Genomic DNA, 57,671 nt, shown 5'->3' with positions numbered 1-57,671 from the left:
ATTGGGGATATTAAAAGCTCTCCTATACTTTGTAAGATATAACTAGTAATAATCCAACCAGGATTCACTAGCCCTTCATAATTAGCGTAGGCGATACCAATAGGCAATATAACAAAAGCCATTCCAATACAGAGCAACGCCAGCGCAAACTGAGTAGGAATATTAATTTGCACACCGTTCCTGCGCATTTTATGCAATAACACGCCTAATAATGGACCTCCAATAACTATAGCTACGGTATTTATGTTTTGGAACCATTGTGGTGGGATAATCCAACTCGCATACTCTCTCTGGACATTATGATCAATAAAGACCGTAAGCCCCATAGGAGCTATTTGATAAAGCATCCAAAAAACGGTTCCGACAATCATAAGCACGGCAAAAGCAATGATTTTATCTCTGGCTTCTTTTGTTGGTTGTTGTTTTGCTAAATATAAAATGACACCAATCATCAGCGCGCCAGTTACAAGGACTAACTTTTTAGCCCAGTCAGCATAATGCAACAACTCACTCAACACGAAAGGCATTACAATAATTAAAGCGCATCCCAAAAGAACAGCCCTTTTTTGAGAAAGCTTGTCCTTTTGAGAAAAAATTGTTTCTCTGTCTGATAACTGATGCCAACAATACAAGCAGATGATCAAAGCGATTAAATTTCCTAAACTGCTCATTAAAAAAAGTCGTTCGTAATTCTGAGTGAGCTGGAATATGCCACTCAAGCTAAAACCAACAAAAAAGCCAATATTCATTCCCGCATAATTCATGAGAAAAGCACCCTCTCGACGAGTGTCTTCTGGGGAAAAACGTTGAGTCAACATGCAATTTAAACAGGTTACATTTAAACCTGACCCCGTTAAAAAAGCTGCCAAGCCATAATAAAGAAAAGAGAGATCACCAAATGACAATAAGATACAACCTATAATTTGTGCCACCATTCCTGCACAAAACAATGCGCGATTGGAAAGCAAACGTCCACCCCAAAAACCACCGAGCAAGTGTAAGCCATAATTGAATGCAATAAAGACACCCATAATACTATTCGCAGTGCTGGTTTGCAGCCCCAACTTCCCTTTCATGTACAAAACGAGCGTAGAGTAAAGAACGCTAAAACTTAAAGTGGAGACTATTTGAATAAAGAAAAGAGGGACAATTCCCTGTGGCATTGATTTGATGAATTCCTTTTTTGTCATTCCCGACATTATAGCCTTCCTTGTTAATTCAAGACCCACTCTGAATATGACATGTGGAAAAATTACTGTCTAGTACCTTTAAAAATTTATTTATTTATCTTTAAATTCACCCTACTTACAGCCCATATCATCTCGAGCGCGACAAGAATTCCACCCTGAAATGCTCTACTTTTTACAGGGAGAAACCTCGATTTACTCGAGAAGGGGTAAGAAGCTGTTTATTTTTTCAATTGGCTCAAAACTTCTTCTGCAGCCATTTGCGTTTTAACAATTTCATGTTCTCCATGGGCGCTGGAAACAAATCCAGCCTCATACATAGAGGGAGCAAAATAGATGCCTTTTTCTAACATTCCATGGTAAAACTTCTTGAATAAAATTTCATCAGATGCAGCGATGTCAGCATAATCTGCGATGCGTGTCTTTTCTGTAAAACAAAAACCAAACATTCCACCTAATGAAGCAGTAAAAAATGGGATATTCAATGTTTGAGCAACCGAGGCTAAAGCTTGCGTTAAAGCTTTTGTAGACTGACTTAACGAATCAAAAAAACCAGCTTTTTCGATTTCAGATAAGGTTGCAAGACCAGCGGCCATAGCTAATGGATTTCCAGAGAGTGTCCCGGCTTGATAAACTGGTCCCTCAGGCGCCAGAAAGGACATTATTTCTGCTCGTCCACCTAAGGCACCGACCGGCATGCCCCCACCAATAACTTTACCTAGGGTAGTAATGTCTGGCGTGATTCCGAACACGCCTTGAGCTCCAGTTAACCCCACTCTAAAACCAGTCATAACTTCATCGAAAATCAATAAGGCGTTGTATTGATCGCATAATTGGCGCAATCCCTGCAAAAATTCTAAATCAGGCAAAACGAAACCCATATTTCCCGCAACAGGTTCTAAAATGACTGCGGCGATGTCGTCAGGAAATTTTTGAAATAATTGTGCGGTTTGATCGAGATCATTAAAATTGGCGGTTAAAGTATGCTCTGTGACACTTTGTGGAATTCCAGGGGTTGAAGGAATGCCTAAGGTAAGAAGACCAGAACCCGCTTTGACAAGTAAACTATCGCTGTGTCCGTGATAACAACCATTAAACTTTATGAATTTATTTTTCTGGGTGACACCACGAGCCAACCGGATAGCAGTCATTGTGGCTTCAGTACCAGAATTCACCATCCGTACTTTTTCAATTGAAGGAATTAAAGAGATAATTTTTTCAGCCAATTGTACTTCAAGTTCTGTAGGTGCTCCAAAACTCATACCGCTATGAAGCACCTTACTTACCGCTTCAATCACAGCGGGGTGGCAATGACCAAGGATTAATGGTCCCCAAGACCCAACGTAATCAATATATTCATTATTATCGACATCGATAAGGTATGCCCCCTTACCTTGCTTAAAAAATATAGGATCACCACCAACCCCTTTAAAAGCTCGTACAGGAGAATTAACCCCACCAGGAATCACTGCTTGGGCTTGATGAAATAAATCTGTTGAACGCGTCATAAAAATCTCCATAATTTTGCGATATAATATTACAGACATTGCGAAAAATTGGCAAAAAAAAAGGGGCTGATCTTTACATTAGGTTCCACAATAGCTAAATTAAGCCCTTTTACAATGAGTACTATCATGCAAGAGTATAAAAAATATATTTGTGTCATCTGTGGTTTTATCTATGATGAAGCTGAAGGATGGCCTGAGGATGGAATTGAACCGGGTACACGTTGGGAAGATGTACCAGAAAATTGGTTTTGTCCCGATTGTGGTGCAGGAAAAGAAGATTTTGACATGGTGGAAATGGAATAAGACCATAAGCCATACCGAGTGAAGACTCTAGCCCGGATTCCGCTACTATCCCGGGCTAAGTAACCACATTATGATTTCCATCATCACTGAAGTTACGGCTTAACCACAACCAATAACACGATTGCTATCAAGAATAATGTTGGAATTTCATTATAAATGCGAAAAAAACGAGCGCTTTTTTGATTTTTATTTTGCGCAAATGTTTTTAAATAATGCCCGCACAGCAGGTGATAAACCCATAAAAGAACAACAAGGCTCAATTTAGCCTGCAGCCATCCTGCCTTAAGGTAATAAGCAGGATTATAAGTGAGTAGTAATAATCCTAATAGAGTAGTCAGTAAGGCTGCAGGCCAGGTGATCCCATAGTACAATCTTTTTTCCATTATTTTAAAACGGATAATACTGGTCTCGTCATAAGTATCCGCGTGATAAACAAATAATCTAGGTAAATAAAATAATCCAGCAAACCATGCAACCATCGCAATAATATGAAACGCTTTAATATATAACATAATTAATTTCCAGATTTCCGTTTACTTTTTTTTCGTGACCGCTTCAATAAATTAAGGGACTCAACCGATAGGGAAAAACCCATAGCGAAATAGATATACCCTCGAGGAATATGAAAAGAAAACCCATCAGCAACTAATACCATGCCAATTAGAATTAAATAACTCAAAGCAAGCATTTTAATCGTCGGGTGTTGTTTAATAAATGCACTAACCAGTTCGCTTGCAAAAATCATAATAAAAATGGCACAAGTAATCGCCAGAGCCATGACCCAAAATCGAGAGGTCAAGCCAACGGCGGTCAAGACACTATCGAGAGAAAAGATAATATCCATGATTACAATCTGCAAAATCACCATCCTGAATGTTGCTTTAAATGAATGCTTTTTGTTATCACTCACTAATGCGCTATCTTCCGTGACATCTTGGTGAATTTCATCGGTAGCTTTCCAAATTAAAAAAGCACCACCTAGCATGAGAAACAAATCACGAGCAGAGAACGAAAGCTGATTGATTGTCAGCAAGGGCTTAGTTAATTTGATCAAATCCACCGCAACCGCAAGTAAGAGCAGCCGCATTACCCAGGAGAGGGTTAGCCCCCAATGTCTTGCTTTTTTTCTCTGCTCAGGAGGTAATCTTTCAGATAAAATGGACAAAATAACCAAGTTATCAATTCCCAAAACAATTTCTAATATGATCAAAACGATCAAACTTGCAATAACATCAATAAAATCCATCAAAGCCTCAGATGTCAGAAATTGAAAACTATATGATATACTCTTAATCCAATAATTACCTAAGCTTTTCTGTAGCATTCATCCTACAAATTTGACTTAAAAATAAAGGTTTATAAAGGCAAATATTCACTTTATTCTTTTGCTTCGATATAATATTCAATGTTTCGTTAATCTTGTGAGATACAGAGATCATCAAATTCATCAAAAAGCTGTTAAAGAAAAACAGAGCTCATGTGCCTCCTGTTGCTTCAGCTTACATAATCCCAAGGAATAAACATTCCATATCTAAAGCGGACATTAGTAGCAATGCGCTCAAAGTATTGAACCGCCTGATTGGTGCTGGTTTTCAAGCCTATATTGTGGGCGGAAGTGTTCGAGATTTATTGCTGCATAAAGCCCCCAAAGATTTCGATGTTGCAACCGATGCAACACCAAATCAAGTCAAGAATTTGTTCAGAAATGGGCGAATTATAGGTCGTCGATTCAAGCTCGTTCATATACTTTTTCATCGAGAAATTATTGAGGTTGCTACGTTCCGAGGACACATGGCGGCTGATGAGAGCCAACAAACCAACGAACGCGGAATGCTGGTGCGTGATAATGCCTATGGCTCACTCGATGAAGATGCTTGGAGACGCGATTTCACAATTAACTCGCTCTACTACAATATCAATGACTCTACTATTATTGATTTTACTGGTGGTGTAAAGGACGTTGAAGAAAAACTCATTCGTATGATTGGCGATCCAACAAAACGTTACCAGGAAGACCCAGTGCGGATGTTACGGGCGATTCGATTTAGTGCAAAATTAAATTTCAAACTTGCACCCGAAACAGAGGCCCCTTTCCCTGAAATTAGCCATCTGATAACACATGTCTCTAATTCGCGTTTATTTGATGAAATGACCAAATTATATCAATGCGGCAATGCTGAGGTAGTTCAAAAACTGCTTATGAAATATGGTTTATTTCAGTATTTATGCCCACAAACTAATGCCCTATTAAACAGTTCATATCCTGTAAATGCCTTATTAGCCATTGCTCTGGAAAATACCGATACGCGTATCAGGGAAGATAAACCCGTAACTCCCGCATTTTTATTTGCAGTCCTTCTATGGTTCCCCATGATTGAATGTTCAAAGGACTTACAAAAAACCGGTGTTGATCCACTCCCATCTATAGAAAAAGCAATGTCACTGGTTCTTGCTGAGCAAAACAAAATTATTTCCATACCCAGACGCTATACACAAATTATTCGGGAAATTTGGTTACTGCAGTATCGTTTTGCCAAAAGACTCGGAGGAAGAGCCTTTAACCTCTTACAACATCCACGCTTTAGGGCAGCATATGATTTTATGGCATTACGTGCTCTTGCAGGGGATGAGTCTATGGAGCTCGCACAATGGTGGACGGCGTTCCAGGATGCAGATGAGGCCGAACAAGCCAATATGGTTGCGCAATTAACACCTGATACGCAGAAGCGTAAACGCCGCCGTAAGCCAAAACCCAAAAAAGCAAGCGATTCATAATGAATGTTTGTTACATAGGGTTGGGCTCAAATCAGCACGTCCCTGAACGTCAACTTCGAAAAGCAATTAAATCAATAAAATCATTGCGCGGTACTGTTGTTACTAAAGTATCATCCTTTTATTGGTCAAAAGCCTGGGGATTACAAGGACAACAAGATTTTTGTAATGCAGTGATTGAGCTTTCTACTGTTTTATCTCCCTTAGAACTACTTAATGCATGCCAAAAAATTGAAAAGAAACAAGGAAGAATCCGGAAAAAACGCTGGGGTCCTAGAATTATTGATATTGATCTTCTTTTATATGAAGATCGTGTTGTTCAATCGAAGAAACTCATTGTTCCTCATCCACACATTCACTCTCGAGATTTTGTTTTGACTCCTCTAAAGGAAATAAATCCTGATTTCAGATGTATTGCAAGGGTGTAGTCTCGGCACAAATAACCAATTTGACACCATCAAATATCCAGCATGAGCAATATCTTAAAGATATGGACAATATGGCGCCACTTCTCAACCATTTAAACTAAATTATTTCATATTTTGTAATGTAAAATAGGTACTTATATCAAGGAATCTACTATTATTTACAATAATAAATACCATTGAGAGGCTTCTATGTATAAGAATATTTTATTTGCTACGGATTTGCTCAAGGAGCATAATCATCTCACAGAAAAAGCAATTTCTATTGCCAAACAATTTAATGCTACATTATACCTGTTGCATGTTATAGAGCTTCCTGCGAGTTTCCAACTAGCCCAAGGTCTAGGTTTTACAGAATTAGCAAATCCTGCCAAAGATGATGCGCAAACCGTTTTAGCATTACTGGGTGAAAATTATAATATCCCTCAAGAACAACAATTTGTTGAAGTAGGGTCAGTTAAAGAACATATTTTTAATAAAGTTAAAGAATTAAATTGCCAGCTTATTGTTATTGGAAGCCACTCATCCGTTGGTTTGCATTCATTTTTGGGCAGTACGGCGCATGCTACGGTGAATCATGCCCCATGTGATGTTTTGACTTTACGACTTTAATAATTAATTTTTTTTATCTGCGCTGTTATTAAAGGATTAATTATCATGCAAATCACATTTCTTGGCGCCAACGGAACTGTTACAGGGTCCAAGTACCTCCTTTCGTTTGATCAAAAAAATATTTTGGTGGATTGTGGGCTTTTTCAAGGTCCAAAGGAGTTACGTCTAAAAAATTGGAGTCCACTGCCATTTAGTCCGGAAATATTGGATGCGGTGATTCTCACACATGCCCATATTGATCATACCGGCTATCTACCTTTATTGGTGAAGCATGGTTTCGATAAACCCATTTATTGCACGTACGGGACTAAAGATTTATGTGAACTCCTATTACGTGATAGTGCACATCTCCAAGAAGAAGATGCCAAACACGCCAATGAGCACCATTATTCAAAACATCACCCTGCTCTACCTCTCTATACGCTTGAAGATGCTGAAAATGCATTAAAGCTGTTTCAGCCACATGCCTACAATAAAGTAATCCAACTGAATAATAACTTAAGCGTTCGATTAATTCCTGCCGGGCACATCATTGGTTCATCTTTTGTACGAATCCAACATCAGGATACATCACTGCTTTTTAGCGGAGATTTAGGAAGGATGCATGATCCGGTAATGAAAACACCTACAGAAGTTCAACAGGTCGATTACCTTGTCATCGAATCAACCTACGGCGATCGTCTACATGAAAAAGAACCCCCCAAGCAGACATTAAAAACAATTATTAATAAAACCATTCGCCGAGGCGGCTCAGTGATTATTCCAGCATTTGCTGTAGGCCGTACACAAGTACTGTTGCATCATCTTTCTGAGTTAAGAAAAGAAAATGCGATTCCAAATGTACCCATTTATTTAGATAGCCCCATGGCGATTAATGCAACGCAAATTTTATATAACCATGTAGAAGATCTTCGGTTAACCGAAAGCCAATGTCAGGAGCTCTGTGATGTTGCAACCTACGTGAGGGCCATGGATGAGTCGATTGAATTGGATTTAGATAAAACACCCAAGATTATTCTCTCTGCAAGCGGCATGGCTTCTGGTGGGCGTATTATATTTCATATTAGAGCCTACGCCTCGGATCCACGTAATACTTTATTGTTTACTGGATTCCAAGCAGAAGAAACACTAGGTGCAGAAATTCTAGCAGGTAAAAAGTTTATTGAAGCCCATGGCAAAATCATCCCTATAAATGCTCACGTAGAGGCTATGCGTAGTACCTCGGCCCATGCCGATTATGGTGAAATACTTGCTTGGCTTAAACAATTTCGACAGGCACCTAAAAAAACTTTTGTGACTCATGGAGAATCAGAAGCTGCTCTCTCTTTAAAGCACAAAATTGAAACACAACTCGGTTGGGAATGTACTATTCCTGAGTATGGACAAAAAGAGCAATTATGAGTAAAAAGCACACAACCTTGACGCTTAAATACTTAGGAATTAATACCCATAAAGAACCTGTTATTTATATGCGTGAAGATTGTCATATTTGCAAATCTGAGGGATTCACTGCCCAAACGCGTGTTCGGGTTATACTCAATGAGCGCTCTATTATTGCCACATTAAACACAGTAGAAACTGATTTATTAAGGCACAATGAAGCGAGTCTTTCAAATTATGCATGGGAGCTACTCTCTGCTAAAGAAGGTGATGAGATTGCTGTAACTCATCCTCAACCACTCGATTCACTTAGTTATATTCGCTCCAAAATTTATGGTAATGAATTAACCGCTGAACAAACAAACCACATCATTAAAGACATTGTATCCGGACAACTTTCGGACATTAATATAGCAATGTATATCGCAGCGAGCGGTGGTGACAGGCTCTCACAGAAGGAAATTCTTGATCTTACTCGAGCGATGATCCATTCTGGGCAACAATTATCGTGGGAGGTTCCATTCATCGTAGATAAACACTCTGTGGGTGGCCTACCAGGAAATCGCACTACACCTATTGTTGTTTCAATTGTCGCTGCATTTGGCTTAGTAATTCCCAAAACTTCCTCACGGGCCATCACATCCCCAGCAGGAACAGCAGATACAATGGAAGTATTCACCAGGGTTAATTTAACACTCAATGAAATGAAAAAAGTTGTGGAGCAAGAAAACGGCTGCTTGATTTGGGGTGGCTCGATGTCATTAAGCCCTGCTGATGATTTACTAATCCGCATTGAACGAACCGCAAATATTGATAGCGAGGGCCAAATGGTTGCATCTATTTTGTCAAAAAAAATAGCTGCTGGCTCAAATCATCTAGTTATTGATATGCCTATAGGAACCACCGCTAAGGTTCGTTCCATTGAAAGGGCTGAATCTTTAAAAAAATTATTAGAATGCGTTGCCGAGGAATTTGACCTCAAAATAAAAGTAATATTTAGCGATGGATCACAACCGGTAGGCCGTGGGATTGGACCTGTTTTAGAGGCACTGGATGTATTATCCGTTTTAAATTGCGATATACATGCGCCACAAGATTTACGTGATCATGCTTTAGTATTAGCGGGACATATCATAGAGTTTTCCCCTCAGATTTTGCCAGGTCAAGGACTAAATATAGCAACTCATCTACTCAATAGTGGCAAGGCTTTAGCTAAATTTGAAGCAATTTGCCGGGCTCAAGGTGGTCTACGAGAGATAAAAAAGGCACCGGTTGTTCATACCATTGAATCCACACGCTCAGGGATCGTGATTAACATTGATAATCGTCACATTTCTCAAATGGCAAAATTAGCTGGAGCACCAAAATCAAAAGGAGCGGGTGTTGAGCTATTAACAGAACTGCATTCGGTAGTCAAAAAGTCTCAGCCCCTCTTTAGAATCTACGCAGAAACTCGTAGTGAACTCAATTATGCTCTTGATTTCTTGAAGCAAGGGCATGAGATATTTCAAATTGAGGCCAGCACATGAAAAATCCCATACTTTTTACATTATTTGGACATAATGAACTCTCGCACACAATCCAAACGAAATGCCATTATGAGTTGGGGAAAATAAACTTTCATCAATTTCCGGATGAAGAAACTGTGGTAAGAGTTCACTCTGATGTAGCCCAGCGAATTGTCATATTTGTAGTTAATCTGGTCCATCCCAACCCGAAAATTCTTCCACTTTTATTTGCTGCACAAACGGTAAAATCTTTGGGTGCATCCAAAATAATCTTAATCGCTCCCTATCTTACTTATATGCGGCAAGATAAAGTATTTGAATCAGGTCAAGGCATTACTTCTGCCTATTTTGCACAATTGATTTCTTCTTATTTTGACGGCTTAATCACGATTGATCCGCACTTGCATCGTTGGAAGGATTTAAATGAAATTTATGAAATACCAACGACCGTGTTGCATGCGACCAATGCGATTGCCTCCTGGATCCATCATCATGTTCCCAATCCAATTCTTATTGGTCCTGATTCAGAGAGCGCGCAATGGGTTGAAACAATTGCATTAAAATCTAGTGCCCCTTTCACCATATTGGAGAAAAACAGGAAAAGCGATACCGAGGTTGAAATTTCCATTCCAGGGATAAATCAATATATTAAAGCAACCCCTATACTCATTGATGATATTATATCTACTGGAATGACAATGATAGAAACTTTAAAGCATATTCATTCCTTAAGGATGCAACCTGCTATTTGTATCGGGGTTCATGCTATTTTTGCCGGCGGTGCGTATCAACAACTTTTAGCGTCTCATACAACCCAAATTATTAGTTGTAACACGATTCCTCATCCCTCAAATCATATTGATATAAGTCAAAATATCATTGATTCACTACTTAAGTGGAACTTATAAATGAATCGAATAATTGCACCTACGAATCCTGTTAATATCATTAAATCTACTGGAGAAAAAGTTCCTTTCAATCCACATCGTATCTACCGCTCGTTAAAGCGGGTTGGAGCGGACGAATCACTTATTAATAAAATTGTGAGTGAAGTGTCTCAATCTGTAGTTGATGGTATGACCACACATGAAATTTATCGGATTGCGTTTCGGCTTCTACGCAATCAGTCAAGAGCTTTGGCGGGTAAATATCATCTAAAGCGCGCGATTATGCAGCTTGGATTTTCTGGATATCCTTTTGAAAAATTCGTTGCAGAACTCATGCGGCATCAAGGCTATAAGGTACTCAATAATCAAATTACAAAGGGCTATTGTGTCAACCATGAAGTTGATGTAGTTGGTGAGCGTCAAAACGAACGTGTTTTTGTCGAGTGCAAATACCATAATCGTTTAGGTCTTGCATGTGATGTAAAAGTTACTTTGTATATCAAAGCTCGTTTTCTTGATATCGAACAAGCTTATAACAAAAAACCTGAAGAAACTCTTAAAGGCTGGCTTGTTACTAATACTCGTTTTACCAACGATGCAATACAATATGGTCAGTGCGCTGGCTTACATTTAATTAGCTGGGATTTTCCGGAAAAAGGCAGTTTAAAAGAGTTAATTGAGTTTTCAGGCTTATATCCCATCACCTGCATCACCAACTTTACAAAAGCAGAAATCGAAATGCTGCTTGGAGAAAATATACTCTTATGCAAAACAATTGCTGAAAATCCTGCGCTTCTAAATAAATTAAATATTGGTGGAACACGAATGAAACAGATTATTACCCAATGCAAAGCGCTCTATAAATCCAAAAAATATGAGGAATAGGAGAATAAACAGTTGTAGGTTGGGCCTTTTGGCCCAACCATTTTTTAGATGCTGTATCTAATTCGTATCGGATTTAATTTTATGAAGAAATTAACAGTAAATCAGTGACTATTTCTTGCTTTTTTCTCTCTTTTTGACATGCTTCATTAATCTTCTTTTTTTATTCACTTGGCGTTGTGATAATTTAACTTTTTTATCCGCAAAAGGATTCGTTCCACCTTTAAATTCAAGTTTCAAAGGAGTTCCTACCAACCCTAAATGTTTAATAAATTCATTATTTAAATAACGCTTATAGCTATCAGGTAAATCAGCCAATTGATTTCCATGAATTACAATCACCGGAGGATTGTGACCACCAAGATGAGCATATCTCAATTTTATTCGGCGCCCACTCACACAAGGAGGAGTATGTTTCGTACTGATATCCTGGAGTAAGCGTGTTAATCTGGGCGTAGAAAAAGATTGGACGGCTGAAGCATAAGCCTCATTTATGTCTTTAAATAGGCTCCCTACTCCGCTGCCATGTAATGCAGATATAAATCGTATTTTTGCAAAATTTGCAAAATGCAATCTTCTGGATAATTCACTTTTTACCTTTTCCTTATGTTCCTCATCCAGACCGTCCCACTTATTAACCGCAATAACTAAAGCTTTACCGGATTCAATAATAAAACCAATCAAATTCATGTCTTGATCGGTAATTCCTTCCCTTGCATCAAGAAGTTGTAAACACACATTAGATTCTTCAATGGCTTGCAATGTTTTAATTACAGAGAATTTTTCTATTTTTTCATCAATTCGAGATTTTCTACGCACACCCGCTGTATCAATCAACACATATTTCTGCTCATCACGAACAAAAGGAATTGCGATACTGTCTCGGGTTGTACCAGGCATATCATAAACAACAACCCGTTCTTCACCCAAAATGCGGTTAATCAAAGTAGACTTTCCAACATTGGGTCGACCAGCAAAAGCAATTTTAATTGCAGTATCTTCTTCATTTGCATCATCTTGAGACGCAAATGGTGCCAATATCTTATCAAGGAGCTCTCTAATTCCACTACCATGTGATGATGAAATAGAATGAATATCTGCAATACCTAAAGCATGGAAATCAGCGCAAGCAACATCATCATCCATCTGTTCCGTTTTATTCACAACAAGATGTATCTTTTTACTTAATTTACGTAAATTATTGGCAATTTTTTCATCAATGCCCGTCAGGCCTGAGCGTCCATCAACTAGAAAAAGAACAATATCCGCTTCATTCAGTGCTATCTCTGATTGTTTGGACATTAAATTATCAACAGCAATATCGTCAACACCAATACCACCAGTATCAACAACGATATAGTGTTTATTATCATGCTGGGCTTGGCCATACTGCCTATCGCGAGTTAAGCCAGGAAAATCAGCAACTAGGGCATCTTGCGTCTTCGTTAACCTATTGAATAAGGTTGATTTACCAACATTAGGACGCCCAACAAGTGCAATCACAGGGATCATTTATTAACTCACAGATAATTGATTAAGCATTCCATTGTCTGTTAATACATATAACTTTCTTCCGACCACGCTTGGAGAAATACTGACACCACCTGAAACTTTTGAACGAGCTATAATTTCACCTGTTTGAGCATCAATAAAATGGAGATAACCTGTTTTATCCCCTACAACCAAATCATTTTTGACCAGCGCTGGTTCAGTCAATCCTCTTGCTTTCAGACTGGTTTGTTTCCAATTAACTTGGCCATTACGCTTATCAATAGACCATAAGACATCATGACTATCCGTTACATACAGGGTATTACCATTTAATACCATATTTTTATAGACAGAACCGGGCTTTCTCCAAATAAATTGTCCATCAGTCAAGGACAGTGCACCAATGTATCCCTGATAACTAGCAAGATACACTACATTATTGTCAATAATTGGATCGGCGTCGATGTCGACTAAGCGCTCTACATCACTCGACCCAGAGGCATACGCAATACTTCTTTGCCATACTAACCGCCCTGTTTCTCGATCGTATGCATCCAATTTACCATCAGAAAAACCGATTAACACTAGATTTCCCATAGCAACAGGAGATGAGCTCGCCTTAAGAATCAAGCTGGGTGCACCATGCTCTGCCATCCACATTTGCTTACCGTCTGCGGTATTAAACGCATAAACTCTGCCATCGATTGTCTTAACGATTACTTTTTTACCTAGAATAGTAGGTGGCGATAAAATTTCTCCAGTAACCCTGGCGTGCCACAGCTTTTTACCATTATTTTGATTGAGCACCACTAATGACGAGTTATTAGTACCTACAGCAAGATATCCATGAGCTACAGCAGGACCACTAACTAAACCATGCTTCAGCTCCGTAGCCCACTTTATTTTACCATTATGTTTATTAATTGCTTGTACTAAACCACTTGTGTCTGCAGTATAAATAACACCGCCACTGACTACGGGTTTTATCCTTAGATATTCTTTATTTTTAGAAGCCTTACCTACAGCAGTGCTCCAATTTTGCTCCACTTTAATTTTATCTTTAACTTGCTTCAGCTCTCTAGGTTTTGGCGTGTTGTCTTTACCTAACATGTAATCATCAAGTTTTGAACATCCCTGAATTAAAGTACAGAGAATTAAAATAAATAATTTCATTTTCATGAAAATTAAACCTCAAGTTTGTGCTATACAAAATATATCAATAATTGTGATAACCGCTTTGAATTTCCATCCTGAGCATACGCGAAAAACATGGAAAATTAGACATTTCGCACCACTGCCTACAGGCTCCTAATAATCGTTATGCAGACTCGACTTTTTTATTCTCAGAAATCATTGAATGTGATTTACTTGCTATCGCATTAGTTTTCATTTCCAAAAATAAATTACCCATTCCATTATTTTTCACTTCATCCAATGCCAGTTTGTAGGAACTCATGGCTTCCTGATATTGACCAGTAGCACCATAAATATCACCCTTTAATTCATTAATTACTGGCAAATAAGTATTGTCATCAACACTACTCAGTTCCTTAAGGGCATTTGTATAAGATTTTTCTGCGGCCAAAATTCGCGCCAAACGGATCTTAGCGATCTGCTTTAAGGACAACATTTTACTGTTTGTTGCAACGGCTTGTAACTCATCTGTTGCTTTATCCAGTTTATTTTTGGATACGTAAATTTTCGCAAGTGTCATATGTGCAGCATCAGCATAAACGGTATTACCGTGTTCATGAATCAATTCATTCGCATAAGCTCGTACCGATTTAATATTTTGATTCGACAGAGCTACCATCATTTGTTCATAAGCAATTGATGCCTGTTGTGTCAGCTTTTCCTGATGCCAATGCAAATATCGATACCCTGCAATACCAAAGAGGATAAGCGATAATACTACGGTGACAAGATTACCGTATTGCTTCCACCATTTTTTTATCGATTCTAATTGTTCCTCTTCAGTCATATACACTGACATAGCGTTCTCCTACCTCACTCGAAATAATCTTTTAATACTTGATTAATCATATTTTGATTCACAGTAATTTGCTCTGCTTCATTACGTAAATCCTTAATACTGATTTGTTGATTTGCTAATTCCTCTGCACCTAAAATTAAAGCGAGGCGTGCACCACTTTTATCTGCTTTTTTGAATTGGCTTTTGAAACTACCACCCGCAGTATTTACGGATACTTCAATTTCTGGATAAGCGCTACGTATCAGTTCAGAAATTAGAAGTCCTTCTATCACCGCCTGCTCATTGTCAGTAATAATATACAATGCATTCTTTTTTCTCTCTTCCTTCAGAAGAGCCAAAGTTTCCATCAACAAGTAAATTCTTTCTATGCCTAAAGCAAAACCTACAGCAGACGTTGGATTACCGCCTAATTGTTCCACCAATATATCATATCGTCCTCCGGCACAGACAGTAGCCTGACTACCTAATTTATCAGTAACCCACTCAAAGACGGTATGTCCATAATAATCGAGCCCCCTCACTAAAACGGGATTGACTACATAAGGTACCTTTAATGCCTCCAGTCCCTCACAAAAAGACTGAAAATGCTCACGACTTTTTCCATCAAGAACATCCATTAATTTTGGTGCATTAGCCAATAACAGCTGCATTTCAGGATTTTTACTGTCTAAAATCCGCAATGGATTGCGGGTTAATCGGCGCTTGCTGTCCTCATCCAACTGATTTTCATGATCAGTCAGATATTCGACAAGAATTTTTTTATAACGCTGACGCTCCTCTAACTCGCCTAAGGTATTCACCTGTAACTGCACAGAATCGGCAAATCCTAATTGCTCCCAAAATTTACGGCAAATTGAAATCAACTCCAATTCAACCATTGGACCGGGTATTCCAAAAACCTCAACACCTAATTGATTGAATTGTCGATAGCGTCCTTTCTGAGGTCTTTCATGACGAAACATGGGGCCTAAATACCATAATTTTTGCTGTTGATTATGCAAAAGTCCGTTTTGCAAGCAAGCACGAACACAGCCGGCTGTTCCTTCGGGTCTTAAGGTAATACTGTCTCCATTTAAGTCATTAAAAGTATACATTTCCTTTTCGACTATATCGGTTACTTCACCTATAGTCCGTTTAAATAATTGGGTACTTTCAACAAGTGGTAAACGGATTTCCTGATAACCGAAACTGGACAACACCCTCACAAAAATTTGTTCAATAGTCCGCCAAAATACCGTTGCATCGGGCAATATATCATTCATTCCTCGTATTGCTTGAATTCGCTCAGCCACCGATTTTCTCCAAAGGGGACATTTCCGGTTTTGGATTTAATAATGATTGCATTTTTGATATATCAGTAAGCTTCAGCTCTGTAGTTTCCATTGCTGGTGTTTGATTTAAGGATAAATCAGCGGGAGCATTCTTGGCAGGAAACACCTGTTGGGTATCCCTATTTTTTTGCCACCAAACACCTACAGCGACGATCACGCCTAAAGCAAATAAAATTGTAAACCAACGAATCACATGTTCTGCCTTGTGAGATTCACGCTTACTTTGCTGCCATAAGAGGGCTCGATCCGATTTTTTCTCAACAACAAACTGCTCATTAAATATGGCTAAATAAGGCTCAGGAGAAGTACCTAATAATTTAGCATAGGCACGTAAATAACCTTTAACAAAAACAGGTTCTGGTAACAAATGAAATTCATTGTTCTCAATTAATTCAATAATACGAGCCCTTAAGTGCAATTTATTGGCAACATACTCAACTGTATATCCTTTTTGTTGGCGTATACTAGCAAGTTGCTCGCCTGGATTCTTATCATGCTCTATTATATTTTCATCCAGCGTGGTTGTTGTATTCATTATTTACTCCACTATTATCGATATTGGAATTCATATTATTTATGCTTTGTTCATATTCTGCAGCTATAGCATGTTGCCCAACTTTATCAGAAGCTTCTTTGGCCAAAATTAATAATGCCCTATCATTCAAAACTAGCTCAGGATGCTTCTGTACCAGAGCAAATGCCTCTGAATCATGTCCCATTTTGATTTCAAGTTTTAGTAATTCATAAAATGACACTTTTCGAGAAGGATCCTGATTTAATGCTTTTGCGAAATAGCTTTTGGCTTTCTCTTCATTTGGAACTGATAGCGCACAAAGACCTGCATTTTCATAAGCTCCTGCAGTATGCAAATATTTTAAATCATTAACCGCTTTTAAAAAATAAGCTTCAGCTTTTTTATAATCACCTTGTCTGCATAGAAAAGCCCCGTAATTGTTAAGCTGGGCGCCGCCGTTTCCTGCTACCGAAAGGGCTTTTAAATAATATTTCTCTGCTTGATCCAACTCTTTTGTTTGTTCAAAAAAATAAGCCATTGCCGAATTAACATCAGGTGAATTCGGTTCTTGCTCTAATGCGGTGATCAGCTTTTTCTTCGCTCTTGGTCTATCACCTTGCTTTAAATAACCTAATCCCAACTGAACATTATATGAGGCAGCCTTGCTGAGATCCGGTTTTTTTAAATTCTGTGTTTCACTTTCTTCATCATGCGCACATGCCTGTAAACAAAGACAGCTCACAATCAACAAGAGATAAAACTTTTTGAACACAATATTTCACACTAAGGTTAGAAATGATTGCGCATTATAACCGCTTACAAATAAATTAAAAATGATTTGTCACAAATAATGACTTTTACTGTAATTCAGATGACAGAGTTGGGGCTGAAAACAATGAAAAGACCGCTCCGTCACCCCTAGAGTTGTGCAGGATCCCCCCACCTGGCAACGTGGTACGATGAGAAGTCCTTTACTATACGTGGATGACATCAACAACATCTCGGGTTATCCAGCCTAAACAAAGCGAACAGAAAGTCGCGTTGCACTGATTATTCTGCAGTCTTGAGCTCTTGATTTGCCTTAGGCATAAAGTGTAACTTTTGCCATCTTTGAGAACGACTCGTCCTGTCTTTCACCTCACCCGCCAATTGACCACATGCGGCATCGATATCATCGCCGCGTGTTTTTCGAGTAATTGTATTAATGCCTTGAGCGATTAGCATGTCTCTAAAGGCATCAATTGTTTCCTGAGATGAGCGTTCATATTGTGTCATAGGAAAAGGATTAAAAGGAATTAAATTGACTTTAGCTGGAACATTACGCAACAACTTTATCAATTGCTTTGCATGCAATGGTTGGTCGTTAACCCCTTTAAGCATAACGTATTCAAAAGTCACTTTTCGTCGCGGTTCATTTTTAAAATAAGTTTTACACAAGGCCATTAACTGAGCCAGAGGATATTTTTTATTTATAGGGACCAACTCATTTCTTAATTCATCATTTGGTGCATGTAATGAAACAGCCAGAGCTACAGGACTGACCTCCCTTAAACGCTCCAAGTCAGGCAATACTCCCGAAGTGCTTAAAGTAACGCGACGTTTTGATAATCCATAAGCAAAATCATCCATCATAATATTCATTGCTGACACTACATTATCAAAATTGAGTAAAGGCTCGCCCATACCCATCATCACCACATTTGTCACTCTTTTGTCATGCGCACCCTGTTGTAATGATAATTCACGTACTGCTAACCAAACCTGACCAATAATTTCACCAGTAGATAAATTGCGATTAAAACCTTGTTTTGCTGTGGAACAAAAAGAGCAATTTAAAGCGCAGCCTACTTGTGAGGAAACACATAAAGTTCCACGATTAGCCTCAGGAATAAATACAGTCTCAATACAATTGCCACAATCCAGTTTTAAAAGCCATTTGTGAGTACCATCATTGGATTTTTGACAAGCAACGATTTCAGGTAATTTAATAAACGACAGTTGTGCAAGTTTTTCTCTTAATGACTTGCTTAGATTCGTCATTTTAGTGAAATCAGATAAACCTGCTTGATGAATCCACTGTATTATTTGTTGGGCACGATAAGGTTGTTCGCCCCAGCTATCCAGCAGTTCACGCATTTGTTGGTAATTGTAATCCAGCAGATTTACTTTTTGCTCAGTCATTTATACTCCAAATTTAATGACGTTCGACAAGAAAAGTGTAGTTCTGGAGCAGCGCAGTGAAGCTGCCGTCATTCCGAGTGTAATGAGGGATCTCCCCTCGTAACACTGTGCTATAGTAGGAGATATTTCGCGACGCCGGGATGACAGGTTATAGCGCTGCTCAGCGCTACATTACTACAGTCATTAAATATCTAAAAACTAATTTTTATCGTTCACAAATCTCATGAGGTTCAAAGAAGAATGCAATTTCACGAGCAGCATTTTCTAGGCTATCTGAACCATGAACTGCATTGGCATCAATGCTATCAGCAAAATCAGCACGTATGGTTCCAGGGGCAGCTTCTTTAGGATTAGTTGCGCCCATGATGTCTCTGTTTTTCATTACCGCATTATCACCCTGTAATGCCTGAATCATTACTGGACCTGAAATCATGAATTCGACCAAATCTTTGAAGAAAGGACGTGCGCGATGAATGTCATAAAAACTTTCTGCTTGTTCACGTGAAAGTTGCATCATTTTTGCAGCGACTATGTTTAAGCCTGCGTTTTCAAAACGAGTATAAATTTGACCTATAACCGATTTAGCAACTGCGTCGGGCTTAATAATTGACAATGTTGTTTCTTTTGCCATCAGGGACTCCATAAGGGGTTAGTTAAAGTGCCATATTATACACGAAATAATGGCTATATGGCTAATATAAATTCATTTTTATATGATTATGATCTTGATGATAAAAGCAAAACAGATTCCGAAGTTGTTTTGCTTTCCGATATCGATTGATAAATTATAGAGACCCTATACTTTTATCAAAATACAAAGGCTCTCTGTTAATCGCATCTTGTTCGGGATCAATTTTATATTCGGGCAAGGATTTCATTAAATCAATAACACGGATAATCGTATCAAAAAACTGACTTCGATACGAATTGGCTGACCGATTAATTTCATCGGTTTGCTGAACATAATCGATGATTTGATCATCAAAATCGATGTCCATTTGTAACAGTTCTGATAATGAAGTTAACATTTTACCTTTTAAGTCCTCTTTTAGGGATACCTTAAGTACTTCATTCATTTTATCAACAAAAAGAGAGCCATTAGTTCGAATCTCGATTACATTACAATAAATCAGTGCATGATTGATAGCTTGACGAATTTGACTCTTTTTCACTTTGTGGCCAGCAGCTTTTAGTAGTTTGTTAAGCGAGCTGAGCGCTTTTTCAAGTTCGGCGTTAAACCGTTGAGTCATTTGAATCAAAATACGCTGACTGTTTGCAATCAAATAATCCTGATCCCCCTGAACTTTTTGAAACTGCTCACCCAGCGCAACTAATTGTTGCCGCTCATTTTCTATGATTTCACGTGTTGCAGCGCCTTGAGCCTCTTCGCCTTTAGAATTTTCACCAGAAAGTAAATAATCAATATATAATTTCTGCACATAAACATGATAATCATTCGCCTGCTGTAAGATGATACCATTGAGTACGCTTTTTAATGGAACTTGTATTAAGCGATGGTAAAAACTAAATGGACTTTTAATTGCTGCCACCAAGTCCGTTTGTGCTAGATTAACATTATATCTTCCTAATATACGTTCAGCTGTTATTGCACCATAAGTTGAAAACCATTGGTTTAATTCATTATCAATTTCTTCCCCGTTCATTTTTCATCCAATTCAATTTCATTAAGGTATATGATATAAGACAGTTTATTTTTATTAAGTATAGTGTATCTCGCAGATGTTAAAACGTTTAGACAATGATTTACAATTATTAAATGATTTTCTTCAGGTAAAAACGCCACAAGTATGGTTGGATTTTGCAGCAAATCATATTCCTTTGCTATTAATCGACCATGCCCATTGTGAACGCAAAGCAGCAGCTACTGCCATTAATTTTATGAGCAAATATCCAGAAAAAAAAGAACTGGTTGATGTGATGTCTCCTTTAGCTCGGGAAGAGTTACTTCATTTTGAAAAAGTCATTCATTTTATGACCCAAAGAGGAATTCAATTTTGTCCTTTGCAACCTTCGGGTTATGCGACCCAAATGCACAAAGAGGTTACCAGCAGAAATGTCCTTCAACGCCTCTGTGATCAGCTGATTATTGGAGCCATTATTGAAGCCCGTTCCTGTGAGCGCTTTCATGCGATTATCCCTTATCTTGAGGATAAGGACTTAATCAAATTTTATGGAACTTTAATTAAATCTGAAGCGCGTCATTTTGAGGAGTATCTGCGACTGGCAAAATTATACGGTGGAAATATAGAACAGCGTTTGCATTTGTTTTTATCATTAGAAAATGATTTTATTTTATCAACTGATACGGTATTCCGTTTTCATAGCGGAATACCGCAGTCCTGATAAAAAGTGCTTAAGGAGAAGCGGGTGTGCTCTGCGCCTCTCTTTGCTCGTCATACTTCAAGGTGGCATTTTGTTTTAGGAATGTGGCAAAGCTGGTTTGTGGATCATTATTTAATTCGTTAAATTTATCCTCATTCAATAATACACCAGTTGCATGATGTTTATAAACCTTACCACTATTAACAGGAGCGTTAGGATTAGGAACAGGGATATAACCTTGCTCTTCTAACCAAATATCAACAAACTTTTTAAGCGCTTTATTTGCTTCATTTTCATTATTTAATGGGATACGATCAGCACGAGTCAAATCGGCTACCTTAACTTTTCCATCTTTAAAAGAAACCTTGTGTTCCAGAATAGGTAGCTCAAAATCCCCTTTGCCTTGAATGACTTTATGAAGTATCGCTGTTTTAAGCGACTGATATATTTTTTCGTTAGGATGAAACAGATGTCCAAACACAGGGAAAGGTCGAGTAGCCTGCTTTACAAGGTCCAATGCCTCGCCAGCAACCTGTTCTGACGATATGTTTATTGCTTTGTTCAATTTTGTTAATAAATTCAACAAGGACATCATATTGGAACGCCAGTCAATGGTGGAGTTTTGGTCTGAGTTAATCAGATGATCAGCCAATTGCTCTACTTCTTCCCAATAAGTTTCAGGGCCGCCCTCTTTTCGATTTTTGAGTTTATGCTTACTTCTCAACTCATCCATAACCTTGGCCCACTGCTGTCGCTGTTTGGCTTGTTCGGTCTCTAGCGCTGCATTGTACTCTTTATCTCTTTGTTCTTTGCGGAGTTTTTCCGCTCCCTCCAGAGAAGTTTTATTCGCTGCTTGCTTTTCCGCTTCAAGCTCTGCTTTAGTTCGGGTCATAACCTATCACTCCAAGATTACATATGGGCAAAATAGAGCCCTTTTGTATGATCATAACACAATACATGGGGTTTGTCATCCCAATCACTGAGTACATAACGCCTTAATTCTTGCGAATCATTTTGATACAAAGTGATGCCCGGTTTATGTGTATGACCGTGTATTAATTGAGTTACTTGATAATGTGACATATGCTTAATTACTTCATCAGCAACAACATCCATTTCCTCTACAGATTTGTTCTGATTCATCTGACTTCGATAACGTATTTGCTTCACTAACCGTTGACGATATTTGATTGGTAAACTTAAAAATAAAATAGGAAATATTCTATTTCGAGTGATCAGCCTTAAGCGCTGATGCGCTAAGTCTTTAGTACAATATCGATCACCATGGACTAAGAGTATTTTTTCCTGCCCTAATTGGATTACCGTCGGCTCAGCTAAAATAGTCCATCCAGCGAGTTTTGCAAAAGTTTTCCCCAGTAAAAAATCACGATTTCCATGCATGTAAAACAGGTTAATGCCCTGTTTTTTTAAAGAAAACAATTGATTGGCTATATTTCTGCTCCATTCATCAATAGTATCATCACCAGCCCAGGCATGGAAAAAATCACCGAGAATATAAACATTTTTAACTGAAATTTTTGCCCATTCAAGAAATTGATTAAAACGCGCCTGGATGGCCTGATCTTCTGGATGCAAATGAAGATCAGAAATAAAAGCAACTTCTATCATAAAGGCTCAATATGTATGTGTTCATCCATTAAGTAAATTTGACAAGGTCCGTTATAAGGCTGAATCGCATCACTTAAGCGATAAAATCCAGCAATTGATACCAACTCGGCCTCAAGTGACTGACAAAAAATTCGAGCTTCCTTATCCCCAGAGATCCCCGCTAAAGCTCTACCTCTTAAAGCGCCATAGACATGAATACAGCCATCTGCCAATAATTCAGCACCATGACTCACTGAAGCAGCAACCACAAGGTCGGCACCTTTTGCAACGACTTGCTGACCTGAACGAACCGGTGTGGTAATTAATTTTGTTATTGATTTTGCTGCATCGTGATGATGATTTTCAATTGGTCGTTCAATAATCGGCTTATCATGCGTTGAAGACGCATGCAATACCGCTAACCCATGACATTGAGCTAACGTATTATGTAAAACACTTCCCCCTTGAATCGCAACAGGAATCATCCCTTGAGTACGTGCAGCCTGCAGTAAAGTCTGCAAATCAAACTCAAGCTGTTGTACCGAGGACAAATCAAAAACAACTGGAGTATGCTCAAATAACTTGGGGGCTTTAGCAACAGTATCAGCTAGTTGTTTCGAAAAAAGATCTGGGTCCGTATTTAATACATGCAATACAGTAAATGTATAAAGACGACCTTTAAGCTTAAATGCTTGAGTTTGCGTTATATGTTCACCCATGAGTATGATATCCATAACCAATATTTTTGTTTATACTAACATGTGAAAACCAATAACAGAAGGATATTAAGGTGGATAAACGGTGGTTTGAACAATATCAGAAAGGAGTTCCGCACGAAATTGACGCAAGTCAATATTCTTCCCTCGTAGATTTGTTTAAAGAATCCTGCACGCGTTATGCTAAAAAAACCTCATATACCAATTTGGGGAGCAGTATTACTTTTAGTGAACTGGATGAATTGAGCAGAGATTTAGCTGCTTATCTTCAACAACTTAAATTGGATAAAGGGACTCGAGTAGCAATCATGCTCCCTAACGTAATTCAATATCCAGTAGCTCTATTTGCCATCTTACGAGCGGGATATGTAGTTGTTAATACCAATCCTCTTTATACTACTGACGAACTGGTTCATCAGATAAATGACTCTGGTGCTGAGGCAATAATTGTACTCGCTAATTTTGCAAAGACCGTTGAAAAAGCATTAAATTCCATGCCCACATTAAAGCATGTGATTGTCACTGAGATAGCCGATCTGTTTCCGACACCAAAGCGAATTATTATCAATTCAATCGTAAAATACGTAAAAAAAATGGTGCCTGCTTATAATATTCCTCACGCTGTAGCTTTTAATTACGCCTTGCTTGAAGGAAAACAGTCGCCCCTTCATCATGTCGAATTGGATCATGATGACATTGCATTTTTACAATATACTGGCGGAACAACCGGTGTGGCAAAAGGTGCTGTTTTAACGCATGGGAATATGGTCTCCAATGTCCTCCAGGCCGACGCATGGATTAAACCCACAGGCCTGGATGGTGATGAAACCATTATTACCGCAATTCCTCTCTATCATGTTTTTTCTCTTACTGCGAATTGTTTAACTTTTTTAAAACTCGGTGCAAAGAACATCTTGATCACCAATCCTCGTGATCTTGGTCACTTTATTAAAGAAATTAAAAAAGCGCATTTTTCAGCGATTACCGGTGTTAACACTCTGTTTAATGCATTATTGAATCATCCCAAATTTAAAGAAGTTGATTTCAGTAAACTGAAAATTTCGCTTGCCGGTGGAATGGCTTTGCAAAAAAGCGTAGCGCTCAAATGGTTGGAGGTTACCAAAACTCCCGTATTAGAAGCTTATGGCTTAACTGAAACCAGTCCCGCTGCCATAATAAATCCCATGAACCTTGTTGAATATAACGGAAGTGTTGGACTTCCGCTTCCTTCTACCGATGTAATTATTCTCGATGATGAGGAGCATGAAGTACCCATAGGTACAAGTGGTGAAATATGTATTAAAGGACCTCAGGTAACTCCTGGATATTGGAAACGACCTGACGAAACTGCACTGGTATTTACTAAAAATGGCTATTTAAAAACTGGTGACATTGGCAAAATGGATGAAGAGGGTTTTATTTATTTAGTTGACCGTAAAAAAGATATGTTACTCGTCTCAGGATTTAATGTTTATCCCAATGAAGTAGAACAAGTGATTGCAATGCACCCCGGTGTTTTAGAAGTTGGGGTTGTTGGCATTGTTGATAAAGAATCTGGTGAGCGAGTTAAAGCCTGTATTGTGAAAAGAGATCCTAGTTTAACTGCAGAACAAATCATTGCTTATTGTCGCGAACATCTAACCGCTTATAAAGTCCCTAAAGTAGTTGAATTTTACGATGAGCTTCCCAAAACAAATGTGGGAAAAATTCTTCGTCGGGCACTTAAAGAAAGTCATGCGAGTTCTCCTAGCCTTCCAGAAACAAAACCCGCGGTGGCCATTTAATGGTGAGAGCTTTTGCAGCCCGGATTAGCGCAACTAATCCGGGATCTTACACCGGCATCCTAAGCGAGGAGATCCCCCACAACACTGGAAATGACTTGCACTGCCAATTCTCCTATACCCCTATTTAACTAATTGCCTCATTATTCGGGCTGTTGCACCCCATACCCAATCCTTATTCGCAGTAAATTCACAAGTGACATAACGACGTCCACCACGCTCAATCATAAAATCTTTATAATTTTTTGCATCTTGAACTAATGTCATTGGGATAGAGATAAGGCGAACCACTTCATGAGAATTTAACTGATAAGGATGAACCGTCTCAACACTCGCAAACCAAGGATGAATAACAGTTCCTAAAAGAGTTTTCTGTATGTCCAACTCTCTTATCAGTGTAATACGGTCTGGAGCTATTCCCAACTCTTCATTCAATTCTCGAAGGGCAGTAGCATAATAATTTTCATCCCCTTCCTCCCAGGTACCACCAGGGAAACATATTTCTCCAGGATGTGTTCGCATGTGATCGCTACGTTTTGTCAAAATGAGCGAATCGGATAATTGTTCATACAAAACAACCACTGCCGAATGCACCATTTTTTTATTTTTAAATTCAGTTAAGTCCATTAATGACTGCTGCTATTTTGATGAAACATTCACGATATTCATCTTCACAGTCTGAGTCAATAACAATTCCACCACCAGCAGCTAAATGCAAAATATTTTCTTTGGCAGTGACTGTACGAATAGCAATATTTGTATCAAATCGTCCATGTCGTGAAAAATAGCCTATTGATCCACAGTAAATTCCTCGTGCATACGATTCTTGCTCATGAATAATTCGCATGGACTCAATTTTTGGTGCACCTGTTATAGACCCCCCAGGAAAGCAGGATAAAAATGCTTCAAAAGGCAGGATTGATGGCAAGCATTGAGCTGCAATTGTGCTTACTAAATGATGTACAGAGTTATAACTTTGTACTTCGCATAAATCGGTTACTTGTACTGAACCAGGCAGAGCAATTTTTCCTAAATCATTCCTTAATAAATCAACAATCATGACATTCTCAGCCCGATTTTTTTCACAAGAAGTTAATTTATTTTTTAACTGCTCATCTTCAATGCGATTACTCGAACGCCCTATTGTCCCTTTAATCGGAGATGCGACTAACTTACCTGCCTCATGGAATAGAAAACGCTCTGGTGAGAAACTTAGAATATCCGCATACTCTGTTTTCATAAAAGCAGCATAAGGAACAGGATTTTCTCTGCAAATTTTATCGTAAAAAAACCAACTGTCTCCCTCATAAGGAGCATGAAAAGGCTGAGTAAGATTGACCTGATAGCTTCTACCTTCGTTTAAGGATTGATGGATTGAGGAAAATGCCTCCAGGTAATTCTGCTTGGACTCCAATGGAGTAAAATTACCTTTTATTAATGCCGTGCTCCCTTGTCCGATTGAGTTATTCCATAATTCGATGACTTCATCAACTATTCTAGGGGTAGATGGATGGGTGTTTGCTGCAAACAATGTAATAATTTTTTTATGATGATCTGCAATGATTGCCCAATCATACAAACCAAGATCCAATAAAGGCATATTCTCTAATGTGGGTTGTATCCGAGAGTTTATGCCAAATAACTTTGCACCAAGATCATAAGATACATATCCCAGAGCGCCACCTTGAAAAGGAAGATCGGCCACAGAGGGTAATGGCGATAAAATGTGATTGATTTCCTTCAATAAGTACGATAGATCGGAGGCGCTGTTATCAATTTGGATGCAATCATAAGGGTAGGCACTAAGAATATCATAGCGCCCATGAATGCGATCGGTACTCTCTAGAAGAACAAAACCAGGTAGATGCCGTAACTTTTGGTAATCATCATGCAGCGAATGATGATAGTCCAATGAATGGAATACAAATTGACTCAAAATAGACCCTCTTAGGTAATTATTATAAAACTGAGATAGCCTGACAACCGCGCAACGGGTCTCAATAACGACCGCGGCTGCGCTCTATTCAGGGCTACAAAATTACTTCTTTTTTAATATCATTCCAACACTAATGCTCTGGTTTTTAAATTAATTTGTGAGTATGCTATGCAAACGCTTTATTGACAAGGAGCCTCATATGTCAACAGTTGCTCAATTTGATATTACATATATTCAATTTTTAAATGAACATGGAAAATTAGTCGGCCAACTCCCCGCTTTTGCCCATGATCATTCTGCACTAAAAGAGCTTTATAAAATCATGGTTCTTACACGCACCTTTGATAAAAAAGCCATTGCTTTGCAAAGAACAGGTAAAATGGGAACTTATGCTCCAATTAACGGACAGGAGGCCATTTCGACAGCGATAGGCCATGCGATGCGCCCTGAAGATGTGTTAATTCCCTATTACCGTGATTATGCTGCTCAATTTCAACGTGGTGTAAAAATGTCTGAAATTTTAGCATTTTGGGGTGGTGACGAACGAGGAAGTCAATTCTCTTGCAATTCAGAAGACTTACCAATATGTGTTCCAATTGCTTCTCAATGCTTGCATGCAACTGGTGTTGCATTTGCGTTCCAATATCGAAATCAACCCCGCGTTGCTGTAGTTTGTCTTGGTGAAGGTGGCACTTCAGAAGGTGATTTCTATGAAGCAATGAATGTTGCAGGTACTTGGAATTTACCTGTCGTTTTTGTGGTTAACAACAATCAATGGGCAATTTCCGTTCCCAGAGACCAACAGACAGGTTCAAAAACGATCGCACAAAAAGCAATAGCTGCCGGTTTTAAAGGGATACAAATCGATGGCAATGACATATTGGCAACCAGACAAGTTATTGGTGAGGCAATTGAAAAGGCACGTCGTGGTGAGGGACCTACTTTAATTGAAGCGATATCGTACCGTTTGTCTGATCATACGACAGCGGACGACGCCACTCGATATCAACCTTGTGAGGAAGTTGAACAAGCTAAGCCCAGGGAGCCAATCTCTCGATTCAAAGAGTTTCTTATGGAGCAAAAAATCTGGAATGCCCATGACGAAGAAAAATTAGTTATCCATTGTGCCGAAGAAGTAGAAAAAGCAGTTAATGAATACCTGAGTATGAAAATGCAGCCTATTAGCAGTATTTTTGATTATCATTATGCTGAATTACCTGAGTATTTAGTGGAACAACGCGCAATAGCTATGGAGGAAGCAACTCATGCCTGATATTACTTTGATTGAGGCTGTAACTCAGGCTTTGGCTTACGAGTTAGCTCATGATGAAAATGTGGTGGTTTTTGGTGAAGATGTTGGCAAAAACGGAGGTGTATTTCGCGCCACAGTCGGATTACAAGAACGCTTTGGTGAAAAAAGAGTATTTGATACTCCTCTTGCCGAATCCATGATTGCAGGCTTGGCCATTGGTATGTCAATCCAAGGACTAAAACCAGTCGCTGAGTTTCAATTTATGGGATTTATTTATCCTGCCATGAACCAAATTATTTCTCATGCTGCTCGTATGCGCAATAGAACACGCGGACGACTACATTGTCCTCTTGTTTTTCGAGCTCCTTTTGGTGGTGGTATCCGCGCTCCAGAACATCATTCAGAAAGCACTGAAGCGTTGTTTGCTCATATTCCAGGGTTACAAGTGGTTATTCCCTCCTCCCCAAAGAGAGCTTATGGCTTGCTCCTAGCTGCTATGCGCAATCCTGATCCAGTCATTTTTCTGGAGCCTAAACGAATTTATCGTTTGGTCAAGCAACCTGTTGAAGATAATGGTCAAGCACTGCCTATGGGTCAATGTTTTACGTTGCAAGAAGGTGACGATGTTACCTTAATAAGCTGGGGTGCCAGTATTCACGAAACACAACAAGCAGCGAAACAATTGGCTGAGGAAGGAATTTCCTGCGAAGTAATCGATGTTGCAACCATCAAACCACTGGACATAGAAACAATTTTGGCCTCTGTAGAAAAAACTGGACGTTGTGTTATCGTTCATGAGGGAGCAAAAACTTGTGGGGTTGGCGCCGAAATTTCAGCACAAATTATGGAAAATTGTATGGCTGATTTAATGGCCCCAGTTCAGCGGGTAACTGGATATGATACTGTAATGCCTTATTTCCAATTGGAAAAACAATACATACCCAGTATTACACGTATTAAAAACAGCGTTATGAGCATAATGGAGTAATAATGAATATTTTCAATCTACCTGATTTGGGTGAAGGCCTACCAGATGCTGAGATACATGAATGGTTTGTCAAAGAAGGCGATACTGTGGTGGCAGATCAACCTTTAGTTTCTATGGAAACCGCAAAAGCAGTAGTTGATGTACCTTGCCCTCAGTCTGGAACTATCGGCAAATTATATGGAAAACCCGGTGATGTCATTAAAACAGGGGAGCCCTTGGTTGCTTTTGAATCAACCAGTGCCAAGCCAGCAGACAAAGGGACAGTAGTAGGTAATTTAGAAGAAAGTAGTGAAGTTTCAGAAGACAACTTTACTATAGGTGTGCAACACTCTGCTAAAAATCGTATCAAAGCCACTCCTGCGGTAAAAATGCTTGCAAAAAAACTGGGTGTTGATTTAGCTACGCTAAAAGGAACTGGAGAGTTTGGTGTCATTACTCGTGATGATGTTCAAGCACAAGCAGATAAAAATGCTGAAGTTCCTGCTGGCTTTGAGCCGTTACGTGGAGTAAGACGAGCAATGCTCAACAGTATGATTCAATCTCATACAGAAGTGGTTCCTGTAAGTATTTTTGATGAAGCAGATATTAGTGCTTGGAAACCAGGTACTGATATCACAGTTCGTTTAATCCACGCGATGATCTACGCTGCAAAAAAAGAACCTGCATTAAATGCATGGTTCGATACAAAACATAGTGCTCGTCAATGTTTTAAGCAAGTCCATCTTGGATTGGCTATGGATAATGAAGAAGGATTATTTGTACCTGTAATTCATGATGCTGGAAAACTTTCCGATGCCGAACTGCGAAAAATGATCAATGATTTTAAACAATCGGTCAGTAATCGAGAAATCACCGCCGATAAATTAAAAGGAGCTACAATCACTCTTTCAAATTTTGGTAAATTTGCAGGTCGCTTCGCAAGTCCGATTATTGTTCCACCGATGGTGGCCATCTTGGCAGTAGGTAGACTCTATCAAGGGGCTGTTGTTAATAGCGAAGGAGTGATCGAGGCACATAATATCCTGCCATTATCACTGAGTTTTGATCACCGAGCCGTTACTGGAGGCGAGGCAACTCGTTTCTTGGGTGCTGTGATGGAGTCCTTGCAGAAGCAATAAGTTAAAACCCCTTCTCTTTACAGGGAGAAGGGATTTTTCCTGAGAAAAGTCTGTTACTGTTGTTGCGTGCTTTCTTGCGTGCCTTGTTCCATTTTTTGTTGCATTTTTTGTTGCATTTTACCTTTTAATTTTTCAGCTAACTTCGTTTTGCATTGTTGCAGTTGTTCTGGGCTAAAATTGGTATTCGGTAATCTTTTGTTACCCATTGCTACGGGTAAAACACAGTCTTTGATTAGTCCTTTTCCGGCTTTATCACCGCCTTTATAGTAACCATTTTGCATGCAAGAAATTGCAATAGCCTTACAAGATCCTGCCCAGCCAAAGAATGTAACACTCATTAATAAGCTGAATATACCAACCTTTGCAAATAATTTGTTCATGTTAATAATTCCTTTTAAATTGATGATAAAAATGTATTTTAAATAAATGCCTCTAAAATATAGCACAAGATTTATACTTTGTTTGATTGATCATTTTAATGAATAGAAAAGGAGAACTTAGATTTAAAGTACCCACCTATTGCTAAGTCTTAAATAATCTCAAAAAACTAAAAATTTATCCTTGTGCAATTTTATTGAGTAACGCAGCGAGTCTGCACCCTGCATACGCCACCTGCTTTTGAACTAAAAGCTGTGCATTTTCTTGGTATTTAGCATTGGGAATTTCATTAGGATTCGTTTGATAAACATTTTTTAAAGCCAGTTTATAGGACATTTTCGCCCATTTGGCTGGTCTTGTTAGTTTACCGATCACGGAACAGGGAAGTTTTTGTTCCAATTGCAGCGCTGTATTTTTTACTCGCATCGCGTCGTATTGGCCCAGAAAAAAACCGGCTCCATTATCCCAGTATTGGTGTAAATTACTTCCTACTGGATTGGTTCCCAGTAAAAATAAATTACCACCTAAGTCGCCCATGGGATGTTGTGCGCTGACCCTAGTTATGGCATGTAGAGGTTGATGAATATCACCTGTTATATGGATTAACATGCGTAATGCGAGTTTTTTGTCCGCTGGGGTTGTTTTTTTAGAAGCCAGTGCAGAACTAGCCAGTTTAATTGTCTTAACGGCATTAGTACTTTCAATTGGAGGCGTAGGTGTTCCGTCACTGGAAAAGGGAGTATCAATATAATGCATTACATCATACCAATACACTTCCCTCCATCTTATCTCATCCATCCAGGTTGAAGCGCTAACAAAACTCGAGTTGGGGGTGTTGTGTGTCCGTGAACGCAGGTACTTGAAACACATTTCCTTAGCTTTTGGTGATAAATTATCATACGCAATTTGGGCCACCACCCTGTGGCCTGCCGCATTCCAAGGATAAGCATTTAAAGATCCTAAACAAAAAATAAGTCCATATATAATTCGTGACATAATTAACCTAAATAGGGAGACCACGCAGGTTCTTGTACATCCCCTTCACGTGCAGGCAGTCTCATTCTTATTCTACCGTCGAGAGAAACGATACCCAATACACCTTTATCCTGATTATGAGTCGCATAAAGAATCAAACGACCATTGGGTGCAACTGATGGAGACTCATCACGGCCAGAGAAAGTTAAACTGACAACAGGTCCACCGTTTGCACTTTGTAAGCCAATGTTAAATTGCTTATCATCTCGATGCAACATAACAATATTTTTCATATCTGGAGTATAAGAGGCGCGCGCATTATAGTTGCCTTCAAAAGTCAAACGAGATACTTGGCCATTTGCTAAAGATAAACGATATATTTGTGGCGATCCACCCCTACCGGAAGTAAATAAAATGCTTTTACCGTCGGGAGCATAACGGGGTTCCGTATCAATAGCATCACCAAAGGTCAATTGCTTCATATTACCCGTGTTAATGTCTATGCTGTAAATCTTAGGTGTTCCGCTTTTAGACAATACTACAGCGAGTTCCCTACCGTCTGGAGACCATGCAGGAGCACCGTTAATTCCAGGAAAGCTGGTGATTAAGCGTCTTTGACCTGTCTCAACTGAAACCGTAAATATTTGTGCTCTCTTTTTCTCAAAAGAGACATAAGAGATACTTTTACCATCGGGTGCCCAAGCTGGGGACATAATAGGTTCGGATGAAACCAACAAACTTTGAGGATTGTGTCCATCAGCATCAGCAACCTCTAATGAGTAACGCGTACTGCCTACCATTCTTTGCACAGAAATATAGGCGATACGAGTAGAAAATATCCCCTTCTCCCCGGTTAATTTTTGGTATACTTCATCGCTAATATGATGTGCTAGCGGTCTTACTTGATTCGCATTAATTTGATAAGTTTTTGTCAATAATGTTGTTCCATTAGCTACAGCATCAGTTAGTGTAAAGCTGACTTCATAATGCCCCCCTACCTGACTGACTCGGCCGGTTACAACACTGTCAGCACCCAATTGTTTCAACGTGCTAACTGATGATTGGGAGTTTGCTCCTAGTGGGCCAGAAACAATTCGAAACTGCCCTGATAAATTCAGATCATTTTCGATAATTTGTCCAATTTCTTTACCCGTTGTATCTGAACCAAAAGAATTGATTGCAATGGGTAAAGCAGAGTTAATCCCTTGGGTTAACTCCAAATCAAGAGCAAAAGTTTGCTGTGTCAAAAGCAATAAAAATACTGTAATAATTCGGTTAATCACGAGTTTTACCCCCTCACTTGTTCTGGTCGAACGGTTAAACTTATATCGCGAAACAGATTGAATGTTTCTGCATCCGCAGGTACAGGTAACGGCGAAGCCTTATAAATCGCTGTTTGTGCTGATCGGTCAAGTAACGGATCGCCGCTGCTTCGGGTTAAAGTAACCTCCAACACCATACCATCAGGAGCAAGACGTATTCTGAATTGGCTGGAAAGGCTGCTGTCCACATTTTCAGGCAATATCCAATTTCTTCCTATGGCATTTACAATCAGAGCCTTATATTTGTCAACTTCACCAGCGATACGTGCTTGTCTTTCAGCATTTTGAGCTGCTTGTGCCTGTTTTGCAGCTGCTTCAGCTGCTTGTTTTTTTCGATCCATTTCTGCTTTTTTTGCCAGCTCAGCTTTTTCCTTTTCTGCTCTCTCTTTTTCAGCTTGAGCTTTCTCTGCCAACTTTTTCTTATTCAGATCGTCGAGCTTTTTAGCTTCCAGTTGCTGTTGTTTTACCAATTCCTCTTTTTGTTTTTTTAACTCTTCAACACGCTTTGCCTCCAATGCTTTTTGTTCGGCAAGTTTCTTTAAACGTTTTTTTTCTTCCTCTAACTGCTTTTTCCGTGCAATCGCTATCTTATTAGCCTCTTCCTTAAGTCGTGCGATTTGTTGTTGTTCCTTTATTCGTTGCTGTCTTGCAGCTTCTGCTTGTCGTTTAAGTTCATTTTGTCGGTTGATTTCAGCTCGTTTTTGTTGCTCACGTTCCTGCTTTAAACGATTCACTGTTTCCATGACTTGTTTATTATCAACACTAACTGCTTTCACTACCTCTGTTTGTGGCGTCACTGCAATAGGCTGTTCTATTCCTGGAGTATTCTTAGTTTCTGCAGTTAAAACAGGTCGTTGACTTGAATTGTCAGTCAACAACATCACGATTAAAAAAAGATGTAATCCTAGCGCGGCAAAAAAAGCCTTGCGATAACTGGGATTGCTTATCATGCTTGCCCCTCTGCTTTTTCTGCTTCTGAATCAGTCAGTAATCCTACTTGTTCTGCGCCCGCTTGCTTGAGTAGTGCCATAGCCTGAACGACTTTTCCATAGGCAACTCCCTGGTCGCCCTTAACTAGTACATTCAGCTTTTGATTGGATTGCTTTGCTAATTCCAGTTCCGCAGCAACGCGAACTACCAATGCTTGTGATTCTATAGGTTCAGCTGGTGTACTGCTGATGTTAAGGAAATAAGTGCCTTGCTGATTTACGGAAACGATAATAGGTTCTCTATCTGTAGGAGCCAAAGTCTGACTCGCTGCTTTCGGCAGGTCAACAGTAACCCCCTGACTCAGCATTGGTGCTGTGATCATAAAAATAACAAGTAAAACTAACATCACATCGATATAGGGAACGACATTAATTTCTGATATGGGGCGCTCACGCTTGGTTTTTGCTCGGATCATTTCAAATTCTACCCTCTTACAGTGTCACTGTTTTGTTGTTCTATAAGCGATATTAATTCTTCCTGAAATAAATCAAATCGATTTAATAAGTCATTAGCACGCGTTGTATATCGGTTGTATGCAATAACCGCTGGTATTGCTGTAAATAAGCCTAAAGCGGTAGCCACCAGTGCTTCGGAGATACCTGGAGCCACCATAGCAATAGTAGCTTGTTGTGCATGTCCCAATGCTTGGAAGGACGTCATTATACCCCAAACCGTACCAAATAATCCTACATAAGGTGCAATAGAACCTACAGAAGCAAAAAAGGGTAAATGTTTTTCCAACTTTTCTGCTTCTTTTGCATGAGTAATTTGCATGACTCTTTGTATCGGTTCAATGATTACATTACCCTGCTTTCTAGCCCGTACAAATTCTTTAAAACCAGCATGAAAAATAGCTGCCATGCCATGTCGCTCATCTAAATTACTATCAATATCAGCATAAAGTCTGCTTAAGTCACCACTATCCCAAAATCTTCGGCTAAAAGCCTCTGTAAACTGCTTTTTCCGGTTAAAAAACCAGGCGCGCTGAAATATTAATGTCCAAGAAGTAATGGATGCAGCAGTTAATAAAATCATGACTGATTTAACAACTAAACCTGCTTGCATAAAATACATTAATACATTTGCTTGATTACCCATCTATATTATCTCCAGTACCAAGATCTTATTTCTTCATCGTAGTTTGGGTGCAGTATAGCGGCATCGACATGAAGTTAAGGAGATTCCTCTCTTCCACTCGTGGGAGAGAGGCTGGGGTGAGGGGTTCATTAGCCAAATCAATCCCCTCATTCGCCCTAATGGCACCTTCTCCCTTGTAGGGAGAAGAAATTCTGCTTCACTTCATGACGGTGCTGCATCGCACCAAGGCTCAACCTTCACATAGCTACGATAATTCATTTATTCAAGTGGAAATCGTTTTGGTTTCAAACTACTATTCACGCATACCACTTGAATTTTAGCGTCACAAATTACTTTTCCTTGTTGATTTTGCATGCCTTGCTCAAATAAAAAACTACAAGCGCCTAGTTGTTGTACTTGAGTGTTAACTGTTAGTAAATCATCCAACCGTGCTGGTGCTTTATAGCGAATATGTACATCATATATCGCAAAAAGCGTATCTTGCTTCATCAAATCAGAGAGAATCAAATTATTTTGTCGTAACATCTCTGTTCGAGCTCGCTCAAAATAACAAAGATAATTCGCATGATACACAATGCCCATGTAGTCTACGTCTTCAGCATACACTCGAAAGACATGTTGATACGTTGTTGCGGCATCCATAAAATTAATCCTGCTCTACTGTGGTTATACCAAAATGCTGATATGCCTTTGGCGTGGCTATTCTACCTCTTGGCGTGCGCATAAGGAATCCTTGTTGTATTAAAAATGGCTCTAAAACATCTTCAATTGTGCCTTTTTCTTCGCCGATTGCTGCCGCAATACTATCAATACCTACAGGACCCCCATTAAATTGTTCAATCACAGCTAAAAGTAATTTTCTATCCATGAGATCAAAACCATGCTTATCCACATCCAACATTTCCAATGCCTTTTGTGCAATATCAAGACTGATCACCCCACTTCCCTTAACTTCGGCATAATCTCTAACACGACGGAGCAATCGATTCGCAATACGTGGGGTTCCTCTTGAACGCAATGCGATTTCTCTTGCTCCTTCGTGTTTCGCTGTTACATTAAGTAATTGCGCAGAACGTGAAACAATCTGTGTTAATGAATCAACAGAATAATATTCAAGACGTTGTACAATACCAAATCGATCTCTAAGTGGAGAAGTAAGTAACCCAGCTCGTGTTGTCGCACCAATCAGCGTGAACGGTGGTAATTCGAGTTTGATAGACCGTGCGGCGGGTCCCTCTCCGATCATGATATCCAATTTATAATCTTCCATTGCCGGATAAAGTATTTCCTCAATAACCGGACTAAGTCGATGAATTTCATCGATAAATAGAACATCATTTGTTTGTAAATTAGTAAGTATTGCTGCGATATCACCTGCACGTTCAATGACCGGTCCAGAGGTTTGTCGCAAATTAACACCCATTTCGTGAGCAATGATATTGGCTAGAGTCGTTTTGCCCAGGCCAGGAGGACCAAATATGAGAACATGATCCAAAGCATCTTTTCGTTTTTTAGCTGCATCAATAAAAATCTGCATTTGAGAGCTCACCGCATCCTGCCCTATGTACTCCCTAAGACTCAAGGGTCTGATAGCACGATCAATCGCCTCTTCTGAGGAGATACTTTGAGTACTGATTAAGCGGTCACTTTCCAGCATAAGTTCTTATTTAAGAGTTCAGGCGAATTAGAGCATTTTATCATATGTTTTTTTTATCGCAGCTTATTTGTTGAATTTATGAAGCGAAAATTAAGAATTTTGATATCCATTAGCAGAAAGAAATATCCAAGGATTAATAATAAATTGTCCCAAATAAGGCTTTACCTTCATTCGGGACTTACTTCAAACCAAATATATTTTTAAATTAATTGGTACTCATGTTCGTCGATTGATGATAGAAAGTCCCTATTTTGTAACTCACTTCGTCAGAGTCTTTAGAAAATAGTTCAGAAGATGGTAAAGCAGGCTTAAAAAACGAGATTAAATATTTTTCTCGATTATATTCCTCCTCAATAGGTGCAGTCGATTTAAATTCATCAATGCAACTCAGAAGGTTTACCACTGAGTATATTGCAGCCAAACTAGCAATTGCGATTACAGCTAGAGCAAAGAAAGGATTTGCAGCTGCTAATGGTGCCGCCATTAAAATGCTATATGAGAAAAAGGCACACGCAGATCCAGCCCAAAATAATAGTTCTATCGCATTGCAAATATTCTCAAGAACAACACCTTTTTTTCTAAGAGACTTTATTTCTTCTACAGTCTTTAATACATCTTCAGGTTTTGATAAGCCGCTTTTTATCTCCTCAAGGCCTGTAACTAAAAGCTCGTAAATTTTTACACATTCTTCTTCATCTTCCTCAAAACCTGCTGCCTGATACAATGCCCAGTAATAATTTTTAATTGCTTTCAATTCAGTTTCCATTTCTGCACTTAATTTCAATCCGTGAAATAATGCATCTATTTTTTTGTTACAAAGTTCCAAGCGATCTTCGAGTATAGCCATAATTCATCCCTTAATTTTTAAAAAGGAAAACAGTTAGATTGAGTAGTAAGTAAGCATCTGTTTTATATCATAATCGTGAAAAGAAAAAAATGACTACAATTGATCTATTGATGCCATAACTATTTTGCGAGCTCTAAAAATTCGAGATCGAACTGTTCCGATAGGACAATCCATTTTTTTAGCAATATCCTCATAAGATTGACCATCAAGAATGTGCATTCCATAACAAAGGCGTAACTCTTCAGATAGTGTGGAAAGAATGGTTTCCAAATGCTCACCAAACTCAATATTTATTAATAAATATTCAGGTGACAATTGTACTGACGGATTGTAATTATCTGCATATTCAGCTTCCATATCCATACGTAAATTGGCAGTGCGATAATGATTTTTGATTGTATTTTGAGTAATACGATACAACCAGGTAGAAAATTGGCTTTTCTCTTTAAAATAGTGTAGATAGCGATAAACTTTAATTAATACTTCTTGCGCCAAATCACTGACATTCGCTCGGTCCTGAATATGTAAGTGAATAATTTGCTGTATTTTATTATTATAACGTGACAACAACAGATTATAAGCTTCCATGTTCCCCTGTCTTGCTAAATTAATTAAGTCCTCATCACTATAAGAAGCTTCTTTATTCATTACTTCCTCATAATTCCATTATATGAATGACTGACTATTATTTATGCCATATGTATAATTATATACTATTTTTGGTGTGTTTTAAGATGTAATAAACGTAATTGATTGTTTGTAAGTTGGTCATTAAATAGAACAATACATTTTTTTTGTCTCTTGTTTTTAAACTCAATGAGCATAAAAAAAGGATTGTAAATAAGGATGATGGCCTGAATATAGGTTTTTTTGTTACCACTATAAGGCTCCAAAATCCATTCGTTACCTATAAATTGTATTTTTTTTATTGAGGTACATGGGCGTTGGATCGCCCAATCAATTTTTGTTAACACAATAATAAAACTTAACAAAATTGCTTTGATAAATAGATGAATAGAAGAATAAAAAATTAAAGCAACCGTAATTAGATAAATTACTGAAGTCAAACGCAAATAAGTCTTTGACCTTCCTGGTTCAATTACTAGTTCGGATAATAGTAACAATTTTTTTTAGCTCTTTATCTTGAGGCTCTTCGTGCCCCATCAGCCAAGCAAATAGCTCTGGGTCAGTACAGCTTAATAATGAGTTAAATGCATCGAGTTCTTGCGGAGACAATACATCCAGTTTTTGTTCAAGAAAACGTTGTAAAATAAGATCCAATTCCAGCATACCTCGACGGCAATGCCATTCTAGTCTTGCTTTTTCTTTGGTATCCAACATGATATATCTCTTACGAATTAGTTTACGTGCAAATGATACACTACTGGCTTTATAAACAGCAATCATTAACCGGAGATTGACAAACCACTACCAGTCTCTTATACAGTTCATCATTCTGCCTAGAACGTAGAATTGCAAACAGCCCCTATGGCGCGTTTGAAAAATCAGCTAAACTCATCAACTTTTCCATTAGTCGGTTATTTGTTATCAAAAGTAGCCGTTATTTTCAGGTTAATCACAATGAATAATATATTTACACACCCAGTTAATAGTAGATCATTAACCACTTTTAAAGATTTGGGAAATGAATTAATACTTTTGCCTCAACACAATTATTTATTTGATTTATCCTATCTGGGGGTTCTTGATGTTATCGGGGATAAAGCCGTTGATTTTCTTCAAGGACAACTCACATGCGATGTGCAGTCGGTATCCGATATACAAATGATTCAAGGTGCTCAGTGCAATCTTAAAGGACGAATTCTTACTTTAATGGATATTATCAATTGGCAAGGAATTAAGTTAATCCTTCCTGCCGATCTCGAAGAGGCAACAATCAATTCATTAAATAAATACGCTTCGCTGTCTCGTGTTTCGCTCAAAACAAACAGTTTTTTTAAAGTTTTTGGATTTTACCTACAAAACCAAAAGGATATTATTCCTGACTCGGATTTTTTCCCAAGTACACCTTACTCCCAGACATATAATGCTCATTCTTGTTTTTATCATTTAGGTAATGGCTTCTATATTTTGTTGACCTTAGCCGATAATGCACATGAGATACAGCAACGCTTTGTGAGCAGAGATCAGTTTCTTGGTTCTCTAACCTGGCATACCCTAAGGCTCTATCAAAAGCAAATAGAAATATATCCTGAGTCTCGAGGTCTATTTTTACCTCATCGACTTGATTTACAACAAACTCCCTACATTAGTTTCAATAAAGGATGCTATAAAGGACAAGAAATTATTGCTCGAATGCATTATAAAGCAACTTTAAAACATCAAATGAAAATTTATGAAATTAAAACCAAACAAAAAATCTATTCTGGACAAAAAATACTAAATCAACCTGAAGGAACAGAACTCGGTGAATTGGTTGACTTTTCTATTCTTGGACCAGATCATTATTTAGTCGCGGCAAGTCTATTAAAAGAGGCAGATCGAACTGTATTTCTCGAAGGATGCCATCAATCCATAGAATTGACAGACTTCCAGTTCCTTCCGTTAGCTTAGCCAATTTGCTTGGTAAAAAAGAAGGTCGGGCCAAGGCCCAACCTGATCTTAATAAGAGCTGTAATAAATAATGCTCCTGGCTGAAGCAGCCAGGCTACAATACTATTTATGCTTCTTGCTCTGCTAAAGCATAGGATTGCAAAGTAGTTTGAGTTAAATCCAACAACTCCCTGATTGCAACAAAAAACATAGTATAGTTCAGTACTGTACTTGCTTTCAGATCAGCCAAAATATAGCGCCAACGTTGAATTAAAGAGCGGTGAGACTCTCCCCAAGAAGCAAGGCGTGCTTGGAAATCAGGGTTATCTCCATCGTAGTTGATCAAGCCAGCTGTAAGTTGGCGTTGTTGCCAATCCAGATCATCTCGTAAAGCCTCGCGAGATAATGACTCCCAATGATTCTCACTTGGATGCATGATAATTTGTTTTCTTATCCAAGCAAGATCCAGGAACTCACCAATTCCAAAATAAATTTCAGCAACCTGAGCTACTTTCATATTTTTCTTGTGAGCGATATCTATAATGTCTGTTGCGGCAAACAAGCCTCGTGTAACAGTTAACTCATGCGCTAGAGCTGGGGGAATACCTTCATCAATAAGCTCTTGTTTGTGCTCTTCATATCGTGCTCGCCGCTCCTCATTCAATAAGGCTGGGGCAGACATCTTCAGCTCAACAACCCCTTGTGCATAAAGTTTTACAACTTCAGAAATGTCAACAGATCGACGTTGACTACGTAAGAACCAGCGTGTAATGCGTCGCGCTAATCTTGAATAAAGCATCATCATTTCTACTTGCTTTTTAGCGCTTACCTTGTTACCCAATTCCTCAATTTGCTTCCAAACAGACTCTAAATTGAGTACAGAGCGAGTAATCATATAAGCTCTTACAATGGCTGAAACTGGTGCACCTGTTTCATCCTGCAATCTGTAAACGTAAGTAAAGCCCATTTCGTTCACGATAATATTGCTTAATCGGGTTGCAATAATTTCTCTTCTTAGCTGATGCGATTGCATTTGCTTGCTAAATCGTTCTTGCAATGGCTTAGGAAACGAGCTAATTAAAAATTGCGTCATATAACTTTCTTCAGGAACGCCGGAGGCCAAAATTTGCTCCTTCAGAATAGTTTTGCTGTAACACATCAATACGGCAATCTCAGGACGCATCAAACCTTTGCCCATCAACTTACGCTCTAAGATGACCTTTTCATCCGGTAAGTACTCAAGATTTCGATCGATTTTCCCTGTACGCTCTAATTCGCTTATATAACGACTTTGCAAATCCAATGCTTGTAGAGGCTGTGATGCAGATAAGCTAATTGCCCGTGTTTGTAAGAAATTGTCACGAAGTACCAGTTTACTAACTTCATCGGTCATCTCAACCAAGAGTTCATTGCGTTGTTTTGGAGTCAAATCACCTACCGCAACAATACCATTAAGTAGAATCTTAATATTCACTTCTTTATCAGAGCAATTAACGCCACCTGAGTTGTCAATGAAATCGGTATAGACCATTCCGCCATTGAGCGAGTATTCAACTCGTGCCAGTTGGGTTAAACCCAAGTTACCGCCCTCACCCACAACTTTACATCGTAATTGTTTTGCATTAACCCGGGTTGCATCGTTGGTTCGATCACCAACATTTGCATTTGATTCAGTGCTGGCTTTAACATAAGTTCCAATTCCTGCACTCCAAAGTAAGTCAACCTTTGCTTTCAAAATCGCTTTGATTAACTCATTTGGTTCAATTTCATTTTGCTTAATTCCAAAAACTGCTTGCATTTCCTTACTGACTGGAATTGATTTAGCATTACGATTAAATACACCACCTCCTTTGGAGATAAGCTTTTTATCGTAATCTGTCCAGTTTGATCGGGGTAAATGAAACAAACGCTCACGTTCTTTAAAACTGGCCTCAGCATCAGGATTGGGATCGATAAAAATATGAATATGGTTAAAGGCACCGACTAATTTGATGTGTTTTGATAACAACATACCATTGCCGAAGACATCTCCAGCCATATCGCCAATACCAACCACAGTAAAATCATTATTTTCTATGTCTATATTCAATTCATAGAAATGACGTTTCACTGATTCCCATGCTCCTTTGGCAGTAATTCCCATTTTTTTATGGTCATAACCTATTGAGCCACCTGATGCAAAAGCGTCACCTAACCAAAAACCATATTCTAATGAAATGGCATTAGCCAGGTCAGAGAAAGTTGCGGTACCTTTATCTGCGGCGACCACAAGATAAGGATCATCTTCATCATAACAGATAACATTTTCGGGCTTGACAACCTTGCCTTCAACATAATTATCAGTAATATCCAATAGTCCTCGAATAAATAATTGATAACAGCCTATTCCTTCAGCCATTATTTCTTCACGTGTTCCATTTACTGGCAACAGCTTAGGTACAAAACCTCCTTTAGCGCCACTAGGTACAATGACAGAATTTTTTACTTGTTGTGCCTTCATCAAACCAAGTATTTCGGTTCGGAAATCTTCTCTGCGATCAGACCAACGTAAACCACCACGTGCCACCTTGCCACAGCGCAAATGTACCCCTTCAAAACGTGGGGAATAAACAAAGATTTCAAACATAGGATGTGGTTTGGGCACACCTGGAATGATCTTACTGTTTAACTTAAGCGAAATATAAGGCTTATGATGACCATCGGTATTTAACTGGTAAAAATTAGTGCGTAAAGTGGCACTAATCGCATGGATGTATTGTCTAATTATTTTATCTTCGTCAAGATTGGATACGGTATCCAGATCAGCTAATATTTCAATGGATAAATCGGTAAAGCGATCTTCTCGATTAGGATCATTAGCAGGATTACAACGAATTTCAAAGAGTCTCACTAACTTTTTAGCGATAGCAACATTATTATTTAATGCCGTTTCCATATAGTCTTGGCTAAAAGTAATACCAATTTGCTTAAAGTACTTAGCATAAGTACGTAAAACAGCAACCTCTCGCCAATTAAGTCCTGCTGCTAAAACGAGCTGATTAAATCCATCATTCTCAGCTTGTCCAAACCAAACCTTGGCAAACGCATTTTGGAATAATTCTTTAATTTCATCCAGATCAAACTCAATTGGTTTATTGTATTGCATGGCAAACTCATTAATCCAAGCTACCTTGCCATCCTCAAATTTTAATGGGTATGGACGTTCACTAATCGCACGTAAACCCAACTTTTCCAATATAGGCAAAACATCAGATAAAGGAATAGTGGTATCATGTTGATACACTTTGAGTCTGAAACTGTTTTCTGATTCATCCAATGGCTTATAAAAATTAATACCTAACGGCTGCTCTGGTGTGAGTAATTCAATATGTTTAATATCATAGACCGCTGTTCTTGCTGGAAACGTATCACTATAAGCAAGAGGAAATGCATTTTTATAACGAGCATAGAGACTGTTTGCCTGCTCCTCTCCATAAGCCTCGTATAAATGAGTTTGCAAATCATCTGTCCAAGAACGTCCTGCATCAATCAATTTCTTTTCAATTTCTTTTAAATCGTACTCAAAGGGCAAATTTGGGTTAATTTTAATGATAAAATGAACTCGCGCCAGAACAGACTCGGTAAACTGAGTTGAATAGGTAGTCTCAATCGAGTTAAAACTCTCATCAAGAATTTTCTTCATTGCCATTCTTAATTCAGTATTAATTCTGTCCTTAGGAACATACACCAAACATGAGACGAAGCGGTGATAAACATCGACGCGTGCGAATAATCGAATACGCTTTCTGTCTTGCATGTAAAAAATACCCATTGCAATTTCCAGAAGCTCGTCTTCTGTTCCCTGAATCAAATCATCTCGTGGCAACGTTTCAAGAATGTTTAGCAAAACCTTACCCGCATGACTTCGTGGATTTAGTTTCGAGTTTTCCATAATGAGCGCTACCTTGCGTCTCAAAAATGGAATTTGTTTGGGGTTAGTATGATAGGCAGCAGAAGTGTAAAGGCCAATAATTCTTCTTTCACCAATCACATTTCCTTGAGCATTAAATCTTTTGATTCCTATATAGTCAGTGTAGGCATCTCGATGAACGCTTGCTAGGGTGTTTGTTTTTGAGGTAACTAAAATACGAGGAGATAGGGTAAACTCACGCGCCTCAGGTGTCATCGCAGAAATGCTACGTGCCATTGATTTAGTAACACTTTCACGTAGAAGTCCTAACCCAGTTTTAGGCACAGCTTGTAACACCGTTTCTTTACCTTTTTCCACTAATTCATAATCCCTCATCCCTAAAAAAGTGAAATGATGGTCTTCAATCCAATGTAAAAATGCCTTAGTCTCTTCCACCTCATCCAAATCAAGCACAGAAGATACCTTATCAATTTCTGAAATGGCTTCTCGAACTTCCGCGCGCATTTTTTCCCAATCTTCGTAAACTACTCGGTTATCTTCGAGGGCCCGTTCACATCCTTGGTGTAGTTCTTCCAGAATCTTGGGATCTGTTTGTCGATCAATTTCAAGAAATATGGGCGCTTCATGAATCACCCCTTTTTCATCCAGCATCTGATTACGGGGTAAGATCTCAGAAACTCGATTATTTTTATCTCTTTTAACGCGAATCCCGCCCATATGGATAGTTAGATGAGAAGATAATCCCATTCTATGGATTACTAAACGGATTGAATCGACCAAAAAAGGCATATCATCACAAATTACTTCAATTACGGTATGCGTGGTTTGCCATCCATGACGCTCATAATCTGGATTATAGATTCTAATTTTCGTCTCATGCGGTGCACGCTCATTAATTAATGACCAAAAATTTACTACGGCGCCATAAAGATCATCGACAGTCCATGCATTAAGATCTTCCATGGCTACAGTACCATAGAGCTGTTTCGCAAATTCGGCGCAAAACTCGGTTTGCTCACCAATCATAGAGCTTCTAATCCTATCCACAATGGCTTCAATTAATATATCTTTACCCTCTTCAAATTTATAAGACATTGTTGTTTTACCTCGTCGATTTTGCCTCAGCCCTACAGCGAGAATTATTGTTTAAAAAATAAGCAGCCGCTCTCAGCTAACCAGTTGATGTACTAGATAGTTGGGAGTGGCTCAAAAAATTATGTCGTATTAAGTACTGTTGGCATTCACCCCAAATGTAAAAGTCAACAAGCCTTAATATCATGAATCACTAATCGCTACGGTTTTAGTATTTACAAATTCTAATATACCTTCCTTGGATAGTTCACGACCATAGCCTGATTCTTTTATTCCGCCAAATGGTAATCTGGGATCTGAAGCTACAAAAGCATTAACAAAACATGCCCCAGCCTCTATTTCATGAGTAGCTATATGCTCTCCTTTCTCCAAATCACGGGTAAAAACTGCCGCCCCTAAACCATATTGGCTTTGATTTGCATAAGCAATACCTTCTTTCTCATTATCGGCTGTGATAATCGCAATAACAGGGCCAAATAATTCTTCATCAAAAGCAGGCATGCCAGGTGTAACCTCAGTCAGCAATGTTGGCGGATAATAAAAGCCTTTTCCTTCGGGAATTATACCACCTACCAATAATTTAGCACCTTGTTTCAGTGATTTTTCTACTTGAATATGCAAGTTTTCTCGTAAATCTGCACGAGCCAATGGACCAAGTTTGGTTTCTGAATCAAGTGGATCACCCATTTTAAATGTGGACATATACTCAGTAATTTTTTGTACTAACTCTTTTTCAACTGATTTTAAAACAATGATGCGCTTAGCAGCAATACAGACTTGACCTGAGTTATTAAGTCTTGAATTAACGATACATTCGGCTGCCAGATCCAGATCAGCGTCATCAAGGACGAGATAAGGATCGCTTCCACCCAGTTCTAACACAGATTTTTTTAAATACTTTCCAGCATGGCTCGCTACAGCACTACCTGCTCGTCCGCTCCCTGTCAAGGTAACTGCAATGACATGAGGATCTTCAATAATCCTAGCTGCACCATCATTATCAACAATTAAATGTTGAAAAACGTACTCTGGAAAACCTGCCTCCAAAAATAATTCTTCAATTTTGTTCCCTGTGCCCGTTGAAATAGGTGCATGCTTCAAAACCGCCACATTTCCAGCCATCAGCGTAGGTACTGCAAAACGAAAAACCTGCCAAAAGGGAAAATTCCATGGCATGATGGCAAAAACAATGCCGAGCGGTACATGACATACTTTTGCCTTTTTCATATCGGTTTTGACTATTTTTGGAGCGAGGTATTCTTCCGCATGTTCTGCGTAATGCTCACACAACCAGGCGCATTTATTAATTTCGGCTCTACCCGCACTAATGGGCTTACCCATTTCAGTTGCCATTAAATGAGCCAACTCATCTACTTTTGATTTTAAGAGAGATGCAAGTTGTAACATGAGCGTTTTTCTTTGGCTAAAAGATGTCTTTTTCCATGTCATAAAAGCCTCATGGCCTTTGTCTAGTCTTTTATGAATTTCGTGTTCATTAAGGCATTCATAGCTTTGTAGTATTTGTTCCGTTGCGGGATTTACAGTTTGAATTTTCATGATCTCTCCATACAGAATAAAGTATATTTAACTAAAGTTATCAACTCTCCTTGCACACTACTTTTGATTATTGATACTATTTTTATGTTTTTTATCTTTTGACAAAAGAATACTAGTTTAACTCAATATATGAATACAATTATTTAAATATTTTAAGAAACCCAATTTAAGAGATAATGCTTTTAGGCAATTTTTTTTATTAACACTAGGATAATTAATGAATTTAAGCAAACAGCAATTCCATCCATTACAATACGTAGCAGCTTGGTCAGTGCACGTCTTTACTGCAAGTGCAGCGTGTATTGGTATCTTTTCATTGGTAAAAATGTATCAACACGAATATATTTTTGCTTTATGGCTTATGCTTATCACGGTTGTTATTGATGCAGTTGATGGAAGTCTTGCTCGTTTGTTTAACATAAGGAAAATTTTACCTCAAATAGACGGCGCCCTTCTGGATAATATTGTTGATTACTTGAATTACGTAATAACCCCTTGCTTTTTCTTGCTCGTCAAACCGGGCATGCTTCCGCCTAACTATTCAGTCTTCATAATTGCAGCAGTTTCAATTACTTCTGCCTATCAATTTTGTCAGTCTGATGCAAAAACGCCAGATCATTTTTTTAAAGGTTTTCCTTGCTACTGGAATATTACCATTTTATATATGTTTATTTTTAACACGTCGGCGACAACAAATGCCGTTATATTAACTATTCTTTCCATACTTATTTTTGTCCCTGTAAAATATGTTTATCCCTCGAGACTTGATTATTTAACAGATTCGAGAATATTAAAGATATTGATGCATATTTGCTCCGCCATTTATGCAGTGAGTTCGATTTTTTTACTCATTAGCTATCCAAATACAAACATTATTTGCCTTAGCCTTTCTTTAGCATATGTTGGGATGTATCTTTTTTTAAGTTTTTATAGAACTTATTACCCGATGATTAAGGCAAAAATTTCCGCTCATAAGGAATAGCGCTGCTATTTTTTTATTGTAGGATAGACTTTGTATTTTTTATGATTAAAATAACCCCCAAATTTTACTTATTGAGGTAGTTATGTCTTTATTTCATCAGTTCAATAAATCTTTTGTTTTCTCCATTATTCTTATAAGCTCCACACAAGCAGCAAGTACATTTCCAAGGGGTTGTGAAGTTGTAGGTTTTGGTTATAGTCAAAATTATCTAATTTTAAATGAGACAGGAAATCAATCTTACTATTTAATACAAAATCATTCTGACTCTAGAATCGAATTAGAACGTGTCAATACCGAGGAGGCATTTATGAGCCCTCCATTACATGCTACATTAGATCCACTGAATTGGGGTGCATTTGCCTCTGATGTCAAAAATTTAAATTTTAAGTGTTATAAACGCACCGATGAAAAGACTACTCTCGTTGACTGCCGAAATGTATTAGAAGTATGCCAATATCCACGGGTTAAATTTGCCCTAAGTAATATGGGAAATTATTGGATTTCATTTAATAAACCTCAAGGCACAATTATACAAGAGTCAGTAGCAAAAGGGATTTATTTAAAATGGTGATATGTGGCTAAAAAAATATTTATTTTTTTGGGAGTCATTGGCTCCCTCATTATAGTGTACGGTCTTTTGAAGTATTTTGGGACGACTCCACCCAAACTTCATTCTCAATTGCATTATTTTATTGGCGGTGTTGCATTACTTATAACGGCAATCTATTTCAGATTGCTTTTTTTTATAGCACTTCAAATAATTCTTATCGCAGGGCATGCGGCTATTTTATTAGGAAGTGGCCCATATACTCAGTTTTTCTTACCCATATTATTGTGCTGCCAACTACTCACATTTTATTTAATGTTTGGAAAAGAAAGTAGTGTATTTTTAATTTTGGGAATTTTCGGAATTGCCTTGCTTTCTATGGGTTTTGCCTACAATGATAAGTGGATATTTTTTTCAGGGAGTACGTTTGTTGCGATATATGCCTACTACAGTGGGTACAAAGGATTATATGTTTCTTATATTTGGGCCATTTTGAATACAGTAATTGCCTTACTTGCACTTTATAGAATTATTTTAATGTGATATTTGAAACAAAGAACAATTCAGGGTGCATGCTTGAACGATTATTAGCTTGGAAAACCCGGGCTAGCTCTCGCTTCACCCGGGTTACGATACTAGAGATATTTACTTAGCTGGAATAATTTCTACATGCAATTTAGCAACAACATCGCTGTGAACATGTATCTCAACTACAAAACTACCGATTGAGTGAAGAGGACCTTCAGGCATTACGATTTCACGTTTGACTACATCAATGCCTTTTTCAGTTAAAGCATCTTTGATTTCATTAATACCAACGGAACCATATAATTTACCTTCATCGCTCGCCATGGCGCTAATAACTAAATTGGTGTCATTTAATTTAGCAGCACGTTGCTCAGCAGTAGCAAAAGATTGTTGTGCCTTTTTTTCAAGCTCAGCTCGACGTTTTTCGAACATCTCGATATTCTTTGGTGTTGCAAATACCGCTTTATTTTGTGGTATTAAAAAATTACGGCCATAACCTGATTTTACATTTACTTTATCACCCAGGTTACCTAAATTTCTCACTTTTTCTAATAAGATAACTTCCATCTTAATAACCCCTTAAATTGATTCGCCAACCCTTGAAGGTAAATACGATCTAAAATTAACTAAACTATCTAATGAACCAAGGACAATGCAGGCACATAATACAAAAGTTGGTTTCACTAACATTAATAACATTAATAAAATGAATACCTTAACTTGTCTCTTACGAGAGAAAATAAAATAAACCAGACCAAATCCAGAAGCCAAGAAATAACACAGCACTATTGGAAGGACATTCATAGCCAAGGGAATTTCATAAAAAGTTGCCAACGAAACACCCAAGAAAACTAAAAATGAGAGTCTACCACTTCGAAATGCCATGAGCTCATTCCTGAAACCACCAGGTAAAAATAATTTGGCTTGCATTGCTCGTGCAAACATCAAGGAAATTGTTGCAGAAACAATGACGCTTAATATCTGAATGCCGAAGAATAACTGAGCCAAAATTAATGAACTTATGCCACTCAGAGCAGAATCAACCACTTCCTGGTATTGTGTCAAAATCAATTTAAATTGATTATATTGCTCCACAATAAAACCAGGCGCTAAAAGTTGAAGGAACAAACATCCCAAAAAGGCCAGCACAAAAAATACCCCGGCTACTGCTTGCCACTTTTCAGTATTTCGCAAACTCAAAGCTGCAAAATAACAGGGCAAATAAGCAATTAGGGTATTAATTATTGCTCCGGATAATGGAATTAACATCATCAGTGGAACAGAATGAATAATAAGCGCAGGCAACAAAACATCAAAACCAGATTTTGCACCCTTTCTTAAGGTTACTAAACTAACTAAAGCAACTGAAAGCCAAGAGGCGAAAGGTAACACTGAAAAAATAACAGCATAAAGAATCGCTTGCTGCTTACTTTCAAGTATTACCTTACATTGTCTTGTTATAAAATTGCCTGCTCGCATCATTATTATTTATTTATGGCTATCACAATAAGGCAACAGACCAAGAAATCTGGCTTGCATAATTGCTCTTGCTAATTGTCTTTGAAAACGAGTTTGTGTACCAGTAATACGACTTGGTACAATTTTTCCGGTTTCAGAAATGTAATTTTTCAATAAATTGATATCTTTATAATCAATCTCATTACCGCCTTCAGCACTGAAACGGCACATTTTTTTTCTACGAAAATAAGCTGACATAAATAAGACTCCTCTTAAGCCGATCTGGTTTCTTTTTCTTTCTTCATCAAAACAGATTCAGTAGTGATCGCTTGTTTTTGACGAGTAATTAAGTTTCTAATAATTGCATCATTGTATTTGAATGCATTTTTAATTTCTTCCAGAGCTTCAAGACTACACTCAATATTCATAAGAATGTAGTGCGCTTTATGAACATCACTTATTGGGTAAGCTAATTGACGACGACCTAAGTCCTCTTTTCGGTGGATCACACCATTGTGCTTGCTTATGATCCCTTCATAGCGCTCAACCATTGCTGGTACTTGTTCGCTTTGATCCGGGTGCACAAGAAACATAATTTCATAATGTCTCATGATTTCTCCTTGTGGATGAAGCCTCCTGTCATCAAAAACAACAGTAAGGCAAGGTTTATAAAAAAAGCTGCCAATTATAACCATTTTAAGTACATCATACAATTATGATTCGATTAAAAAGTGACGAATTTTCTAGGTAAACTGAAGAACAACGGGAATGAAGTTAATTTTTATAGATTTGTATTAATTTTTTAGTGACAAGTATCTATGAATTAGGTTACCGTGCAGTAAGAAAATATTATTGATTTTACAATCAACTTATCTAAAAGTCACAGAGGTTTTTAATGGATATAATTTCTCTTCAGTTTGAAGAACCTTTAATAATTCATATTGGTGATGCTACTGTTAAAATTTTAGCTTTTAAAACACAAGAACATGGAAATATTAAGTTCGGTGTTGACGCGCCAAGATCGGTGAATGTGCATAGAGAAGAGATTTTTCATGCAATAAAGCAAAAGCAACAGCTTTTAGAAACGGTTGAATAATCTCCTAAATGAGTCAGGTATCATCACGCTCGATTATGTTTTGTGCCGGATTGATTCTGGCATTATCCTCTATTTCCTTTTTAATCAACTCTTTATTTTATAAATATCCAGGTAATAACTACTTTCCTGAAGGTATACCTTATTTAGCATTAACATTAATTCTTATGAATCTTGGATTAATTCTTTATTTTCCCAAAAGCAGTAAGTTTGTACAAGCTGGAAGAGAGTTGATTTATCTTTTTATGGTTATGAGTGTCGTGGCCATCGCAACCAATGCAGTACAATTAACCCCTTTTCCTGCAATTGATCACTCTATCGTTGCCTTCGAAAGGCACTTATCTATCCATATGGAAAAAGTTTTAATCTGGACAGATAACCATCCTCACTTTAAATACGTATTAGGTAAAATTTATGACACCCTGCCTTACCAAATGAGCATTTTACCTATGTTAATCATTATTACATGTCGTTTTCATCTGATCAGAGAGTATTATTTTTATATGTTGTCTACCGTTTTAATTGGTTTTGTCATTTATTACTTCTTTCCAACAACTGCTCCAGCAAGTGTCATCAACAGTCCTTTATTTTCCCCTGAGCAAATAGATACTGGTCTTAAATTCAGACAAATCCACCATTATATTCATCCAACTACAAATGAGGGTGGATTAATAGCTCTTCCCTCCTTTCATACAATATGGGCAATATTATGTGTGAACTTGCTAAGAGAATGGCCAATTCCTTATTTTATCTTGATGATAATCAATGTATTGCTTATCGCATCCTGCGTTTTACTGGGCTGGCATTATGTCATCGATATTGTGGCGGCTTTAATCATCTTGCTCATCAGCCATCTCCTTTTGAAATACTGTAGTCAAGATAGAGCACCGTTCATATCACATGAATCAAAAAGCGGATAAATTATTTTAAATCGTGTAATCCGTATGATCCGAATACAAGGGTAGCTCTTTTACTCAATTTTTCGTATTAAGCCTGTAGGATATGCGAGCTCATTTTGAATTATTTTGTTGTTATTGACGCTGATGAGATTGTGAATTCTTAATTGATTTTGTAGTTCTGATTGTAAGGATTCATTATGTTGTTCACTCAAAAGAGGATGCATTTGTATTACCCAGCCTCCTTCATGTTTTCCAATTTTTACTGGTTCGTTGATGACCCGGACCGGTGTTCCTATTGGAACCACACGAAAAAGATATTCGATATCATCGGGAAACATACGAATGCATCCCGCACTGACACGCATACCAATACCATCGAGTCTGTTTGTACCGTGAATTAAAAAGGTTGGCCATTGCAGCCTCAGAGCATATTGACCGAGAGGATTATAAGGCCCTGAAGGAAACTCATCAGGAAGAAAATCACCATTTTTTTCTGCTTCAGCACGAAGATTTTCTGTTGGACGCCATTTAGGATTTGCCTCTTTTGCAATAATTTTGGTTATCCCCAAGGGAGTACTCCAACCTTTTCGACCAATACCAACAGGGAAAGTAATCACCACGTTCTCATGTTTAGGAAAATAATACAGTCGATATTCAGCGAGATTAATAACAATCCCTTTTCTAGGGACACTAGGCAAGATGTACTGTGCTGGGATAACAAGCCGAGAATTACCGATCACATGCTGGGAATTGAGTTGAGGATTTGCTCTGAGAATTTCATAAAAACCAACATCAAAACGCTTTCCTATCTCATCTATCGTTTCATTTGCTTCCGATAGTGTGTATTGAACTTCTCCAACAACGTCTCCAGCTGCAGGTAAAACTAAGGTTGTTGCATAAGAAAAACAGATGCAAAAGAACTCTAAGAAAATTAAAAAAAATAGCCTTTTTTTGTTTAAGAACATTTGCAATGTTTTATCCATCTTAGTAATCCGGATTAATGCAGAACAATTGGAGATTTTTGCTGTCATCTCGGGCGCAACGAGGGTTGTCCCATTGATTTATCCATGCTAAAGCATGGGGAGCCCTCGTTGCACCCAGAATGACTTCTGATTATATTTTAAAAAAACCGCAGAAACAGATCATAAACTTTCATCTACTTTAAAACGCTTACCATATTTGGATTCAAGGGTCTTGAATAAATTTTCTAAATTATTTGTTCCAAAATCCTTGGCGTAGTTCATAGGGCCGCCACGAAATGGAGCAAATCCTGTAGCGAAAATCATGCCGGCATCAAGTAAATCCGCATCAGCAACCACACCTTCACGCAAACAGGCAGCTGACTCATTGACCATTCTTAGAATTAACCGATCGGCAATATGGGGATCAATTGGTGTGCTAGGCTGTTTTTTAATTGGTTTACCATTTTTATATTGATAGATACCTTGGCCTGTTTTACGACCCAGTTTGCCTTCTTTAACCATATCACGTAGTCTTTGCGGAACCGTTCCGCCAAAATGACTTGTCAGATTTTCTGCAACAGCTAAACCAACATCCAGTCCTACGGTATCTGCCAGCTCGACTGGCCCCATGAACATACCAAATGACAGGGCTGCTTCATCAATAGTTTCAGCACTATACCCCTCATCCAATAATTGAACACACTCCATGAGATAAGGCATTAAGACTCGATTGACTAAAAATCCTGGGCTGGATTTAACGGGTAATGGTAACTTGCCAATTTGATTAACAAAAGCGCACGAATTAACTTCAACTTTTTTAGCGGTTTGTGCACTACTCACTACCTCAACCAAATCCATCTTGGCAACTGGATTAAAGAAATGAATTCCAACCAGACGATTAGGATTGCTCATTACACTACTCATTTCATCTAGAGGTATGCTGGATGTATTGGTTGCGATAATGGCATCTTTTTTAGCAAGTTTTTCAACTTTTTTCATGATTTCTTGTTTTACTGCAAGATTTTCGAAAACCGCTTCAATAATGACATCAGCTCTTGCGATTCCGTGTCCTTCGGGATCAGGGATTAAATTATCCATCGCAGCCTGAATAAGTCGAGGTTTACGTAATTTTTTCTTATACAAAGCATGAGCACGACCAATCGCAGGAGCAATTTTATCGTACGATTGATCTTGTAAGGTGACTCGCAATCCACGTAGTGCGCACCAAGCAGCAATATCGCCACCCATTACACCTGCACCAATAACATGGATATGATTCGCCTTAAAATCACTACCTTTTGCAAAACCTTTTAAACGCTCGCGTAATGAAAAAGCGCGAATTAAATTTTTTGAAGTAATGCCTGTTGATACTAAATGCTCTACAGAGTCTATTTCCTTTAAATAAGCCCTATCACCCATACCCCCTTCTTTTTCCCACAGATCAATAATGGCATAAGGTGCTGGGTAATGTTCTTTTCGTACTCGCTTAGCCACATTGCGTCGCATTAAAGCAGCAATAGGCTTTCTCAGCCACGCCTTATTCGTTAATCCCTGTACAAATGAAGGTTTATGTTTCGCTGGTTTATTTTTAATAAAATAGACCGCAGCTCGTTTCAACTGACGTATTGGCACTACATCATCAACCATTCCTAAACTCTTGGCTTTTGCTGCAGGTACTGCACTTCCGGTTAAAATAATTTGTGACAGAGCATTGAAACCACCGATTAACTGAGGTAGACGTACCGAGCCACCCCAGCCAGGATGTATACCCAACATCACTTCAGGCAAGCCGATACGGGTATCTTTTTCATCGCTAGCGACTCGATAGGTACAGGCCAAAGCCAACTCATAACCACCGCCCATACAGAAACCGTCTATCATAGCAACGCTAGGAATTGTTAGAGCCTGTAGCCGAGCAAACACTGCTTGACCTTTACGCAGGAAATCTACAGCCTGGGATGGAGTTTCAAATTTTGAAAAAGCATTGACATCCGCACCAGCGATAAAACCTTTTTCTTTAGCTGAATAAACAATCAAACCAACAGCGGTTTTATCCTGTGATATTTCATGAAGCAGACTATTCAGTTCATCCAATACTTCCTCATTAATACTGTTCACAGTCGTATCTTTTCTGTCTAGGCCTAACCACAGAATATTGTCACTGTCTCGTTGCAAGTCCCAATGTTTGTAATTATTCATGTCCTTTCACCTCAGTCACTCGTTCAAGATACATTGCCCCGCCCTGTCCTCCACCGATACAGATAGAAGCCATACCTCGCGACTCATTTCTTTGTTCTAATGATTTTAAAACGTGCAAGACAATACGCGCACCGCTTGCACCAATTGGATGCCCAGCTGCAATTGCTCCTCCATCACGATTAAGTTTTTCTAAAGAAGGACCACCTAGGGCTTTTTCTAGACCTAATTGAGTGCGGCAATACTCATCGTCATTCCAAGCCGCAACGCAACCCAGAACTTGTGCAGCAAACGCTTCGTTGATTTCCCAACTGTCTATATCTTCCATTTTTAATTTTTGTCTTTGTAAAATAGGTGTTACAGCATGAACAGGACCAAGCCCCATTTGAGAAGGATCAAGCGCAGACCATTGTGAGTCGACAATTCTACCTATTACTTTTAATCCATGCTTTTTGACTGCTTCAGCACTCGCTAATAGTAATAAGCAAGCCCCATCCGTTATTTGCGAACTATTGCCTGCGGTCACCATTCCATATTTTTTATCAAAAAAAGGCTTTAACTTGGCTAATTTTTCCACTGTTGAGTCCGCTCTTAAGCCATCATCTTGTGGATAAATTTTTCCTTTATAATCAATAAGCGGTGATACCTCTGTCATTCTATTTTCGTTATAGGCTTTTGCAAGTCTTAAATGACTTTGATTGGCAAACTCATCCATTTGTTCACGAGAAAGATGAAAACGGAAAGCAACTTTTTCAGCTGTTTGTCCCATGTTCATGCCAACAATGGGATCTGTAAGACCACGCAGTAAAGCAATAACAGGAGCAAGATAAGCAGGTCTGAATTGTGTGATAAGGCCTAATTTTTGTCCCATACTCTTAGCAGCATACCAATTGGCTAGCCAAGATGCCATTTTTTGATTGAACAATAAAGGAGCATGACTCATCGCATCAGTACCACCTGCAAGAATTAAATCACTGCGCCCACTCGCAATTTGGATAGCTGCATTATCGAGTGCCTGCATTCCAGAAGCACAATTTCTCATCACTGTAAAAGCAGGTACGCTGTTACCACATCCCAACCGTAAAGAGACAACTCGAGCAATATTTGCCTCATCTGGACTAGGCATGGCGCAGCCAATAATCACTTCATCCAACTCAGTTGGAGCAAAAGGCTGGCGGTTTAATAAAGTCATCCCTGCAGCTACCGCTAAATCAGATCCAGAAAAAGGACCTATTCCCTTGGCTTTGAGAAATGGTGTTCGATTTCCATCAACTACATACACCTCTCGACCATGTAAATTCGACTTCTGTTTCATCGATCCTCCTTATTTTAATTGCGGTCACATCACTGCAACGAGTTCCATTTCAATTGGCAATTCTCAACGCGTTGCATGTCCTCATGGAGATAACAAAAAGAACGAAAATCTTTTAACTTAACGCCATTACTCTCCACTGACACTGGTTCTGATTTATAAATGATAAAGAGTAGCAGTAATCATAAGAATTTGGAATTTTTATAAGTCATTAAAATATAAAATTATTAAATTAACTTTTGAATAAGTAAGTACCATTTGTTTAGCAAAAAAATGCGCGCATACTGATTAACTATAGATCATTTCAAGCAACTCAAGACTTAGTCTATCAACTTTACGCTGCAATTTATAAATAATTCATATTGACGGCATCAAAATACCTGATATACTCCCCAGCCATTGATTGGAGAGATGGCCGAGTGGTCGAAGGCGCTCCCCTGCTAAGGGAGTATGGGAGAAATCCCATCGAGGGTTCGAATCCCTCTCTCTCCGCCAGTCAACGCGCCCGTAGCTCAGTTGGATAGAGTATCTGGCTACGAACCAGGGGGTCGGAGGTTCGAATCCTTCCGGGCGCGCCATTTCCAAGTAAAAATCAAAAA

General features: G+C 38.5%; 58 protein-coding genes and 2 tRNA genes (1 of these 60 running past the window's edge). 21 read left to right on the top strand and 39 right to left on the bottom strand.

Annotation, left to right across the window (positions count from 1 at the left end):
• Both OQJ13_RS00300 and hemL read right to left on the bottom strand, forming a co-directional pair.
• A protein-coding gene (locus OQJ13_RS00300; RefSeq protein WP_265708324.1) for a peptide MFS transporter crosses the window boundary here: on the bottom strand, window positions 1–1,199 show its 5' portion. 325 nt of this gene lie to the left of the window's left edge; only the first 1,199 of its 1,524 coding nucleotides appear in the window; the start codon lies at window positions 1,197–1,199; its stop codon lies beyond the left edge, outside the window.
• Between the two features lie 209 nt (window positions 1,200–1,408).
• Window positions 1,409–2,695: a glutamate-1-semialdehyde 2,1-aminomutase gene (gene hemL, locus OQJ13_RS00295; protein ID WP_265708321.1), complete on the bottom strand. Its 1,287-nt coding sequence runs from the start codon at window positions 2,693–2,695 to the stop codon at window positions 1,409–1,411.
• 126 nt (window positions 2,696–2,821) lie between these two features.
• Between hemL and OQJ13_RS00290 the strand changes: the two genes are divergently transcribed.
• Window positions 2,822–2,998, top strand: coding sequence for a rubredoxin (locus OQJ13_RS00290; RefSeq protein WP_019232400.1), 177 nt, complete (start codon window positions 2,822–2,824; stop codon window positions 2,996–2,998).
• Window positions 2,999–3,090: 92 nt separating this feature from the next.
• On the opposite strand, the gene hemJ is transcribed toward OQJ13_RS00290, so the two are convergent.
• Together hemJ and OQJ13_RS00280 are read right to left on the bottom strand one after the other, a co-directional pair.
• A complete protein-coding gene (gene hemJ / locus OQJ13_RS00285; RefSeq protein WP_265708319.1) occupies window positions 3,091–3,510 on the bottom strand; it encodes a protoporphyrinogen oxidase HemJ in 420 nt (139 codons plus the stop codon).
• 2 nt (window positions 3,511–3,512) lie between these two features.
• Window positions 3,513–4,244: a TerC family protein gene (locus OQJ13_RS00280; RefSeq protein WP_265708317.1), complete on the bottom strand. Its 732-nt coding sequence runs from the start codon at window positions 4,242–4,244 to the stop codon at window positions 3,513–3,515.
• A gap of 233 nt (window positions 4,245–4,477) precedes the next feature.
• Here OQJ13_RS00280 and pcnB point away from each other — a divergent pair, with 233 nt between their 5' ends.
• From pcnB to OQJ13_RS00245, 7 genes are all read left to right on the top strand, one after another.
• Complete coding sequence (gene pcnB, locus OQJ13_RS00275; protein ID WP_265708316.1) at window positions 4,478–5,773, top strand: polynucleotide adenylyltransferase PcnB; 1,296 nt, start codon at window positions 4,478–4,480, stop codon at window positions 5,771–5,773.
• The gene (folK, locus tag OQJ13_RS00270) at window positions 5,773–6,198 is read left to right on the top strand and encodes a 2-amino-4-hydroxy-6-hydroxymethyldihydropteridine diphosphokinase (protein ID WP_265708314.1); all 426 of its coding nucleotides are present in this window, start codon (window positions 5,773–5,775) and stop codon (window positions 6,196–6,198) included. The genes pcnB and folK overlap by 1 nt, the downstream gene beginning before the upstream one ends.
• A 189-nt stretch (window positions 6,199–6,387) precedes the next feature.
• On the top strand, window positions 6,388–6,807 hold the full coding sequence (locus tag OQJ13_RS00265; RefSeq protein WP_265708312.1) for a universal stress protein: 420 nt from the start codon (window positions 6,388–6,390) through the stop codon (window positions 6,805–6,807).
• A gap of 45 nt (window positions 6,808–6,852) precedes the next feature.
• Entirely contained in the window at window positions 6,853–8,208 is a 1,356-nt protein-coding gene (locus OQJ13_RS00260; protein ID WP_265708310.1) for an MBL fold metallo-hydrolase RNA specificity domain-containing protein, read from the top strand.
• Entirely contained in the window at window positions 8,205–9,716 is a 1,512-nt protein-coding gene (locus OQJ13_RS00255) for a thymidine phosphorylase family protein (protein WP_265708309.1), read from the top strand. Before OQJ13_RS00260 ends, OQJ13_RS00255 begins: the two co-directional genes overlap by 4 nt.
• A complete protein-coding gene (locus tag OQJ13_RS00250) occupies window positions 9,713–10,603 on the top strand; it encodes a ribose-phosphate diphosphokinase (RefSeq protein ID WP_265708307.1) in 891 nt (296 codons plus the stop codon). The genes OQJ13_RS00255 and OQJ13_RS00250 overlap by 4 nt, the downstream gene beginning before the upstream one ends.
• Window positions 10,604–11,467, top strand: a complete 864-nt coding sequence (locus OQJ13_RS00245; protein ID WP_265708305.1) for a restriction endonuclease — start codon at window positions 10,604–10,606, stop codon at window positions 11,465–11,467. It begins immediately after the preceding gene.
• Between the two features lie 108 nt (window positions 11,468–11,575).
• Here OQJ13_RS00245 and der read toward each other — a convergent pair whose 3' ends face one another.
• From der to OQJ13_RS00200, 9 genes are all read right to left on the bottom strand, one after another.
• Window positions 11,576–12,976 (bottom strand): ribosome biogenesis GTPase Der, encoded by a 1,401-nt coding sequence (gene der, locus OQJ13_RS00240; RefSeq protein ID WP_265708303.1) that lies wholly within the window; start codon window positions 12,974–12,976, stop codon window positions 11,576–11,578.
• A gap of 3 nt (window positions 12,977–12,979) precedes the next feature.
• Window positions 12,980–14,134 carry an outer membrane protein assembly factor BamB gene (gene bamB, locus OQJ13_RS00235; protein WP_265708302.1) on the bottom strand — a complete coding sequence of 385 codons (1,155 nt, stop codon included), beginning with the start codon at window positions 14,132–14,134 and terminating at the stop codon, window positions 12,980–12,982.
• 139 nt (window positions 14,135–14,273) lie between these two features.
• On the bottom strand, window positions 14,274–14,948 hold the full coding sequence (locus OQJ13_RS00230) for a YfgM family protein (protein ID WP_265708300.1): 675 nt from the start codon (window positions 14,946–14,948) through the stop codon (window positions 14,274–14,276).
• A 14-nt stretch (window positions 14,949–14,962) separates the two neighbouring features.
• On the bottom strand, window positions 14,963–16,240 hold the full coding sequence (gene hisS, locus OQJ13_RS00225) for a histidine--tRNA ligase (RefSeq protein WP_265708298.1): 1,278 nt from the start codon (window positions 16,238–16,240) through the stop codon (window positions 14,963–14,965).
• Window positions 16,233–16,814: a helix-turn-helix domain-containing protein gene (locus OQJ13_RS00220; protein WP_028380635.1), complete on the bottom strand. Its 582-nt coding sequence runs from the start codon at window positions 16,812–16,814 to the stop codon at window positions 16,233–16,235. The genes hisS and OQJ13_RS00220 overlap by 8 nt, the downstream gene beginning before the upstream one ends.
• Window positions 16,789–17,565 (bottom strand): type IV pilus biogenesis/stability protein PilW, encoded by a 777-nt coding sequence (gene pilW / locus OQJ13_RS00215; protein ID WP_265708297.1) that lies wholly within the window; start codon window positions 17,563–17,565, stop codon window positions 16,789–16,791. Before pilW ends, OQJ13_RS00220 begins: the two co-directional genes overlap by 26 nt.
• Before the next feature lie 278 nt (window positions 17,566–17,843).
• Window positions 17,844–18,974: a 23S rRNA (adenine(2503)-C(2))-methyltransferase RlmN gene (gene rlmN / locus OQJ13_RS00210; RefSeq protein WP_265708296.1), complete on the bottom strand. Its 1,131-nt coding sequence runs from the start codon at window positions 18,972–18,974 to the stop codon at window positions 17,844–17,846.
• Window positions 18,975–19,179: 205 nt separating this feature from the next.
• Window positions 19,180–19,605, bottom strand: a complete 426-nt coding sequence (ndk, locus tag OQJ13_RS00205; protein ID WP_265708295.1) for a nucleoside-diphosphate kinase — start codon at window positions 19,603–19,605, stop codon at window positions 19,180–19,182.
• A gap of 154 nt (window positions 19,606–19,759) precedes the next feature.
• On the bottom strand, window positions 19,760–20,638 hold the full coding sequence (locus tag OQJ13_RS00200) for a hypothetical protein (protein WP_265708293.1): 879 nt from the start codon (window positions 20,636–20,638) through the stop codon (window positions 19,760–19,762).
• Between the two features lie 76 nt (window positions 20,639–20,714).
• Between OQJ13_RS00200 and OQJ13_RS00195 the strand changes: the two genes are divergently transcribed.
• Window positions 20,715–21,338, top strand: coding sequence for a tRNA-(ms[2]io[6]A)-hydroxylase (locus tag OQJ13_RS00195; RefSeq protein ID WP_265708292.1), 624 nt, complete (start codon window positions 20,715–20,717; stop codon window positions 21,336–21,338).
• A 10-nt stretch (window positions 21,339–21,348) separates the two neighbouring features.
• Here OQJ13_RS00195 and OQJ13_RS00190 read toward each other — a convergent pair whose 3' ends face one another.
• Genes OQJ13_RS00190 through minC form a run of 3 tightly spaced genes read right to left on the bottom strand, consistent with a single transcriptional unit; the run spans window position 21,349 to window position 23,644 of the window.
• Window positions 21,349–22,209 (bottom strand): hypothetical protein, encoded by an 861-nt coding sequence (locus OQJ13_RS00190; protein WP_265708291.1) that lies wholly within the window; start codon window positions 22,207–22,209, stop codon window positions 21,349–21,351.
• 17 nt (window positions 22,210–22,226) lie between these two features.
• Window positions 22,227–22,946, bottom strand: coding sequence for a UDP-2,3-diacylglucosamine diphosphatase (locus OQJ13_RS00185; RefSeq protein WP_265708289.1), 720 nt, complete (start codon window positions 22,944–22,946; stop codon window positions 22,227–22,229).
• Complete coding sequence (gene minC / locus OQJ13_RS00180; protein WP_265708287.1) at window positions 22,943–23,644, bottom strand: septum site-determining protein MinC; 702 nt, start codon at window positions 23,642–23,644, stop codon at window positions 22,943–22,945. Before minC ends, OQJ13_RS00185 begins: the two co-directional genes overlap by 4 nt.
• A 71-nt stretch (window positions 23,645–23,715) precedes the next feature.
• Between minC and OQJ13_RS00175 the strand changes: the two genes are divergently transcribed.
• Window positions 23,716–25,425, top strand: coding sequence for an AMP-binding protein (locus OQJ13_RS00175; RefSeq protein WP_265708286.1), 1,710 nt, complete (start codon window positions 23,716–23,718; stop codon window positions 25,423–25,425).
• Between the two features lie 120 nt (window positions 25,426–25,545).
• Here the strand turns inward: OQJ13_RS00175 and OQJ13_RS00170 are convergent, their stop codons facing one another.
• The gene (locus tag OQJ13_RS00170; protein ID WP_265708285.1) at window positions 25,546–26,049 is read right to left on the bottom strand and encodes an NUDIX hydrolase; all 504 of its coding nucleotides are present in this window, start codon (window positions 26,047–26,049) and stop codon (window positions 25,546–25,548) included.
• The gene (gene pabB, locus OQJ13_RS00165) at window positions 26,036–27,358 is read right to left on the bottom strand and encodes an aminodeoxychorismate synthase component I (protein WP_265708283.1); all 1,323 of its coding nucleotides are present in this window, start codon (window positions 27,356–27,358) and stop codon (window positions 26,036–26,038) included. The genes OQJ13_RS00170 and pabB overlap by 14 nt, the downstream gene beginning before the upstream one ends.
• Window positions 27,359–27,557: 199 nt before the next feature.
• Here pabB and pdhA point away from each other — a divergent pair, with 199 nt between their 5' ends.
• Genes pdhA through OQJ13_RS00150 form a run of 3 tightly spaced genes read left to right on the top strand, consistent with a single transcriptional unit; the run spans window position 27,558 to window position 30,716 of the window.
• On the top strand, window positions 27,558–28,631 hold the full coding sequence (pdhA, locus tag OQJ13_RS00160) for a pyruvate dehydrogenase (acetyl-transferring) E1 component subunit alpha (protein WP_265708281.1): 1,074 nt from the start codon (window positions 27,558–27,560) through the stop codon (window positions 28,629–28,631).
• On the top strand, window positions 28,624–29,598 hold the full coding sequence (locus tag OQJ13_RS00155; RefSeq protein ID WP_265708280.1) for an alpha-ketoacid dehydrogenase subunit beta: 975 nt from the start codon (window positions 28,624–28,626) through the stop codon (window positions 29,596–29,598). Before pdhA ends, OQJ13_RS00155 begins: the two co-directional genes overlap by 8 nt.
• 2 nt (window positions 29,599–29,600) lie before the next feature.
• Entirely contained in the window at window positions 29,601–30,716 is a 1,116-nt protein-coding gene (locus OQJ13_RS00150; protein WP_265708278.1) for a dihydrolipoamide acetyltransferase family protein, read from the top strand.
• Between the two features lie 53 nt (window positions 30,717–30,769).
• Here OQJ13_RS00150 and OQJ13_RS00145 read toward each other — a convergent pair whose 3' ends face one another.
• From OQJ13_RS00145 to OQJ13_RS00090, 12 genes are all read right to left on the bottom strand, one after another.
• The gene (locus tag OQJ13_RS00145) at window positions 30,770–31,096 is read right to left on the bottom strand and encodes a hypothetical protein (protein ID WP_265708277.1); all 327 of its coding nucleotides are present in this window, start codon (window positions 31,094–31,096) and stop codon (window positions 30,770–30,772) included.
• Between the two features lie 175 nt (window positions 31,097–31,271).
• A complete protein-coding gene (locus OQJ13_RS00140; RefSeq protein ID WP_265708276.1) occupies window positions 31,272–32,090 on the bottom strand; it encodes a S1/P1 nuclease in 819 nt (272 codons plus the stop codon).
• A gap of 2 nt (window positions 32,091–32,092) precedes the next feature.
• A complete protein-coding gene (gene tolB / locus OQJ13_RS00135) occupies window positions 32,093–33,352 on the bottom strand; it encodes a Tol-Pal system beta propeller repeat protein TolB (protein WP_265708274.1) in 1,260 nt (419 codons plus the stop codon).
• A gap of 5 nt (window positions 33,353–33,357) precedes the next feature.
• On the bottom strand, window positions 33,358–34,341 hold the full coding sequence (gene tolA / locus OQJ13_RS00130; protein ID WP_265708271.1) for a cell envelope integrity protein TolA: 984 nt from the start codon (window positions 34,339–34,341) through the stop codon (window positions 33,358–33,360).
• Window positions 34,338–34,796 carry a protein TolR gene (gene tolR / locus OQJ13_RS00125; RefSeq protein WP_028380654.1) on the bottom strand — a complete coding sequence of 153 codons (459 nt, stop codon included), beginning with the start codon at window positions 34,794–34,796 and terminating at the stop codon, window positions 34,338–34,340. The genes tolA and tolR overlap by 4 nt, the downstream gene beginning before the upstream one ends.
• A gap of 8 nt (window positions 34,797–34,804) precedes the next feature.
• Window positions 34,805–35,479 carry a protein TolQ gene (gene tolQ, locus OQJ13_RS00120; protein WP_028380655.1) on the bottom strand — a complete coding sequence of 225 codons (675 nt, stop codon included), beginning with the start codon at window positions 35,477–35,479 and terminating at the stop codon, window positions 34,805–34,807.
• Window positions 35,480–35,737: 258 nt separating this feature from the next.
• Window positions 35,738–36,121: a YbgC/FadM family acyl-CoA thioesterase gene (locus tag OQJ13_RS00115; protein WP_058387647.1), complete on the bottom strand. Its 384-nt coding sequence runs from the start codon at window positions 36,119–36,121 to the stop codon at window positions 35,738–35,740.
• A 4-nt stretch (window positions 36,122–36,125) separates the two neighbouring features.
• Window positions 36,126–37,136 carry a Holliday junction branch migration DNA helicase RuvB gene (gene ruvB / locus OQJ13_RS00110; protein ID WP_265708268.1) on the bottom strand — a complete coding sequence of 337 codons (1,011 nt, stop codon included), beginning with the start codon at window positions 37,134–37,136 and terminating at the stop codon, window positions 36,126–36,128.
• Between the two features lie 205 nt (window positions 37,137–37,341).
• Window positions 37,342–37,983, bottom strand: coding sequence for a DUF5638 domain-containing protein (locus tag OQJ13_RS00105; protein WP_265708267.1), 642 nt, complete (start codon window positions 37,981–37,983; stop codon window positions 37,342–37,344).
• Between the two features lie 93 nt (window positions 37,984–38,076).
• Window positions 38,077–38,631: a sigma-70 family RNA polymerase sigma factor gene (locus OQJ13_RS00100; protein WP_265708265.1), complete on the bottom strand. Its 555-nt coding sequence runs from the start codon at window positions 38,629–38,631 to the stop codon at window positions 38,077–38,079.
• A 65-nt stretch (window positions 38,632–38,696) separates the two neighbouring features.
• On the bottom strand, window positions 38,697–39,107 hold the full coding sequence (locus tag OQJ13_RS00095; protein ID WP_265708263.1) for a hypothetical protein: 411 nt from the start codon (window positions 39,105–39,107) through the stop codon (window positions 38,697–38,699).
• A complete protein-coding gene (locus OQJ13_RS00090) occupies window positions 39,079–39,324 on the bottom strand; it encodes a succinate dehydrogenase assembly factor 2 (protein WP_028380661.1) in 246 nt (81 codons plus the stop codon). Before OQJ13_RS00090 ends, OQJ13_RS00095 begins: the two co-directional genes overlap by 29 nt.
• A gap of 240 nt (window positions 39,325–39,564) precedes the next feature.
• Between OQJ13_RS00090 and OQJ13_RS00085 the strand changes: the two genes are divergently transcribed.
• On the top strand, window positions 39,565–40,557 hold the full coding sequence (locus OQJ13_RS00085; RefSeq protein ID WP_265708261.1) for a YgfZ/GcvT domain-containing protein: 993 nt from the start codon (window positions 39,565–39,567) through the stop codon (window positions 40,555–40,557).
• 106 nt (window positions 40,558–40,663) lie between these two features.
• On the opposite strand, the gene OQJ13_RS00080 is transcribed toward OQJ13_RS00085, so the two are convergent.
• A complete protein-coding gene (locus OQJ13_RS00080; protein WP_265708260.1) occupies window positions 40,664–45,541 on the bottom strand; it encodes an NAD-glutamate dehydrogenase in 4,878 nt (1,625 codons plus the stop codon).
• A gap of 180 nt (window positions 45,542–45,721) precedes the next feature.
• On the bottom strand, window positions 45,722–47,095 hold the full coding sequence (locus OQJ13_RS00075) for an NAD-dependent succinate-semialdehyde dehydrogenase (RefSeq protein ID WP_265708258.1): 1,374 nt from the start codon (window positions 47,093–47,095) through the stop codon (window positions 45,722–45,724).
• 217 nt (window positions 47,096–47,312) lie between these two features.
• Between OQJ13_RS00075 and pcsA the strand changes: the two genes are divergently transcribed.
• From pcsA to OQJ13_RS00060, 3 genes are all read left to right on the top strand, one after another.
• Window positions 47,313–48,077, top strand: coding sequence for a phosphatidylcholine synthase (pcsA, locus tag OQJ13_RS00070; protein ID WP_265708256.1), 765 nt, complete (start codon window positions 47,313–47,315; stop codon window positions 48,075–48,077).
• Window positions 48,078–48,159: 82 nt separating this feature from the next.
• Window positions 48,160–48,648 carry an enhanced entry protein EnhB gene (locus OQJ13_RS00065; RefSeq protein WP_265708255.1) on the top strand — a complete coding sequence of 163 codons (489 nt, stop codon included), beginning with the start codon at window positions 48,160–48,162 and terminating at the stop codon, window positions 48,646–48,648.
• A gap of 3 nt (window positions 48,649–48,651) precedes the next feature.
• Complete coding sequence (locus tag OQJ13_RS00060; protein WP_265708253.1) at window positions 48,652–49,167, top strand: hypothetical protein; 516 nt, start codon at window positions 48,652–48,654, stop codon at window positions 49,165–49,167.
• Window positions 49,168–49,269: 102 nt separating this feature from the next.
• Here the strand turns inward: OQJ13_RS00060 and rplI are convergent, their stop codons facing one another.
• Genes rplI through rpsF form a run of 4 tightly spaced genes read right to left on the bottom strand, consistent with a single transcriptional unit; the run spans window position 49,270 to window position 51,221 of the window.
• Window positions 49,270–49,719: a 50S ribosomal protein L9 gene (gene rplI, locus OQJ13_RS00055; protein ID WP_028380668.1), complete on the bottom strand. Its 450-nt coding sequence runs from the start codon at window positions 49,717–49,719 to the stop codon at window positions 49,270–49,272.
• Between the two features lie 12 nt (window positions 49,720–49,731).
• A complete protein-coding gene (locus OQJ13_RS00050; RefSeq protein WP_265708251.1) occupies window positions 49,732–50,634 on the bottom strand; it encodes a hypothetical protein in 903 nt (300 codons plus the stop codon).
• A gap of 6 nt (window positions 50,635–50,640) precedes the next feature.
• The gene (gene rpsR / locus OQJ13_RS00045; RefSeq protein WP_010653600.1) at window positions 50,641–50,868 is read right to left on the bottom strand and encodes a 30S ribosomal protein S18; all 228 of its coding nucleotides are present in this window, start codon (window positions 50,866–50,868) and stop codon (window positions 50,641–50,643) included.
• A 14-nt stretch (window positions 50,869–50,882) separates the two neighbouring features.
• Window positions 50,883–51,221 (bottom strand): 30S ribosomal protein S6, encoded by a 339-nt coding sequence (rpsF, locus tag OQJ13_RS00040; RefSeq protein ID WP_010653599.1) that lies wholly within the window; start codon window positions 51,219–51,221, stop codon window positions 50,883–50,885.
• A 284-nt stretch (window positions 51,222–51,505) separates the two neighbouring features.
• Here rpsF and OQJ13_RS00035 point away from each other — a divergent pair, with 284 nt between their 5' ends.
• Window positions 51,506–51,706, top strand: a complete 201-nt coding sequence (locus OQJ13_RS00035; protein ID WP_028380671.1) for a carbon storage regulator — start codon at window positions 51,506–51,508, stop codon at window positions 51,704–51,706.
• Window positions 51,707–51,714: 8 nt separating this feature from the next.
• A complete protein-coding gene (locus OQJ13_RS00030) occupies window positions 51,715–52,623 on the top strand; it encodes a phosphatase PAP2 family protein (RefSeq protein ID WP_265708250.1) in 909 nt (302 codons plus the stop codon).
• A gap of 50 nt (window positions 52,624–52,673) precedes the next feature.
• Here OQJ13_RS00030 and OQJ13_RS00025 read toward each other — a convergent pair whose 3' ends face one another.
• The 3 genes from OQJ13_RS00025 to OQJ13_RS00015 form a co-directional block, all read right to left on the bottom strand.
• Window positions 52,674–53,633, bottom strand: coding sequence for a L,D-transpeptidase family protein (locus tag OQJ13_RS00025; RefSeq protein WP_322783736.1), 960 nt, complete (start codon window positions 53,631–53,633; stop codon window positions 52,674–52,676).
• Window positions 53,634–53,744: 111 nt separating this feature from the next.
• Window positions 53,745–55,763 carry a 3-hydroxyacyl-CoA dehydrogenase NAD-binding domain-containing protein gene (locus OQJ13_RS00020; protein WP_265708248.1) on the bottom strand — a complete coding sequence of 673 codons (2,019 nt, stop codon included), beginning with the start codon at window positions 55,761–55,763 and terminating at the stop codon, window positions 53,745–53,747.
• Complete coding sequence (locus tag OQJ13_RS00015) at window positions 55,756–57,075, bottom strand: acetyl-CoA C-acetyltransferase (RefSeq protein ID WP_265708247.1); 1,320 nt, start codon at window positions 57,073–57,075, stop codon at window positions 55,756–55,758. Before OQJ13_RS00015 ends, OQJ13_RS00020 begins: the two co-directional genes overlap by 8 nt.
• 402 nt (window positions 57,076–57,477) lie before the next feature.
• Here OQJ13_RS00015 and OQJ13_RS00010 point away from each other — a divergent pair.
• Both OQJ13_RS00010 and OQJ13_RS00005 read left to right on the top strand, forming a co-directional pair.
• A tRNA-Ser gene (locus OQJ13_RS00010) sits at window positions 57,478–57,567 on the top strand.
• A gap of 6 nt (window positions 57,568–57,573) precedes the next feature.
• Window positions 57,574–57,650 (top strand) — tRNA-Arg (locus OQJ13_RS00005).
• Window positions 57,651–57,671 lie beyond the last annotated feature (21 nt).

This window comes from Legionella sp. PATHC035 (assembly GCF_026191115.1).
GTDB lineage: Bacteria > Pseudomonadota > Gammaproteobacteria > Legionellales > Legionellaceae > Legionella.
The sequence above is the reverse complement of the archived record's forward strand: the minus strand, read 5'-3'. Positions and strand labels throughout refer to the sequence as shown.

Excerpts from the sequence above, each read along its gene's own strand:
- pcsA (WP_265708256.1), top strand. The coding sequence starts at position 47,313 with ATGAATTTAAGCAAACAGCAATTCCATCCATTACAATACGTAGCAGCT.
- OQJ13_RS00105 (WP_265708267.1), bottom strand. The coding sequence starts at position 37,983 with ATGGCTATACTCGAAGATCGCTTGGAACTTTGTAACAAAAAAATAGAT.
- OQJ13_RS00090 (WP_028380661.1), bottom strand. The coding sequence starts at position 39,324 with ATGTTGGATACCAAAGAAAAAGCAAGACTAGAATGGCATTGCCGTCGA.
- pdhA (WP_265708281.1), top strand. The coding sequence starts at position 27,558 with ATGTCAACAGTTGCTCAATTTGATATTACATATATTCAATTTTTAAAT.
- minC (WP_265708287.1), bottom strand. The coding sequence starts at position 23,644 with ATGGGTGAACATATAACGCAAACTCAAGCATTTAAGCTTAAAGGTCGT.
- ruvB (WP_265708268.1), bottom strand. The coding sequence starts at position 37,136 with ATGCTGGAAAGTGACCGCTTAATCAGTACTCAAAGTATCTCCTCAGAA.
- tolQ (WP_028380655.1), bottom strand. The coding sequence starts at position 35,479 with ATGGGTAATCAAGCAAATGTATTAATGTATTTTATGCAAGCAGGTTTA.
- ndk (WP_265708295.1), bottom strand. The coding sequence starts at position 19,605 with ATGGCAAAAGAAACAACATTGTCAATTATTAAGCCCGACGCAGTTGCT.
- OQJ13_RS00085 (WP_265708261.1), top strand. The coding sequence starts at position 39,565 with ATGAATAATATATTTACACACCCAGTTAATAGTAGATCATTAACCACT.
- OQJ13_RS00080 (WP_265708260.1), bottom strand. The coding sequence starts at position 45,541 with ATGTCTTATAAATTTGAAGAGGGTAAAGATATATTAATTGAAGCCATT.
- OQJ13_RS00035 (WP_028380671.1), top strand. The coding sequence starts at position 51,506 with ATGGATATAATTTCTCTTCAGTTTGAAGAACCTTTAATAATTCATATT.
- hemJ (WP_265708319.1), bottom strand. The coding sequence starts at position 3,510 with ATGTTATATATTAAAGCGTTTCATATTATTGCGATGGTTGCATGGTTT.
- OQJ13_RS00265 (WP_265708312.1), top strand. The coding sequence starts at position 6,388 with ATGTATAAGAATATTTTATTTGCTACGGATTTGCTCAAGGAGCATAAT.
- OQJ13_RS00260 (WP_265708310.1), top strand. The coding sequence starts at position 6,853 with ATGCAAATCACATTTCTTGGCGCCAACGGAACTGTTACAGGGTCCAAG.
- OQJ13_RS00145 (WP_265708277.1), bottom strand. The coding sequence starts at position 31,096 with ATGAACAAATTATTTGCAAAGGTTGGTATATTCAGCTTATTAATGAGT.
- hemL (WP_265708321.1), bottom strand. The coding sequence starts at position 2,695 with ATGACGCGTTCAACAGATTTATTTCATCAAGCCCAAGCAGTGATTCCT.
- OQJ13_RS00220 (WP_028380635.1), bottom strand. The coding sequence starts at position 16,814 with ATGAATACAACAACCACGCTGGATGAAAATATAATAGAGCATGATAAG.
- folK (WP_265708314.1), top strand. The coding sequence starts at position 5,773 with ATGAATGTTTGTTACATAGGGTTGGGCTCAAATCAGCACGTCCCTGAA.
- rplI (WP_028380668.1), bottom strand. The coding sequence starts at position 49,719 with ATGGAAGTTATCTTATTAGAAAAAGTGAGAAATTTAGGTAACCTGGGT.
- OQJ13_RS00025 (WP_322783736.1), bottom strand. The coding sequence starts at position 53,633 with ATGACAGCAAAAATCTCCAATTGTTCTGCATTAATCCGGATTACTAAG.
- rlmN (WP_265708296.1), bottom strand. The coding sequence starts at position 18,974 with ATGACTGAGCAAAAAGTAAATCTGCTGGATTACAATTACCAACAAATG.
- OQJ13_RS00030 (WP_265708250.1), top strand. The coding sequence starts at position 51,715 with ATGAGTCAGGTATCATCACGCTCGATTATGTTTTGTGCCGGATTGATT.
- OQJ13_RS00155 (WP_265708280.1), top strand. The coding sequence starts at position 28,624 with ATGCCTGATATTACTTTGATTGAGGCTGTAACTCAGGCTTTGGCTTAC.
- OQJ13_RS00200 (WP_265708293.1), bottom strand. The coding sequence starts at position 20,638 with ATGAACGGGGAAGAAATTGATAATGAATTAAACCAATGGTTTTCAACT.
- OQJ13_RS00140 (WP_265708276.1), bottom strand. The coding sequence starts at position 32,090 with ATGTCACGAATTATATATGGACTTATTTTTTGTTTAGGATCTTTAAAT.
- OQJ13_RS00185 (WP_265708289.1), bottom strand. The coding sequence starts at position 22,946 with ATGATAGAAGTTGCTTTTATTTCTGATCTTCATTTGCATCCAGAAGAT.
- OQJ13_RS00015 (WP_265708247.1), bottom strand. The coding sequence starts at position 57,075 with ATGAAACAGAAGTCGAATTTACATGGTCGAGAGGTGTATGTAGTTGAT.
- OQJ13_RS00075 (WP_265708258.1), bottom strand. The coding sequence starts at position 47,095 with ATGAAAATTCAAACTGTAAATCCCGCAACGGAACAAATACTACAAAGC.
- OQJ13_RS00150 (WP_265708278.1), top strand. The coding sequence starts at position 29,601 with ATGAATATTTTCAATCTACCTGATTTGGGTGAAGGCCTACCAGATGCT.
- OQJ13_RS00290 (WP_019232400.1), top strand. The coding sequence starts at position 2,822 with ATGCAAGAGTATAAAAAATATATTTGTGTCATCTGTGGTTTTATCTAT.
- der (WP_265708303.1), bottom strand. The coding sequence starts at position 12,976 with ATGATCCCTGTGATTGCACTTGTTGGGCGTCCTAATGTTGGTAAATCA.
- OQJ13_RS00190 (WP_265708291.1), bottom strand. The coding sequence starts at position 22,209 with ATGACCCGAACTAAAGCAGAGCTTGAAGCGGAAAAGCAAGCAGCGAAT.
- rpsR (WP_010653600.1), bottom strand. The coding sequence starts at position 50,868 with ATGTCAGCTTATTTTCGTAGAAAAAAAATGTGCCGTTTCAGTGCTGAA.
- tolA (WP_265708271.1), bottom strand. The coding sequence starts at position 34,341 with ATGATAAGCAATCCCAGTTATCGCAAGGCTTTTTTTGCCGCGCTAGGA.
- rpsF (WP_010653599.1), bottom strand. The coding sequence starts at position 51,221 with ATGAGACATTATGAAATTATGTTTCTTGTGCACCCGGATCAAAGCGAA.
- tolR (WP_028380654.1), bottom strand. The coding sequence starts at position 34,796 with ATGATCCGAGCAAAAACCAAGCGTGAGCGCCCCATATCAGAAATTAAT.
- OQJ13_RS00245 (WP_265708305.1), top strand. The coding sequence starts at position 10,604 with ATGAATCGAATAATTGCACCTACGAATCCTGTTAATATCATTAAATCT.
- OQJ13_RS00230 (WP_265708300.1), bottom strand. The coding sequence starts at position 14,948 with ATGTCAGTGTATATGACTGAAGAGGAACAATTAGAATCGATAAAAAAA.
- OQJ13_RS00195 (WP_265708292.1), top strand. The coding sequence starts at position 20,715 with ATGTTAAAACGTTTAGACAATGATTTACAATTATTAAATGATTTTCTT.
- OQJ13_RS00280 (WP_265708317.1), bottom strand. The coding sequence starts at position 4,244 with ATGGATTTTATTGATGTTATTGCAAGTTTGATCGTTTTGATCATATTA.
- OQJ13_RS00250 (WP_265708307.1), top strand. The coding sequence starts at position 9,713 with ATGAAAAATCCCATACTTTTTACATTATTTGGACATAATGAACTCTCG.
- OQJ13_RS00065 (WP_265708255.1), top strand. The coding sequence starts at position 48,160 with ATGTCTTTATTTCATCAGTTCAATAAATCTTTTGTTTTCTCCATTATT.
- OQJ13_RS00100 (WP_265708265.1), bottom strand. The coding sequence starts at position 38,631 with ATGAATAAAGAAGCTTCTTATAGTGATGAGGACTTAATTAATTTAGCA.
- bamB (WP_265708302.1), bottom strand. The coding sequence starts at position 14,134 with ATGAAAATGAAATTATTTATTTTAATTCTCTGTACTTTAATTCAGGGA.
- OQJ13_RS00170 (WP_265708285.1), bottom strand. The coding sequence starts at position 26,049 with ATGGACTTAACTGAATTTAAAAATAAAAAAATGGTGCATTCGGCAGTG.
- OQJ13_RS00050 (WP_265708251.1), bottom strand. The coding sequence starts at position 50,634 with ATGATGCGAGCAGGCAATTTTATAACAAGACAATGTAAGGTAATACTT.
- OQJ13_RS00255 (WP_265708309.1), top strand. The coding sequence starts at position 8,205 with ATGAGTAAAAAGCACACAACCTTGACGCTTAAATACTTAGGAATTAAT.
- OQJ13_RS00115 (WP_058387647.1), bottom strand. The coding sequence starts at position 36,121 with ATGGATGCCGCAACAACGTATCAACATGTCTTTCGAGTGTATGCTGAA.
- OQJ13_RS00020 (WP_265708248.1), bottom strand. The coding sequence starts at position 55,763 with ATGAATAATTACAAACATTGGGACTTGCAACGAGACAGTGACAATATT.